58 protein-coding genes and 2 pseudogenes (1 of these 60 only partly in view) are annotated in these 55,310 nt (G+C 71.9%); 26 read left to right on the top strand and 34 right to left on the bottom strand.

Annotated features, from left to right (window positions below; genetic code table 11):
- The 6 genes from OHU89_RS49715 to OHU89_RS49690 form a co-directional block, all read left to right on the top strand.
- Window positions 1-231, top strand: the end of a protein-coding gene (locus OHU89_RS49715; protein ID WP_405653258.1) for an ABC transporter permease. Its footprint begins 951 nt before the window's first position; 231 of the gene's 1,182 nt are visible here — the last part of the coding sequence; the start codon falls outside the window, past its left edge; the stop codon is at window positions 229-231.
- A complete protein-coding gene (locus tag OHU89_RS49710) occupies window positions 183-641 on the top strand; it encodes a hypothetical protein (RefSeq protein ID WP_405653255.1) in 459 nt (152 codons plus the stop codon). The genes OHU89_RS49715 and OHU89_RS49710 overlap by 49 nt, the downstream gene beginning before the upstream one ends.
- 89 nt (window positions 642-730) lie before the next feature.
- A complete protein-coding gene (locus OHU89_RS49705; RefSeq protein ID WP_405653252.1) occupies window positions 731-3,418 on the top strand; it encodes a GNAT family N-acetyltransferase in 2,688 nt (895 codons plus the stop codon).
- A gap of 133 nt (window positions 3,419-3,551) precedes the next feature.
- The gene (locus OHU89_RS49700) at window positions 3,552-4,064 is read left to right on the top strand and encodes a universal stress protein (RefSeq protein WP_405653249.1); all 513 of its coding nucleotides are present in this window, start codon (window positions 3,552-3,554) and stop codon (window positions 4,062-4,064) included.
- A gap of 33 nt (window positions 4,065-4,097) precedes the next feature.
- The gene (locus OHU89_RS49695) at window positions 4,098-4,607 is read left to right on the top strand and encodes a flavodoxin domain-containing protein (protein ID WP_405653247.1); all 510 of its coding nucleotides are present in this window, start codon (window positions 4,098-4,100) and stop codon (window positions 4,605-4,607) included.
- Between the two features lie 11 nt (window positions 4,608-4,618).
- Entirely contained in the window at window positions 4,619-5,905 is a 1,287-nt protein-coding gene (locus OHU89_RS49690) for an alpha/beta family hydrolase (RefSeq protein ID WP_405653244.1), read from the top strand.
- A 24-nt stretch (window positions 5,906-5,929) separates the two neighbouring features.
- Here the strand turns inward: OHU89_RS49690 and OHU89_RS49685 are convergent, their stop codons facing one another.
- Genes OHU89_RS49685 through OHU89_RS49645 form a run of 9 tightly spaced genes read right to left on the bottom strand, consistent with a single transcriptional unit; the run spans window position 5,930 to window position 13,650 of the window.
- Window positions 5,930-6,550, bottom strand: coding sequence for a V-type ATP synthase subunit D (locus tag OHU89_RS49685; RefSeq protein ID WP_405653242.1), 621 nt, complete (start codon window positions 6,548-6,550; stop codon window positions 5,930-5,932).
- 4 nt (window positions 6,551-6,554) lie between these two features.
- Window positions 6,555-7,949: a V-type ATP synthase subunit B gene (locus tag OHU89_RS49680; RefSeq protein WP_405653240.1), complete on the bottom strand. Its 1,395-nt coding sequence runs from the start codon at window positions 7,947-7,949 to the stop codon at window positions 6,555-6,557.
- Window positions 7,946-9,694 (bottom strand): V-type ATP synthase subunit A, encoded by a 1,749-nt coding sequence (locus tag OHU89_RS49675; protein ID WP_405653237.1) that lies wholly within the window; start codon window positions 9,692-9,694, stop codon window positions 7,946-7,948. The genes OHU89_RS49680 and OHU89_RS49675 overlap by 4 nt, the downstream gene beginning before the upstream one ends.
- Window positions 9,682-10,209, bottom strand: coding sequence for a V-type ATP synthase subunit E family protein (locus OHU89_RS49670; RefSeq protein WP_405653234.1), 528 nt, complete (start codon window positions 10,207-10,209; stop codon window positions 9,682-9,684). Before OHU89_RS49670 ends, OHU89_RS49675 begins: the two co-directional genes overlap by 13 nt.
- A complete protein-coding gene (locus OHU89_RS49665) occupies window positions 10,206-10,427 on the bottom strand; it encodes a hypothetical protein (protein ID WP_361495831.1) in 222 nt (73 codons plus the stop codon). The genes OHU89_RS49670 and OHU89_RS49665 overlap by 4 nt, the downstream gene beginning before the upstream one ends.
- Window positions 10,428-10,429: 2 nt before the next feature.
- Complete coding sequence (locus OHU89_RS49660; protein ID WP_405653231.1) at window positions 10,430-10,855, bottom strand: ATP synthase subunit C; 426 nt, start codon at window positions 10,853-10,855, stop codon at window positions 10,430-10,432.
- Window positions 10,852-12,291 (bottom strand): V-type ATPase 116kDa subunit family protein, encoded by a 1,440-nt coding sequence (locus OHU89_RS49655; RefSeq protein ID WP_405653229.1) that lies wholly within the window; start codon window positions 12,289-12,291, stop codon window positions 10,852-10,854. Before OHU89_RS49655 ends, OHU89_RS49660 begins: the two co-directional genes overlap by 4 nt.
- Window positions 12,275-13,201, bottom strand: coding sequence for a hypothetical protein (locus tag OHU89_RS49650; protein WP_405653226.1), 927 nt, complete (start codon window positions 13,199-13,201; stop codon window positions 12,275-12,277). The genes OHU89_RS49655 and OHU89_RS49650 overlap by 17 nt, the downstream gene beginning before the upstream one ends.
- Window positions 13,174-13,650: a hypothetical protein gene (locus OHU89_RS49645; protein WP_405653224.1), complete on the bottom strand. Its 477-nt coding sequence runs from the start codon at window positions 13,648-13,650 to the stop codon at window positions 13,174-13,176. Before OHU89_RS49645 ends, OHU89_RS49650 begins: the two co-directional genes overlap by 28 nt.
- A gap of 183 nt (window positions 13,651-13,833) precedes the next feature.
- Between OHU89_RS49645 and OHU89_RS49640 the strand changes: the two genes are divergently transcribed.
- The 9 genes from OHU89_RS49640 (at window position 13,834) to OHU89_RS49600 (ending at window position 20,597) form a co-directional block, all read left to right on the top strand.
- Window positions 13,834-14,703, top strand: coding sequence for a CBS domain-containing protein (locus OHU89_RS49640; protein ID WP_405653221.1), 870 nt, complete (start codon window positions 13,834-13,836; stop codon window positions 14,701-14,703).
- A gap of 107 nt (window positions 14,704-14,810) precedes the next feature.
- The gene (locus OHU89_RS49635) at window positions 14,811-15,356 is read left to right on the top strand and encodes an OsmC family protein (protein WP_405653218.1); all 546 of its coding nucleotides are present in this window, start codon (window positions 14,811-14,813) and stop codon (window positions 15,354-15,356) included.
- Entirely contained in the window at window positions 15,353-16,492 is a 1,140-nt protein-coding gene (locus tag OHU89_RS49630) for a site-2 protease family protein (RefSeq protein ID WP_405653215.1), read from the top strand. The genes OHU89_RS49635 and OHU89_RS49630 overlap by 4 nt, the downstream gene beginning before the upstream one ends.
- Before the next feature lie 55 nt (window positions 16,493-16,547).
- Window positions 16,548-17,087 (top strand): OsmC family protein, encoded by a 540-nt coding sequence (locus tag OHU89_RS49625; RefSeq protein WP_405653212.1) that lies wholly within the window; start codon window positions 16,548-16,550, stop codon window positions 17,085-17,087.
- Window positions 17,088-17,141: 54 nt separating this feature from the next.
- A complete protein-coding gene (locus tag OHU89_RS49620; protein ID WP_405653209.1) occupies window positions 17,142-17,498 on the top strand; it encodes a hypothetical protein in 357 nt (118 codons plus the stop codon).
- Window positions 17,499-17,770: 272 nt separating this feature from the next.
- Window positions 17,771-18,043: a DUF2933 domain-containing protein gene (locus tag OHU89_RS49615; protein WP_405653206.1), complete on the top strand. Its 273-nt coding sequence runs from the start codon at window positions 17,771-17,773 to the stop codon at window positions 18,041-18,043.
- On the top strand, window positions 18,031-18,318 hold the full coding sequence (locus OHU89_RS49610) for a hypothetical protein (RefSeq protein WP_405653204.1): 288 nt from the start codon (window positions 18,031-18,033) through the stop codon (window positions 18,316-18,318). The genes OHU89_RS49615 and OHU89_RS49610 overlap by 13 nt, the downstream gene beginning before the upstream one ends.
- A 224-nt stretch (window positions 18,319-18,542) precedes the next feature.
- Entirely contained in the window at window positions 18,543-18,950 is a 408-nt protein-coding gene (locus OHU89_RS49605) for a hypothetical protein (protein ID WP_405653201.1), read from the top strand.
- 75 nt (window positions 18,951-19,025) lie between these two features.
- Window positions 19,026-20,597, top strand: a complete 1,572-nt coding sequence (locus OHU89_RS49600) for a multicopper oxidase family protein (protein ID WP_405653198.1) — start codon at window positions 19,026-19,028, stop codon at window positions 20,595-20,597.
- A gap of 147 nt (window positions 20,598-20,744) precedes the next feature.
- Here the strand turns inward: OHU89_RS49600 and OHU89_RS49595 are convergent.
- A pseudogene (locus OHU89_RS49595) lies at window positions 20,745-20,948 on the bottom strand (CBS domain-containing protein); the annotation flags it as partial.
- Between the two features lie 218 nt (window positions 20,949-21,166).
- Here OHU89_RS49595 and OHU89_RS49590 point away from each other — a divergent pair.
- A pseudogene (locus tag OHU89_RS49590) lies at window positions 21,167-21,352 on the top strand (DUF1918 domain-containing protein); the annotation flags it as partial.
- A 63-nt stretch (window positions 21,353-21,415) separates the two neighbouring features.
- A complete protein-coding gene (locus OHU89_RS49585; RefSeq protein WP_405653195.1) occupies window positions 21,416-21,673 on the top strand; it encodes a DUF1876 domain-containing protein in 258 nt (85 codons plus the stop codon).
- A 39-nt stretch (window positions 21,674-21,712) separates the two neighbouring features.
- On the opposite strand, the gene OHU89_RS49580 is transcribed toward OHU89_RS49585, so the two are convergent.
- Entirely contained in the window at window positions 21,713-21,979 is a 267-nt protein-coding gene (locus OHU89_RS49580; RefSeq protein WP_405653192.1) for an acyl carrier protein, read from the bottom strand.
- Between OHU89_RS49580 and OHU89_RS49575 the strand changes: the two genes are divergently transcribed.
- On the top strand, window positions 21,952-22,500 hold the full coding sequence (locus OHU89_RS49575) for a TrkA C-terminal domain-containing protein (protein ID WP_405653188.1): 549 nt from the start codon (window positions 21,952-21,954) through the stop codon (window positions 22,498-22,500). The two genes, OHU89_RS49580 and OHU89_RS49575, sit on opposite strands and share 28 nt — an antisense overlap.
- A 58-nt stretch (window positions 22,501-22,558) precedes the next feature.
- On the opposite strand, the gene OHU89_RS49570 is transcribed toward OHU89_RS49575, so the two are convergent.
- From OHU89_RS49570 to OHU89_RS49545, 6 genes are all read right to left on the bottom strand, one after another.
- Window positions 22,559-24,295, bottom strand: coding sequence for a GAF domain-containing protein (locus OHU89_RS49570; RefSeq protein ID WP_405653185.1), 1,737 nt, complete (start codon window positions 24,293-24,295; stop codon window positions 22,559-22,561).
- 115 nt (window positions 24,296-24,410) lie between these two features.
- On the bottom strand, window positions 24,411-25,298 hold the full coding sequence (locus tag OHU89_RS49565) for a universal stress protein (RefSeq protein WP_405653184.1): 888 nt from the start codon (window positions 25,296-25,298) through the stop codon (window positions 24,411-24,413).
- 126 nt (window positions 25,299-25,424) lie between these two features.
- Window positions 25,425-26,300: a universal stress protein gene (locus OHU89_RS49560; protein ID WP_405653181.1), complete on the bottom strand. Its 876-nt coding sequence runs from the start codon at window positions 26,298-26,300 to the stop codon at window positions 25,425-25,427.
- Between the two features lie 124 nt (window positions 26,301-26,424).
- Window positions 26,425-26,622 (bottom strand): hypothetical protein, encoded by a 198-nt coding sequence (locus tag OHU89_RS49555; RefSeq protein WP_266900441.1) that lies wholly within the window; start codon window positions 26,620-26,622, stop codon window positions 26,425-26,427.
- Between the two features lie 121 nt (window positions 26,623-26,743).
- The gene (locus tag OHU89_RS49550) at window positions 26,744-28,165 is read right to left on the bottom strand and encodes an MBL fold metallo-hydrolase RNA specificity domain-containing protein (RefSeq protein ID WP_405653178.1); all 1,422 of its coding nucleotides are present in this window, start codon (window positions 28,163-28,165) and stop codon (window positions 26,744-26,746) included.
- Window positions 28,166-28,306: 141 nt separating this feature from the next.
- Entirely contained in the window at window positions 28,307-29,080 is a 774-nt protein-coding gene (locus OHU89_RS49545) for a CBS domain-containing protein (RefSeq protein ID WP_405653175.1), read from the bottom strand.
- A 237-nt stretch (window positions 29,081-29,317) separates the two neighbouring features.
- Between OHU89_RS49545 and OHU89_RS49540 the strand changes: the two genes are divergently transcribed.
- From OHU89_RS49540 to OHU89_RS49510, 7 genes are all read left to right on the top strand, one after another.
- Window positions 29,318-31,279, top strand: a complete 1,962-nt coding sequence (locus OHU89_RS49540; RefSeq protein WP_405653172.1) for a PAS domain S-box protein — start codon at window positions 29,318-29,320, stop codon at window positions 31,277-31,279.
- Between the two features lie 178 nt (window positions 31,280-31,457).
- Complete coding sequence (locus OHU89_RS49535; protein ID WP_405653170.1) at window positions 31,458-32,351, top strand: universal stress protein; 894 nt, start codon at window positions 31,458-31,460, stop codon at window positions 32,349-32,351.
- A gap of 46 nt (window positions 32,352-32,397) precedes the next feature.
- Window positions 32,398-32,973 (top strand): 2-oxoacid:acceptor oxidoreductase family protein, encoded by a 576-nt coding sequence (locus OHU89_RS49530; RefSeq protein WP_405653168.1) that lies wholly within the window; start codon window positions 32,398-32,400, stop codon window positions 32,971-32,973.
- Complete coding sequence (gene porA / locus OHU89_RS49525) at window positions 32,957-34,198, top strand: pyruvate ferredoxin oxidoreductase (RefSeq protein WP_405653165.1); 1,242 nt, start codon at window positions 32,957-32,959, stop codon at window positions 34,196-34,198. Before OHU89_RS49530 ends, porA begins: the two co-directional genes overlap by 17 nt.
- Entirely contained in the window at window positions 34,195-34,653 is a 459-nt protein-coding gene (locus tag OHU89_RS49520) for a thiamine pyrophosphate-dependent enzyme (RefSeq protein ID WP_405653163.1), read from the top strand. Before porA ends, OHU89_RS49520 begins: the two co-directional genes overlap by 4 nt.
- Window positions 34,654-34,677: 24 nt before the next feature.
- Window positions 34,678-35,202 (top strand): hypothetical protein, encoded by a 525-nt coding sequence (locus tag OHU89_RS49515; protein WP_405653160.1) that lies wholly within the window; start codon window positions 34,678-34,680, stop codon window positions 35,200-35,202.
- A complete protein-coding gene (locus OHU89_RS49510) occupies window positions 35,199-36,836 on the top strand; it encodes an NAD(P)-binding protein (RefSeq protein ID WP_405653158.1) in 1,638 nt (545 codons plus the stop codon). Before OHU89_RS49515 ends, OHU89_RS49510 begins: the two co-directional genes overlap by 4 nt.
- A 77-nt stretch (window positions 36,837-36,913) precedes the next feature.
- On the opposite strand, the gene OHU89_RS49505 is transcribed toward OHU89_RS49510, so the two are convergent.
- The 17 genes from OHU89_RS49505 to OHU89_RS49425 all read right to left on the bottom strand — a co-directional run bounded on the left by OHU89_RS49505 (window position 36,914) and on the right by OHU89_RS49425 (window position 54,246).
- On the bottom strand, window positions 36,914-38,329 hold the full coding sequence (locus tag OHU89_RS49505) for an NAD(P)(+) transhydrogenase (Re/Si-specific) subunit beta (protein WP_405655027.1): 1,416 nt from the start codon (window positions 38,327-38,329) through the stop codon (window positions 36,914-36,916).
- Between the two features lie 5 nt (window positions 38,330-38,334).
- Window positions 38,335-38,646, bottom strand: coding sequence for an NAD(P) transhydrogenase subunit alpha (locus OHU89_RS49500; RefSeq protein ID WP_405653155.1), 312 nt, complete (start codon window positions 38,644-38,646; stop codon window positions 38,335-38,337).
- Window positions 38,643-39,758 carry an NAD(P) transhydrogenase subunit alpha gene (locus OHU89_RS49495; protein ID WP_405653153.1) on the bottom strand — a complete coding sequence of 372 codons (1,116 nt, stop codon included), beginning with the start codon at window positions 39,756-39,758 and terminating at the stop codon, window positions 38,643-38,645. Before OHU89_RS49495 ends, OHU89_RS49500 begins: the two co-directional genes overlap by 4 nt.
- Window positions 39,759-39,816: 58 nt before the next feature.
- Window positions 39,817-40,830 carry a zinc-dependent alcohol dehydrogenase gene (locus OHU89_RS49490; RefSeq protein WP_405653150.1) on the bottom strand — a complete coding sequence of 338 codons (1,014 nt, stop codon included), beginning with the start codon at window positions 40,828-40,830 and terminating at the stop codon, window positions 39,817-39,819.
- Between the two features lie 10 nt (window positions 40,831-40,840).
- Window positions 40,841-41,209, bottom strand: a complete 369-nt coding sequence (locus tag OHU89_RS49485; protein ID WP_405653148.1) for a DUF779 domain-containing protein — start codon at window positions 41,207-41,209, stop codon at window positions 40,841-40,843.
- Between the two features lie 25 nt (window positions 41,210-41,234).
- The gene (locus OHU89_RS49480; RefSeq protein ID WP_405655025.1) at window positions 41,235-42,758 is read right to left on the bottom strand and encodes an aldehyde dehydrogenase family protein; all 1,524 of its coding nucleotides are present in this window, start codon (window positions 42,756-42,758) and stop codon (window positions 41,235-41,237) included.
- A 42-nt stretch (window positions 42,759-42,800) separates the two neighbouring features.
- Complete coding sequence (locus OHU89_RS49475; protein ID WP_405653146.1) at window positions 42,801-44,105, bottom strand: GAF domain-containing protein; 1,305 nt, start codon at window positions 44,103-44,105, stop codon at window positions 42,801-42,803.
- Between the two features lie 314 nt (window positions 44,106-44,419).
- Window positions 44,420-45,448, bottom strand: coding sequence for a type I glyceraldehyde-3-phosphate dehydrogenase (gene gap / locus OHU89_RS49470; protein ID WP_405653144.1), 1,029 nt, complete (start codon window positions 45,446-45,448; stop codon window positions 44,420-44,422).
- 132 nt (window positions 45,449-45,580) lie between these two features.
- Entirely contained in the window at window positions 45,581-46,273 is a 693-nt protein-coding gene (locus OHU89_RS49465; protein ID WP_405653142.1) for a response regulator, read from the bottom strand.
- 181 nt (window positions 46,274-46,454) lie between these two features.
- Window positions 46,455-47,078, bottom strand: coding sequence for a hypothetical protein (locus tag OHU89_RS49460; protein ID WP_405653139.1), 624 nt, complete (start codon window positions 47,076-47,078; stop codon window positions 46,455-46,457).
- A gap of 138 nt (window positions 47,079-47,216) precedes the next feature.
- The gene (locus tag OHU89_RS49455) at window positions 47,217-49,604 is read right to left on the bottom strand and encodes a phosphoketolase (protein WP_405653136.1); all 2,388 of its coding nucleotides are present in this window, start codon (window positions 49,602-49,604) and stop codon (window positions 47,217-47,219) included.
- A gap of 127 nt (window positions 49,605-49,731) precedes the next feature.
- Window positions 49,732-50,562, bottom strand: a complete 831-nt coding sequence (locus OHU89_RS49450) for a universal stress protein (RefSeq protein ID WP_405653134.1) — start codon at window positions 50,560-50,562, stop codon at window positions 49,732-49,734.
- Window positions 50,563-50,622: 60 nt separating this feature from the next.
- A complete protein-coding gene (locus OHU89_RS49445; protein ID WP_405653132.1) occupies window positions 50,623-51,060 on the bottom strand; it encodes a pyridoxamine 5'-phosphate oxidase family protein in 438 nt (145 codons plus the stop codon).
- A gap of 149 nt (window positions 51,061-51,209) precedes the next feature.
- On the bottom strand, window positions 51,210-51,605 hold the full coding sequence (locus tag OHU89_RS49440) for a pyridoxamine 5'-phosphate oxidase family protein (RefSeq protein ID WP_405653129.1): 396 nt from the start codon (window positions 51,603-51,605) through the stop codon (window positions 51,210-51,212).
- Window positions 51,602-51,865: a helix-turn-helix domain-containing protein gene (locus OHU89_RS49435; RefSeq protein ID WP_405653127.1), complete on the bottom strand. Its 264-nt coding sequence runs from the start codon at window positions 51,863-51,865 to the stop codon at window positions 51,602-51,604. The genes OHU89_RS49440 and OHU89_RS49435 overlap by 4 nt, the downstream gene beginning before the upstream one ends.
- 40 nt (window positions 51,866-51,905) lie before the next feature.
- The gene (locus OHU89_RS49430) at window positions 51,906-52,976 is read right to left on the bottom strand and encodes a zinc-dependent alcohol dehydrogenase family protein (RefSeq protein ID WP_405653124.1); all 1,071 of its coding nucleotides are present in this window, start codon (window positions 52,974-52,976) and stop codon (window positions 51,906-51,908) included.
- Between the two features lie 268 nt (window positions 52,977-53,244).
- Window positions 53,245-54,246 carry an Acg family FMN-binding oxidoreductase gene (locus tag OHU89_RS49425; protein WP_405653121.1) on the bottom strand — a complete coding sequence of 334 codons (1,002 nt, stop codon included), beginning with the start codon at window positions 54,244-54,246 and terminating at the stop codon, window positions 53,245-53,247.
- A gap of 323 nt (window positions 54,247-54,569) precedes the next feature.
- Here OHU89_RS49425 and OHU89_RS49420 point away from each other — a divergent pair, with 323 nt between their 5' ends.
- Window positions 54,570-55,139 carry a hypothetical protein gene (locus OHU89_RS49420; protein ID WP_405653119.1) on the top strand — a complete coding sequence of 190 codons (570 nt, stop codon included), beginning with the start codon at window positions 54,570-54,572 and terminating at the stop codon, window positions 55,137-55,139.
- The last annotated feature ends 171 nt before the right edge of the window (window positions 55,140-55,310 follow it).

Genomic DNA, 55,310 nt, shown 5'->3' with positions numbered 1-55,310 from the left:
GTGGAGGACTTCGTCGCCGACAACGAGGCCATGGAGGACTTGATCACCGGCTACGGCGGGGCCGACCTCACCGAGGCCTATCTGTCCCAGTCGCTGCTCGTCTCGCACTGCTCGGCGCCGGGTACGCCGTCCAGTCGGCCCTCCGGCTGCACGGCGAGGAGAGCGGGCTGCGGGCCGAGCCGGTGCTCGCCACCCCCGTCTCCCGCGGCCGCTGGGTGGCCAGTCACCTGACGGTCGCACTGGCCGGCAGCGTCGTCGTCCTCACCTCCGCGGGCCTGGGCACGGGACTCGCCTACGGCATCACCAGCGGCGAGCTGGACCAGGTGCCCCGCCTGCTGGGCGCCGCACTCGCCTACACGCCCGCGCTCTGGCTGCTCGCGGGACTGGTCATCGCCCTGTTCGGGCTCGCACCGCGCGCCGTCACGGCTGCCTGGGCCGCCCTCGCGGCCTGCTTCGTCATAGGCCTGTTGGCCCAGGCCCTCGACCTGCCCGGCTGGGTCAGGGACGTCTCCCCCTTCGAGCACGTCCCGCACCTGCCCGCGGCCGACCCGGCCCTCACCGCGCCGGTCCTCCTCCTGACCATCACCGCCGCCCTCATCACGGCCGGCCTGGTGGGTTTTGGCCAACGGGACGTGCGCTAGGGCCACTTGGCCCACTCACCGGCCCACTCAGCCCCTGGGCCGCCCCGCTAGGACGGCTGGACGCTGGAGGTGAGGCCCGGAGGTGTGTCATGACCGAAGTCCGGCAAGCACCGGTACACGCGCTGCTCACGGACGGCACCACCGTCCGTATCCGGCGGGCAGGTCCCGGCGACCGCGACGAAGCGCAGCGGCTGTACGAGCAGATGTCGGCGGAGAACCTACGACTGCGGTTCTTCACCATCAGCCGGGCCTCCGCCCGGCAGGCCGCGGACCGTGTGGCGAAGTCCGGCCGGGCGGGCTACCTCGCCCTGGCCGCCGAACACGCGGGCCGCCTGGTGGGACTGACGGAGTACGAGGTCACACCGCCCGGCACCACGGCCGAGCTCTCGCTCGCCGTCGCCGACGACTGGCACCACCACGGCATCGCCACACTGCTGCTCGAGCACCTCGCGGACGCCGCCCGGTCGGCGGGCGTCACCGTGTTCACCGCGGAGGCGCTCTCCGAGAACCACGAGGTCCTGAAGGTCTTCCAGGACCTCGGGCTGCGCGTCGAGCGCCGCTTCGAGGGCCCCGAAGTGCACTGCACCGTCGAACTCACCGAGGACGAGGACTACTTGCGTGCCGTGGACACCCGCGGCAGCCTCGCCGACGTCGTCAGCCTGCGCCCTCTGCTGCGGCCCCGCAGCGTGGTGGTGATCGGCGCGGGCCGCAGGCCCGGATCCATCGGCCGCGCGATCCTGCGGAACATCGCCACCGGCGCCTTCACGGGACGCGTGTTCGCCGTGCATCCCGAGGTCACGTCACTGTCGTGGGCGCACGCGTACCCGTCCCTGGCCGAGCTGCCGGAGGTACCCGATCTCGCGATCGTCGCCGTGCCCGCGCCGGCCGTCCCGGACGTGGCCGAGGAGTGCGGCGCGGCGGGCGTGCGCGCCCTGGTGGTCGTCTCCGCCGGTCTCGGCCCCCAGCAGGCGGGCGCTCTGCTCGCCGCCTGCCGCCGCCACGACATGCGGCTGGCCGGCCCCAACTGCCTGGGGCTGGCCAACACCGAGGACGGCATCCGGCTGGACGCCACCTTCGCCGCGCACCACCCGGGCCCCGGGACGGCCGGTGTCGCCGCGCAGTCCGGCGGAGTGGGCATCGCCCTGCTCGACGGGCTCGGCCGGCTGGGCATCGGCGTCTCCAGCTTCGTATCACTGGGCGACAAGTACGACGTGAGCGGCAACGACCTGCTCCAGTGGTGGGAGAGCGACGGACGCACCGACCTGGCGCTGCTGCACCTGGAGTCCTTCGGCAACCCGCGCGCCTTCTCCCGCACCGCACGCCGCGTGGCCCGCACCATGCCCGTGCTCACCGTCGACGCCGGGCGGTCGGAACCCGGGCGGCGCGCCGCCGCCTCGCACACCGCGGCGGCCGCCACCCGGATCATGACCCGGCAGGCGCTGTTCACCCAGGCCGGGGTCACCGCCACCCGCACGATCGGCGAACTCCTCGACGCCGCGGCGCTGTTGCACTCCCAGCCGATGCCGACGGGCACCAGGGTCGCCGTCGTCTCCAACGCGGGCGGCACGGGTGTCCTGACCGCGGACGCCTGCGTGGACGCCGGGCTGAACGTGCCACAGCTCGGTGCCGACCTGATCGCCGAACTCCTCGCGGTGCTGCCCGAGGGAGCGACCGCCACCAACCCCGTGGATGCCACAGCCACGGTCGACGAGGAACAACTGCGCGCCTGTGTGAACCTGCTGGCCGGGCACGGAGCCGTCGACGCCGTGCTGGTGACCCTCGTGCCCACGGCGGTCGCCGCGGCCACCGGCGACGATCTCGTCCGGGCCCTCACCCACGATCCGGGCCCGCTCCCCCGCCCGGTCGTCGCGGTCCTGCCCGCCCAGGCGACCCGGGTCGAGCTGCTGGCCGCCCGCAACGACGGTACGGTGCCCGCCTACGCGGACGCCCAGGACGCCGCCCGGGCCCTCGTCCACGCCGCCGCCCGGGCCCACTGGCTCGCCCAACCCCGCGGCACCGTGCCGGACTTGACACAGGTGGAGACCCCGCGTGCCAGTGAGCTCGTCGCGTCGTTCCTGGACGACAACCCGGAAGGCGGCTGGCTGGATCCGAGGACGGCCGCCGCGCTCCTCGGGTGCTACGGGATCCCACAGATCCCCTGGGCCTGGGCGCGGGACGAGGACGAGGCGGTCGCCACCGCCGAGCGGCTGGCGGGCGCCGACGGACGTGTCGTCATGAAGGCCCACTGGCCGGGGCTCGTGCACAAGAGCGAGCAGCACGCCGTCCACCTCGACCTGCAGAACCCCGCCCAGGTCAGGGCCGCCCATCGGGACCTGGTCACTCGCTTCGGGGACCGACTGACCGGCGTACTCCTCCAGCCGTTGGCCGAGCGCGGCACCGAACTGCTCGCCGGCGTCGTCCAGGACGAGGTCTTCGGACCGCTCGTGGTCTTCGGACTCGGCGGGAGCGCGACCGAACTGCTCGCCGACCACGCGGGACGGCTCGCCCCGCTCACCGACCGCGACGTGCACGAACTGATCACGGCCCCGCAGTGCGCCCCGATGCTGTTCGGCTTCGCGGGCAGTCCGGCGGCCGACGTCGAGGCGCTGGAACAGGTGCTGCACCGGCTGTCCCGGATGGCGTGCGACCTGCCGCAGCTGGCGGAGGCCGACCTCAACCCGCTGCTGTCCGGACCGCACGGTGTCCGTGCGCTGGACGTCCGGGTACGGCTCGTGCCACGAGGTGCGCACGACCCGTATCTGCGCCGTCTGCGCTGACCGGAACCGGCCCCCTCCCGGCCCACCGCAGGGAGGGGGCCGTTCGGCACCCGCTCGGTGCCGCTCGGCCCACGCCCGAGTCGGCCGGTACGGGCCACTGTGGGAGCAGGAGAGGTCCTGCGGGGAGGCAGCCATGACCGAACGCACCGATGGCAACGGCATCGTGGTGGGCGTCGACGGATCCGAGGCGTCCCTGGCCGCGCTGCGCTGGGCGGAGAAGCAGGCGCGCGCCCTGGACGCACCGGTCGTCGCCGTGCACGCCTGGGAACCGGCCGCGGCCGGATTCGCACCCTACGCTCCGGCATCGGCCCGACCGACCGCCGAGGAGCAGCGTGAGCGGGCCGCCGCCCTGCTGGCCGCCGCGGTCCGGGAGACCTTCGGACCGCGCAGCGGCTCTGCCGTACGCGCCGTCGTGGTGGAGGGGCCGCCCGCCAGGGTGCTCCTCCAGCACGCCCGCGGCGCCCTGCTGCTGGCCCTGGGGCGCAAGGCCCACGGGCAGTGGGATCCGCCTGCCATCGGCACCGTGGGCCGCGACTGTCTGCGGCACGCGACGGTGCCCGTGGTGACCGTGCCCACGGCCGAGAAGGCCGCGCCGCCGCTCAGGGCCGTCGCCACGCCGGAACACGTCCGCAGCGGAGCCGCATAGCCGAGAGCGACCGAGAAACACCGAGGTGACGACATGGACATCCTGGTCGGATACGCCAGCGCGCACGGGTCGACCCGCGAGATCGCGGCCCACATGGCGGCCCGGCTGAGCGCGGCCGGCCTCAAGGCCGAGGCGAGGGCGCTGGAGACGGTGGAGGACGCCGACGCGTACCGGGCGTTCGTCCTCGGCAGTGCCGTGCACGGGCAGACCTGGCTCGAACAGGCGAAGGCATTCCTCCGCGACAACCCCGACGTGCTGGGTACCCGGCCGGTGTGGATCTTCAGTGTCGGGATGCCGGGGGCGCTGCGCGGGCCGTGGAAACGCCTCGCGGCCAAGGAGATCCCGGTGATCGTGAAGAGTCTGCCCGGCGAGGTGCCCCACCGCGACCACCGGCTCTTCTCCGGTGTCGTCTCTCCCGACCAGCTGCCCTTCACCGGACGTCTGCTGTTCCGTCTGATGGGTTGCCGGTTCGGCGACTACCGCGACTGGGGCGCCATCGACGGCTGGACCGACAGGATCGCCGCGGAGCTGGCCGACGGCTGAGGAGGTGCCCGGTGCGTTTCGTGAACCGCAAGGAGGCGGGGCGCCGGCTCGCCCGGCGCCTGGAGCATCTGCGCGGCCAGGACGTGGTGGTGCTGGGGCTGCCGCGGGGCGGTGTGCCCGTGGCCCGGGAGGTGGCCGACGCGCTCGGGGTGCCCCTCGACGTTCTGGTCGTCCGCAAGCTGGGCGTGCCGTGGCAGCCGGAGCTGGGATTCGGGGCCGTGGGCGAGCGGGGGGTGCTCGTCCTCAACGACGCCGTGCTCGAGGAGATCCCGCTGAGCGCGGCCCGTCGGCGGAGCGTGGCGGAGACCGAACGGGCCGAACTGGACCGGCGCGTCCGCTCCTACCGTCGGGGCCGTGCGCCCGTTCCGATGGCCGGACGCACGGTGGTGGTCGTCGACGACGGCCTGGCGACCGGCGGCACCGCCGAGGCCGCGTGCCGGGTCGTGCGCGGACTGGGGGCGGCCCGGATCGTCCTCGCCGTCCCGGTCGGGCCGACGTGGACCGTCGCCCGGCTGCGCGAGGTGGCCGACGAGGTGATCTGTCTGCAGCCCCTGGACCGGCTCGGCTCGGTCGGCGCCTGGTACGACGACTTCACCCAGGTCGGGGACGCGGAGGTGACCGCCTTGCTGGGTGCTCCGCCCGCGCACCCCGACATCGAGGTGCCCGTCGGGCCGGTGCGGCTGGCGGCGCGGCTCGTGGTCCCGGCCCCGGCCCGGGCCGTCGTGGCGTTCGCGCACGGCAGCGGCAGCGGCCGGCACAGCCCGCGCAACCGTCATGTGGCGGACGTCCTCAACCGGGCGGGCCTGGGCACGCTGTTGCTCGATCTACTGACCGAGCGGGAGGAAGAGGACCGGCACAACGTCTTCGACGTCTCCCTGCTGGCCGGCCGACTGCGCGCCGCGGCATCCTGGCTGCGCCGTGAGACCGCTCTGCCCGTGGCCTTCTTCGGGGCGAGCACCGGTGCCGCCGCGGCCCTGGAGGCCGCTGCCGACGACTCCGGGATCGGCGCGATCGTCTCCCGGGGCGGGCATCCTGATCTGGCCGCTCCCCTGGCCCTGGCACGGGTGCGGGCCCCGACCCTGCTCATCGTCGGCTCACGCGACGCCCAGGTGCTCAGTCTCAACCGGCTCGCCGCCGACCGGCTGCACTGCGCGCACCGGCTGGTGGTCGTCCGGGGCGCCGGTCACCTCTTCGAGGAACCGGGCGCGCTGGACACGGTCGCCGCACTGGCCCGCGACTGGTTCACCGACCATCTCGCCCGCCCACCGGCCGACGCGGCGCAAGGGCGGCCGGTCTGACCCGCGCCGCCGACGGGCGGCACCTCAGTGCCGGTTCTCCAAAGCGTTCGCGGCCCACCGCCTGCGCACCGCATCCTCGTGCTCGCCCTGCTCCAGCGTCGCGTCCGCACGGGCGAGCGCCCGCTCCAACCGGGGCACCCAGTGACGTCGCAGGGCCCGTACCCGCTGCCGAGTCCTCAGGACTTCCTCCCCCAGGGCGCGGGCCGCGGCATGGACGGCCGCGTACTCGGCGGCCGCCCGCACGGCGTCGGCGTAGGCGGCCTCCGCGTGGAACAACGCGGTGTTCGCGGGCGCCGGATCACCCGGATCCCGCTCCGGCACCGTGCAGGAGGCGGTACGGGGGTGTCGTACGCCCATCGTGGCCGTCCACACGATCTCCAGTTCGGCCGGGGGGCGGCAGGCCACCGCGTCCAGGGCCTCCTCGCCGCTCAGCAGCAGTCCGCGCCGCAGCCAGGTCTCCGCCTCGCGCAGCCGCCGGTGCCAGTCCTCCTCGGCGGTCCGCTCGGCCTGCCGGAGCGCCTCGTGGCGGGTCCGCAGGATCTGCAGCTTCCGGTCGAGCAGATCCGCGCCGCGCCGGGCGGCCTCCAGGCTGCGGCGCAGTCGCATCCGGCCAGCCCTTCCGGGCGGGACGCGCAGCTCCGCCATGGGATCACCCGCCCTCCGGTGCACGGCGCGCGTCGAGGAACTCGGCGGGCAGCATGGCCAGTTGACTGCGCGGCAGGGTGAGCAGCACCCGCCAGGCACGCTCCAGGGTCTGTTCCAGGGTGCGCAGTTCGTCGCGCCGCTGGTCCACGAGCCCGTGGGCGAACGCCTCGTCGAAGTCCAGGTATCGGCGGTCGGTGGCGCTGAGCGCCGCCTGTCCGACGAGGTCGGCGAGTTCCCGGACCTGGCGGGCCCGGGCCAGGGCGGACAGCAGTTGGGCGGCGACGTCCAGGTGGTCGTCACGGGTCCGGCCGGGTCCCGCGCCCCTGCGCATCAGGCGGGACAGCGAGGACAGCGCGTCCACCGGCGGGTAGACGCCGCGGGCGTGCAGCTCGCGGGAGAGCACGATCTGTCCCTCCGTGATGTATCCGGTGAGGTCGGGCACGGGGTGGGTGATGTCGCCCGCGGGCATGGTGAGCACCGGCAGCACGGTGACGGAGCCGGGCAGGCCGCGCACACGCCCGCAGCGCTCGTACAGCGAGGCCAGGTCGCTGTAGAGGTAGCCGGGGTAGGCCCGGCGGGCCGGGATCTCCCCGCGGGCCGCGGAGACCTCCCGCAGCGCCTCGGCGTAGCTCGTCATGTCCGTCATCACGACGAGCACATGGCGGCCCTCGCCGAAGGCGAGCTGCTCGGCGACGGTGAGCGCGATACGAGGGGTCAGGATGCGCTCGATCACGGGGTCGTCGGCGGTGTTGAGCAGGAGCACCAGCTCACCCGCGGCGGAGCGTTCTTCCAGTGCGTCCCGGACGAACGCGGCGTCCGCGTGGGTCACCCCCATGGCGGCGAAGACAACGCAGAACGGCTGTCCGCCGGCCGTGGCCTGGGCCGCGATCTGCGCGGCCAGTTCCAGGTGCGGAAGGCCGGCCGCGGAGAAGACCGGGAGTTTCTGTCCCCGCACGAGCGTGGTCAGCGCGTCGACGGCGCTGACGCCCGTCAGCACCGGCTCGGCAGGCGGCTCGCGACGTACGGGGTTGATGGCTCGGCCGCTCACCGCGGAGACTGCGGCGCCGAAGACGGGCGGGCCCCCATCGAGCGGCTCGCCACGGCCGTTGCACACACGTCCCAGCCATCCCGGGCCCACGGGTATGCGCAGCGGCGCCCCGGTGAACACGGCGCCGACCCGTGCCGGATCCATGCCCGAGGTGTCCTCCAGTACCTGTACGACCGCCGTGCCGCGGTCGACCTCCAGGACGAGGCCGTGCCGCCGCTCCCCCGAGTCGAGGGTGAACAGCACGAACTCGTCCCAGCCGACCCCCTCGACCTTGTCGACGACCGCGAGTGGGCCGCGCAGCTCGCGCACCGAGGTGTACTCGACGCGGCCGAAGTCCTCCTTGCCGTTCACGACACCTCCCCGAGCCGGGCGAGCATGGTCGCGCGCAGCGCGTCCACCGTGGCCGCGTCCTGCGGGCCCGCCTCCTCACGGGCGCGCAGGACGGGCGAGAAGTCGACCTCTTCGATCCGGGCCGCCGGCACACCCGCGTCGACCAGTTCCCGGCAGCGGGCGACGACCGCCAGTACCGCCTCGGCCAGCGCCGCCGTCTTCGCCGGACCGCTGGAGGCGTCCCGTTCGGACAGCGCGCTCTGCTGGAGCAGACCCTCGCGGACCAGCCGTCCGGCGAGCACGCTGACGCGTTCGAGGTCGGGCAGCGCGGTGATGCCGAGCAGGTCGACGAGGTCGGCGAGCCGGTCGGCCTCGGCGAGCAGCCCCGCCACCCGGGCGCGCCGCGCGGGCCACTCCGGGTCGTCCGTGGCGGCGTGGTGGGCGCCGAGGGCCTCGGCGTCGCGGGAGAACGACTCGGCCCAGGAGACGGCCGGGTAGTGGCGGGCGTAGGCGAGGTCGCGGTCGAGGGTCCACAGGCAGCGCACGAAGCGCTGGGTGTGGGCGGTGACGGGTTCCGCCATGTCGCCGCCGGGCGGGGACACCGCGCCGATGATGGTCACGGAGCCGGTGCGGCCGCCGAGGGTCGTCACCGCTCCGGCGCGTTCGTAGAAGGCCGCGATGGCCGAGGCGAGGCCGGCGGGGTAGCCCTCCTCGGCGGGCAGCGCGCCGGTGCGGGAGGCGAACTCGCGCAGCGCCTCGGCCCAGCGGGAGGTGGAGTCGGCGATGACGACGACGTCCAGGCCCATGTCCCGGAAGTACTCGGCGACCGTGACGCCGGTGTGGATGCTCGCTTCCCGCGCCATCATCGGCATGTTGGAGGTGTTGGCGACGATCACCGTCCGGTCGGCGAGGCGGCCACCGGTGCGCGGGTCGGTGAGCGCACCGAACTCCTCGATGACATCGGCCATTTCGTTGCCCCGCTCGCCACAGCCGACGTAGACGATGACGTCCGCGTCGCACCACTTGGCGATCTGCTGGAGCAGCACGGTCTTGCCGGTGCCGAAGCCGCCGGGCACGGCGACGGTGCTGCCGAGGGCGACGGGGAAGAGCAGGTCGATGGCGCGCTGGCCGGTGTGCAGTGCCCGGCCGGTGTCCAGTCGCTCGCGCACGGGGCGGGGTGTACGGACGGGCCAGTGAGTGGTCATCCGGACCGGGCTGCCCGCCACCGTCGCGACGACGGCGTCCGCCCGGCGCCGTCCGGGCCCGGCGATCCGCTCCACCGCTCCCGTGCATCCGGGCGGCACGAGGAGCGGCAACGGCATCGGTCCCGCGTCATGCACCTCGCCGAGGACGTCTCCGGGTGACACGTGGTCGCCCGCGGCGGCCCGGGGCGTGAAGGTCCACGCCGCTCGCTGTTCGCCGAGCCGACCGCCGACGGCCCTGGGTTCGAGCCATGCGCCCGCCGTCGACAACGGCCGCAGCAGTCCGTCGAAGACGCCGCCCAGCAGGCCGGGGCCCAGCGGTGCCGACAGGGGTCGGCCCAGCGAGCGGACCGGCATTCCGGGTGCCAGGCCGCCGGTGTACTCGTAGGCCTGGACGGTGACGATGGTGTCGCGGATCGCGACGATCTCCCCGGGCAGGCCGGCCTCGCCCAGCGCGACCAGGTCGTGCATGGCGGTGCCGTCCAGGTGTTCGGCCTCGACGAGCGGGCCGGTGACGCGCAGGACGCGGCCGGTGCCGTGCGGGGCGTCCGTCAGGGTGCCCACAGTTCCTCCACCTCCGTGCCGATCCGGTCGAGCGCCCGGTCCGCGAGCGCGGCCAGGCCGCAGTCGATCCGCCGTCCCGGGCTCTCGCCGATCACTCCGCCGCCGAGGGCTTCGGTGATTCGTGCGTCGGCGCCCAGTACGTGACGCGCGTGTGTGGTCAGGCGGGCCCGCAGGCGCGGGTAGGCGGGCGTGTCGCGGAGTTCCCCGACGCCCTGCGCGACCTGTCGGCGCAGTTCCTCCCAGCACTCCCGGCGGGCGGCTAGCTCCCCCGCGCGGGCGGCCCGCCGGGCGCGGGCCCGGACGGCGGCCTGGACGGTCCGTGCGTCCGTGGCGCCCTGTCGGCGTGCCTCGGCCAGGATCTCCGCGGCCCTGGACTCGGCGTCGGCGCGTACGGCCTCGGCGTCCTGGTCGGCAGCGGTCACCAGGGCCTCGGCGTCGGCTCTCGCGTCCTGGAGCAGACGGGTGCGTACGGGGTCCAGTGCCGTGGCGCTTGCGACGGGCAGGGGGGTTCTCATGACGGCATCACCGCCGTGAGCGGCCCCTCCCCCTCGAGCGGTCCGGCGCCGAGTGCCGCGGCCGCGGCGGGGGTGACGATCACCAGGCCCACCTCCGGCGGCATCCCGTGCCAGGCGGCGCGTACGGCTTCCGGGTCGTCCGCGGGGAACACGGCGACACCGGCGGACACCAGTCCGAGGACCCGCACCCGCTCGCCGATCGCTGCGACGTGCGTCATGGTCAGGTCTTTCCGATCAGGATGATGGCGACGACCAGGCCGTAGATGGCGATGCCCTCGGCGAGACCGACGATGACCATGGCCCGGCCGAACAGCTCGGGCCGTTCGCTCATCGCGGCGAGTGCCGCGGCGCCCGTGTAGGCGACGGCGATCGCCGCTCCGATCGAGGCCCCGGCGACCGCGATGGCGGCGCCGATGAGGGCCGCCGAGCCGGAGCCGGAGCTCTGGGCGGCCGCGGTGGTCGCCGCGTCCGCCTGCGCCGAGCCGCCGCTCAGCGCGACCAGCAGGAGCGTGAGGGCTCCCGCGAACAGTGCCGCGTCCACCGCGAGGACCGACCGGAGTACGGTCGGACGGCGGCGCCGCAGCAGCCGGCGGGTGGCGGCGAAGGCCGCGACCAGCACCGGCAGCGCGATCAGCCAAGCGATCATGTTGTCACCTCCGTGCGGTGTGGGGTGGGCACGTGGTCCTGCGGTGTCTGTGTGGGCACGTGCCAGGGGTGGAACGGCCGGCCTTCGGCGTCGAAGACACGGGAGAACAGTTCGTAGAACTCCAGCCGCAGGGCCTGTACGCCGGCCACCAGCGCTTCCAGGGCGAAGGCGAGCGCGTTTCCGGCGGCGAAGACGAGGAGTGCGGTGGCGAGGGCGAGCGGCCCGGACCCGGTCAGGGCCTTCGTGCCGCGCCAGATGATGTCGCCCAGTGCGGCGTGGGTCAGCCCGAACGCGGCCAGCCGGGCGAAGGAGATGGTGTTCGATCCGATCCGCACGACGACGTCGAACAGCTGGACGCCGGTCTGCAGGGCGCCCGCGGCTCCGCCGCCCGACGCCGTGAACAGTCCGGTGCCGGCCAGTGCGAGTCCGGCGAGGGCGAGCAGCGAGCCGCTCACCGCGAACACCGGCGTGTGCAGTGCCACGCCGGCCGCCAGGACCGCGAGACCGAGGAAGACCGAGGCGCCGGCGATACCGGACGCCGCGTACAGGGCCCGGCCCGGGCCGCCTTCGCGCCACCGGTTGACGATGCCCGTCGCGTAGGCGAGGGCGAGCAGGACCGCGCCGAACGCGATCGCGGCGCCGAGCAGACGCATGGGCTCGTCCAGGGGGTCGAGCCACAGCACCGGCAGCACCCCGGTGGGGCCGAAGAACTCCCCGTAGGCGAATCCGGCCAGTGTGCTCGCCACTCCGGCCCCCGCCAGGAAGGGCCACACGGGTCGCAGGGACGCCCACCGGCGGGGGCGGCCGGCCCGCAGCAGCAGCGCGCCGAGGAGCAGCAGGATGCCGTGGCCCGCGTCGCCGAACATGATCCCGAACATCACGACATAGGCGATTCCGGCGGGCACGCTGGGATCGACGTCGGCGTACGGGACGGTTCCGTAGGTGCGCACCAGCGGCACCAGGGAGCGCCGTACCGTGCCGGTGTCGTCGAGCCGGGTCGGCGGGTCGGTTCCGCGCGGTGTCCGCAACGGCACCACCGCGCCGCCGACGTCCGCCAGCCGGGCGCCGAGCTGCGGCACGTCGGCGGCGGGGCACCAGCCGGCCAGCGCGGCGACGGCGTCGTGCCGGACCGCCGCCTCCTGGCGGGCCTCCAACTGTGCCTCGCCCGCGAGCAGATCGGCGCGAGCCTCCGCCCGCAGGGTGTCGAGGTCGGGTGGTGTGGGCGACAGCAGGGGCTGGGAGGCCCTGGACCCCAGGGCCTGGAGCCCACGCGCGGCAGGGCCGGGGCTGCCGTGGCCGGGGTCGTCGGGGCAGTCCAGTTCGACGCAGCCCGCGTCGGCCACCCTTACCAGGGTGTCCCGCAGTGCGCCGAGCGGGGCGACGACGGCCACCCGTCGCATGCGCGTCGGCGTCAGAGAGTCAGCCCAGGAGTTCATCGAAGGCCTCCAGCGCCCGGCCGACGTGCGCGGCGCAGCCCAGTCCGGCGCGGATCCGCCACGCGTCGGCCTGCAGCACCGCGACCGCTCCGACGACGGACGACACGTCGAAACGCGTGCCGCGCAGCATCAGCAGTCCCTCCCGGTCGACCTCGGCCCACCAGTGGGCCTCGGCCCGCCACAGGTCCTGCGGCCGCTCGGTTCCGTCCAGCGCCCAGCGGGCCGTGGCGGGCAGCCGGGCGCGGAAGTCGTCGAAGGACGATGCCTGCAGAGCGGCCGTACCGAGCAGCGAAGCGGCGTTGCGTGCGGCCGGTTCGGTGAGCCTACGGTGCGTCAGATGGACCTCGCGGGCCACGAGCAGCGCGGCCTCGCCCGCCGCCCAGCGGGCAGCGGACGGGAGGTTCGCCGAGGTACGGGCGGCCGCCGACAGCCGCATTCCGGTGACAACCGCCGCCGGGGAGTCGGCCCCGGGGTCCCCCCACAGGGAGGTGGCCAGCACGACCCGCGTCTCGGCGGCGGACACGGCCCGGGACAGCCTCGGCCAGGCGGTCGACAGCGCCCCCAGCCGATACGGCTCGGGCTGCGGCGCACCGGCAAGCGACCGCAGCCGGTCGCGGGTGTTCGCGATCTCGAAGGCCGACGCGAGCAGGCGTACGGCGGCGGAACCGGGCCGGGGCTGCCAGCCGGCGAGCACCCTCAGCTGCCACACCAGGGCGTCCGAGACCGCCCGCTGTGCCTCGGCCGCCCCGGCCTCCATGTCGAGTCCGCGCCGGTACGGTGTGCCGGCCAGCGCGCGCAGGGCGTCGGGCAGACCGGGCGAGGTCGCCAGCTGCCGGGCCGTCTCCGGCCCGGCACGGCCGGCGGCCATGGCCCTGGCCCGGATCACTCCCGCGACCCACCTGGCACCCATGACGTCCCCTGACTGTGCGGTTCCGTGGTCAGTTCGGCGGTCACCCGCGCGACCACGCGAGCCGCCAGCTCGGGTGTGCGGGCCCGCGCCCGTCCCCGCAGTTCTTCTACGGCGTGCCGCGCCGCTGCGTCCGTACGGTCGGCTTCGGCGGTGGCCTCCGCGGCCAGACGGGCCGCGGTCTCGCTCCTGACGTCACGTGCCTGCTCCCGCGCGGTCCGTACGATGCGCTCGGCCTCCTCCGCCGCGGTACGGCGCCGTTCCGCCGCCTCGCGCCGTGCGGCGTCGCGGATCGCCGCGGCCTCGGCGGCGACGTCGTCCAGCAGGGCGAGCGGGGGCTCCAGTTCGGCCGTCAGCTCGGCGGACCGGTCGGCGGGGACGGCACCCCCGACGGCCGGACCGGGTGCACCGGCAGGCCGGAAGCGCACGAGGAACTCACGGAACCCAGGCATGACGACCTCCGAGCCCGACCACGGCGTCCGCTGGTGGCCTGCTTTCACGCTACGAAGGGGACCGACCGCCCCACAGGGGCCGTTCGACCTGAGCAAGGGGCCGGGCGGCCCTGTCAGGACCGCCCGGTCGGCGCAATGGTGAAGGTAGGAGCACTGGATCCGCACCCACCGTGGGAGGTTGCCATGAACGACCGCGAGGCGCGGGAAGCCGGTTCGGCGTCGGCGGAGGCACGCCGTGCGGTACCGGGTTACGCCCCGAAACCGGCCGAGGACTTCCGCCAGGACATGATGGTGCGCTACCTGCACGCCATGGCCTCCTATTCTGCGCAGGCCGCCGCCGCGGAGCCGGCCGTCACCGGCCACGACACGGTCGGCGGGACCTCGCATGCCACCCCGCACACGAAGGGCGTCGCAGCACTTCAGGTGCGCTACATCCTCAAGCGGACCATGGCAGGGGTGCCCCCCGAGACGCCGTACCTGGACGTCGCCCGGATGCTGGCCCGCGAGCAGATCGGGGCCGTGGCCGTGGTCGACGGCTCCGGGCGGGTCATCGGTGTGGTCGCCGAGTCGGACCTGTTGGCGCGGGCTGCCTCCCTCGCCTCCGACGGGGAGCGGACCGGTACGTTCCGCCGGTTGTTCGGCCGACGGCAGCACCCGGGTGAGGCAGGTGTGACGGCGGCCGCCCTGATGTCGACCCCGCCGCTCACCGTCCACCCCTGGACGTCCCTCGCCGAAGCGGCCCGTACGGCCGCGCGTTCCCGGATCAGGCAGATGTTCGTGACCGACCACAAGGGCCGGCTCGTCGGCGTCGTCAGCCGCAGCGAACTGCTGCAGGCCCTGGTCCGCGACGACAAGGCCATCCGGGAGGAGGTCGTCTCCCACGTCCTGAGTGACGAGCTGGGCATCGACCCCGCCGTTGTGGACGTGCACGTCCACAACGGCACGGTCACGCTCAGCGGCTCGCTGCCTGCGGACCTGGCCGGGAGGCTGACGGACGCGGTGGCACGGATCCCGGACGTGTTCGAGGTCGCGGACCACCTCACCATGCGGTGAGGAGGGCCGAACGGCCCTCCGCCGACTCCCCGTCGGCCCCTGCGTCCGCCACGCCGTCCGCGCTCCACTGGAGACGGGAACAGGAGACATCTCCGAGGGAGCCGACCATGACGGACACAGCAGCACAGACGGTCACCGTGCGACAGCCGCCGGAGGCGGACCCGCACCGGCTGGAGGTCACCCACGTCAACGGTGACGCGTACGAGGTGGACATCAGGGGCCACCGGATCCTGGTCGACCAGCCCCTGGAGGCGGGCGGGACGGACACCGCACCGACGCCCACCGAACTGTTCGCCGCATCTCTGGCCACCTGCGTCGCCTTCTACGCCGGGCGATACCTCCACCGTCACGGACTGCCGCGCCGCGGACTGCGCGTCCGGACGGAGTTCACCATGGCCTCGGACCGCCCTGCCCGGGTGGACACCGTACGCCTGGTGATCGTGCCGCCGCCCGCACTGTCCGCACAGCGCCACGCGGCCATGCTCGCCGTCGCCTCGCACTGCACGATCCACAACACACTGCGCAGCGCACCCGAGATCGACATCGAGCTGGAGCCCGTGAGCACACCCCGGCCTCTGGGCGCCACGCGCTCCGGGAGCCGGCAAGGGGATGCCGAGGGAACCGGTACGACCATGAGGCGGGACGGCCCATGAAGGAGACGCTGCGTCTGGGGCGCATGGCCGGTGTCAGTGTCGGGCTGCACTGGAGTGTGCTGGTCATCGTCGCCCTGGTGACCGTCTCGCTGGCGGGCGGCCGCTTTCCCGACGCCCATCCCGGCCACTCCGCCTGGGCCTACTGGAGCCTCGGCCTGCTGGCGGCCCTGGTACTGCTGGCCTCACTGCTGGCGCACGAGCTCGCCCATGCCGTCGTCGCGCGCCGCAACGGAGTCGACGTCGACGGCATCACACTGTGGATGCTGGGCGGTGTCGCGAGGCTTCGCACCGAGGCAGCGACGCCCGGCGCGGAGCTGCGCATCGCCGCGGTGGGTCCACTGACCAGCGCTGTCGCGGGCGGGGTGTTCACCGGCCTGGCCCTGTGGCTGGACTCGCTGCGTGTCTCCGGCCTCGTCGTGGAGGCCGTGGCGTGGCTGGCCGGCATCAACATCGTGCTGGCCGTCTTCAACTCCGTTCCCGCCGCCCCACTGGACGGCGGCCGGCTGCTGCGCGCGTTCCTGTGGCACCGCACCGGCGACCGGCTCCGGGCCACGCGGGGCGCCGCGGCGGCGGGCCGGATGCTCGGCTGGTTCATGATCGTGACCGGATTCGCGGCGATGGTCCTCGCCGGTGATCCTTCCGGGCTGTGGCCTGCGCTGATCGGCTGGTTCCTGATCAGCACCGCGACCGCCGAGGAGCGGCAGGCACAGCTGCGCGGCGTACTGGACGACATGCCCGTCAGCCGTGTGATGACCCGTGACCCGGTCACCGTCCCCGCCACGGAGAGCCTCGCGGCGCTCCTGGCCGAGGGCGCCTTCGGCCGCTACCGCCACTCCGCCTTCCCCGTGCTCGCCCCTGACGGCACCGCGTCGGGTCTGGTGACCGTACGCCTCGTCAACCGCGCCCCGATCCACGCCCGTTCCACCACCACGGTCGCCGAGGTGATGCGCCCGTTGGCGGAGGTGATCACGGTGGCACCGGACGACCTGATCGTCGACCTGCTGCCCCGGCTGGAAGCGAGCAAGGACCGCCGGGCCCTGGTCCTCGACGGAGGCCGCCTCGTCGGGTTCGTCTCCCTCGCCGACATCACCCGGGTCCTGTCCTGGCTCACCGCATCGGCCCCGCACCACCCCTGACACAACGCGCCCTTGCGCGCGGAAACCACCGTGCGCCCCTCCACGGAGGCGCGACATGAACACGGCCTCACCGCCCCGCAACACCCGCGTCCCGCCCCCCGCCCGCGTACCTGCGGAACCGCCCGGCCGCCTCGAGGTCACCCATGTCGCGAACCGGGCGTTCGCGGTCTTCGTCCGCGACCACGAACTCACCGTCGACCAGCCTGTCGAGGCGGGCGGCGACAACGACGGGCCTACGCCGGTGGAGCTGTTCGTCGCCTCCCTGGCATCCTGCGTCGCCTCCGGCGCGGCACGCTTCCTCCAACTCCTCGGGCAGCCGTACCCACACCTTCGGGTCAGGCCGACTTCGCGGCGGCCGGCGGCCCGTCCCCGCGCATCGCGTCCCTGCGCCTGCGGATCCTGCTCCCCGACCGGCTCGCCCCGGCCGTACTCGAAAGTCTGCGTGCGGTCGTCCGCCACTGTGCCGTCCACACCATGCTGCGCGTCCCGCCGGGGGTCAGCGTCGAGTTCGTCTCCTGACGCCCCACCTGGATCCGACAACCGCCCTTCGCCGTTCCATGCTGTCCCCAACGGCCCTACCGTCGAGGCCTCATGACGCTCTCTCATGGACGGAGAAGACGGACCCGACGAAGAACCGGCGGTGCCGACCATGACTGCCTTCCACGCATTCCCCGATCACGCGGCCCGCTACCTCGTCCGTTCGGCCATCACCGCACCCTCCCCCTACAACACCCAACCCTGGCGGTTCGTCAACCATGGCGACGAACTGCAGTTGCACGCCGATCCGTCACGGCACCTGGCCGTCGCCGACCCGAACGGGCGCGAGATGCTCATCAGTTGCGGCGCAGCCCTGTTCAGCCTGCGTCTGGCCGTGCGGCATCTCGGTTTCCTGCCCCTGGTGCACACGTTCCCCGACAGCGCCCGCCCCTGGGCGGCGATGACCTGGGCCGAGTCCGTGTCTTGCCCTGGGCGGACAGTTCCTCGGCCCGTACGGCCGGGCCCGTGATGTCCATGGCGGCATCCGCGAGCAGTCGCGCCGCGCCGCTGTGCGACTGCCTCCCAAGCCCCTCTCGGACACCCCCACGGGGGAGGGCCCAACAGTCCTGGTGTGCAGGCCTATTGGGCCCAAGACGCATGGGCGGGCCGGGACAACGGTGAGAGTGGGGGACGACTACTGCCACCGCCCGACCGTCCCTCGCGGACGCGCCGGCAACGGCTCTCGGCTCGGCGAGAGCGGACCCACAGACCCGACCGGGCACACCTTCGAGGAGGCCCGCGATGAACACCAGCCGGCACGACCACGGCCTGTACGCCATCGCCGTGGTCGGAGCCCTGACCCTGGACCTAACGGTGGCCACGCTCGCCTTCCTGGCCATCGCTCTCGCCTGCCCGCTGATGACGGTCTTCTTGATGCGCGGCAGGCACGGCGGCCACGACACCTCCCACGAGTCCCGGCCGGACGACGATCCGCAGGCCGGGGCACGACCTGCCGCACCGGCGGATCCGACCGCCAGGGCCCCCGGAAACCGGAGCGCGCGATGTCCACTGTGATCGTCTCGCTGCTCGGGATGGCCATCCTGGCCGGTGCCGTCCACGACACCGTCCGCCTGATCATGCCGCGCGGGTCCCGCCGCCCGCCCCTGGCCCGGCTGTGTGGCCGACGTTCCGCGCAGGAAGCCACCGAACGGTGGTGGACCGGCCTGCTGCTGCGCGGCCGCATCACCCCGGCCGACTACCGGACCCGAATGAGCCGCCTCGCCCACGGCGAGCGCCACTCGAGTCCCACTCGGCGCGGGAACGCGCCCCGACAGGGCGGCCATGACTGACGCCGCCCAGGGTCGGTGGCCGCGGGCCGTTCTCGACACTCCGCACTTCGCGTTCATCGTCTGCGCATCGACGCCCGCCCGACCCGTGGTGAGGACGGAGTCGCGCACCGGACGATCCCACTGCCCGTCCCCCGCTCTCGCATCGGGCCGTCCCGGGCCCCGGCCCGCGGGTACCCCTGGGGAGTACGATGCTCATCCGGCGATGGCGGCAGCAGGTGGAGCCCATGACGTATCGGTCGGCCCGTGACGGCGGCAAGGCTGTCCGCCGGGCGTACGGGGTGCTCCTCACCCTGTGCGTCGCGCTGACCGTTCTCGTCCACCACGAGCCGCCCGCGACGGACGCCTCCGCCGTGGCCGACGCGGCCCACGCTGTTCACGTGATCGCGGAACAGTCGACGCCGTCCGCCTCGCCCGCATCCACGCACGAGGTCGGCCCGGGCGCCTGTTCCATGCCGGGCATGCCGCACTGCACCGCAGCGCTCGTCGGCTCGGTGCAGCTCGCCGTACCCCACCAGGTCGCGTCGGACCCGCTGCTCACCCCACGGCAGGGCGCGGCGCCGCGGACCCTCGTGGCCTCGGCGGTCGGCCGCGCCCCACCCGACCTCTCCGTCCTCTGCCGACTGCGTCTTTAGGCCGCGCCGGACGGCGCGCGACGTGCCGTCCCTCCGCGACCACGTCGGCAGTCTCGATTCAGAGGACACCACACCATGAACAGCATCAACCGTCGCTCCGTCCTGCTCGCCGGCCTGGGAGCCGCCGGCATCGGCGCGCTCTCGGCGTGCACCGGCGGATCGGACAGCGGCCACGCCCTGATCGCCCCCTCCGGCCCGGCGGTCGCCGCCGGCGAGAAGAAGCGCGAGGGCACCGGACGCCACCAGAAGATCGCACTGACCGCGGCCCCTGCCACCATCGACCTGGGCGGTGGCGTCAGGCCCAGGACGTGGACCTTCGACGGCCGTACCCCGGGCCAGGAGGTCCGGCTGTCCGTGGGCGACACCCTGGTCGCCGAGCTGTCCAACCAGCTCCCGGACGGGAACGCCACGTCCATCCACTGGCACGGCATCGCCCTGCGCAACGACATGGACGGCGCGCCGCCCGCCACCCAGAGCGCCGTCCGGGCCGGCTCCACGTTCACGTACCGCTTCGTCGTGGACGCCCCGGGCACGTACTTCTTCCACCCGCACGTCGGCGTCCAGCTCGATCGCGGCCTGTACGCCCCGCTTATCGTCGAGGACCCCGCGGAAACCCTCGGCCACGACGACGAATGGACCGTGGTCCTCGACGACTGGGTCGACGGCGTCACCGGAACTCCCGACGAGGTCTTCGCCGAGCTCAAGCAGGGCATGGGCGGCATGCAGGGACACGACATGGGGGACATGGGCGGGACGGACACGGACGGCGGCCCCGCGTCCCTCTCCCCCACCGCCGACGGTATGTCGACGGGGTTCATGCTCATGGGCGCCCACAGCGACCTGCTCGGCGGCGACGCCGGGGACGTGAAGTACCCGTACCACCTCGTCAACGGCCGGGTGGCGACCGACCCCGCCGTCTACTCCTCCAAGCCCGGAAGGAAAGTGCGGCTGCGGATCATCAACGCGGGCTCGGACACGGCCTACCGGCTCGCCCTCGGCGGCCACAAGCTGACGATCACCCACACCGACGGCTTCCCCGTTCGGCACCAGGAGGTGGACGCCCTGCTGGTCGGCATGGGCGAGCGTTATGACGTTCTCGTCACCCTCGGTGACGGTGTGTTCCCGCTGGTCGCCGTGGCCGAGGGCAAGAACGCGAACGGTCTGGCCCTGGTGCGTACGGGCTCGGGGAGCAAGCCGTCCGCGACCGTCCGCCCCAAGGAACTCAACGGCGTGATCATGACGGCGTCACGGCTGCGCGCCGCCGACGACGTGCGCCTGAAGACGGCCAGGACCGACGTCACGCACCGGATCGAGCTGACCGGCGGCATGATGCACTACAACTGGGCCGTCAACGGCAGGAAGTTCGAAATGAGCGACCCGGACGCGAACCCGATCCTCATCGAGGAGGGCCAGCGGGTACGGCTCGACTTCCTCAACCGCACCACCATGTGGCACCCGATGCACCTGCACGGCCACACGTACCAACTCGGCGCCTCGGGCCCCCGCAAGGACACCGCGATCGTGCTGCCCCGGCGGAAGCTGTCCGTCTTCTTCGACGCGGACAACCCGGGCCAGTGGATGCTGCACTGCCACAACGCGTATCACGGTGAGGCCGGGATGATGGCGAACGTGGCCTATCGGGCCTGACATTCGCCACCGCCCCGCGGGTGCCTGCACGACCTCGCCCAGGAGCTGGTGGACGCCTCATGTTCCGGTCGGGGAACTCCGGGAGTCGTCGGTCCGGTGCGCGAGGTGTTCGGAGACCGAGACCACACCGTCAACGCTCCGGCACAGCCCGGACGGGTCGGCCTGGGCGGAGCACTTGCGCAGCAGGTCGCCCTCGGACACCACGCCCACGGGGTGCTCCAGTTCATCCACCACGGGTGCGGCGGTGACGTCGTTCTCCGCCAACAGCTTGACGATCTCCTTGAACGGCATGTCGCGCCGGGCCCGGACCACGTGTCGGGTCATCAGGTCTGCGATCGTACGGTGGCGCATGTCGACCTCCCTTCCGGGGGACAGCCGATGGTGGTCACGTGTCCAGCGTGGCAGGAGACGGTCGCGCGCGAGTGAGCCGTCAGGACCCGTTCAGGGCCCTTCGGCCCTGCGAACCGGGCTGTTCGGCCCCGTAATCGGGGTTCACGAGCCCATGCTGCGAGGGCCCGTGCGTGTCACGCTGGTTACGTCAGCCCACCGAGGAAGGGAGGGTGGCGATCATGCGAGCGCGACTCGGCGACCACCTCATTGTCGAAAGCCCGACCACAGGCGCCACCAAGCGCGACGGCGAGATCGTCGGACTGCACCACGAAGACGGAACGCCACCCTACGACGTGCGCTGGTCGGACACGGACGACGTGACACTCATGTTCCCCGGCCCCGACGCGCATGTCCATCATGGCGAACACGGGACCTGAAGCCCCCAGGGGGCGCCACCCCCTCGTACTCTCCGCTCAGGAGTGATCACGATGGAAGCCAAGCAATGGACCGTGCAGATCTACATCACTGAGGAAGGCCACGACACTCGTGCACGAGCCGTCCTGAACACCCGGGACACGTCGACGGTCACCGGCCGGGGCGTGGCCCGCCGCAACCCGATCGACCGCTCCATTCCGGAGATCGGCGACGAACTCGCCGCCAGCCGCGCACTGGAGGATCTCGCCATCCGTCTCCACGACGTCGCCACCGACGACATCGTCCAGCTGACGGGCCCCGCCGAACGGTGACCCGCCCGCGTACGAGGGCCGGCGGCCCTCGGTCTCAGCTCACCGCACGCCCTGTCCGGTCCGTGCGACCAGGAAGTGCACGGTGTCGGCCAGGGTGGCGAGTTCGGGATAGTCGTCCTCGTCGATCCGTGCCCCCGTGCGCGCCGCGAGCCGCTCCACCAGGGTCAGGAAGTCGAGCGAGTCGAGTTCCAGCACGTCGCGGAACTTGTCGTCGGGCCGGACGCCGGTGAAGTCGGCGTCCGGAACGATCTCGGTGATGCACTCCTTGACGAGGGTCAGTGCCTCCGTGCTGTTCAACGGCTTCATCCGGTTCACAACTCCTCGGGTTTCTGCAGCAGTCGGTCGACCGCCGTGAGGTAGCGGGCCCCGATCGCGCCACCACCGGCGAGGACGAGGACAACCTGGTCATCAGCCTGCTGGCCAAACGACAGTTCAAGGTCGCCCGGGTCATCGCACGCGTCAACGACGAGGAGAACGCCTGGCTGTTCACCCACCACTCACCACTGGGGCGTCGACACCGCCGTACCGGCCGCCGCGCCCCTCATCTCCCTGATCGAGGAGGCGACCAGCGCCACGACACCGTCGCCCTGCTCCGCCTGAGCAAGGCGGGCGTCAACGTGATCGAGACGAGTATCACCGCGCAGTCCCGCGCGGCCGGCCGGACCCTCGCGGAACTCGGCATCCCGCCGGGCATCGTGGTGGTCACCGTCGTGCGCGGCGGCGAACCCCTGCCCCCTGTACCGGACCGCCGGCTGCAAGAGGGCCACGAACTGCTCGTGGTCTCCCACGCGGAGACGGAGAGCGAGGTCCACGCGGCCTTCCAGTGAACGCACCGGTGCGTGGCCAAACATGGCGACCGGCCAGGCTCAGGGGGTGCAGGCACAGTCAGGGCCGGCGCTCACCCCTCCCCGTCGGCGCCCGCCACACCAGCGTGGTCCCGCCCTCCGGAGGGCAGTTCAGATCCAGTTCCCCGCCTCCTTGTTCGGCCCGTTCTGACATGTTCTGCAGGCCGCTGCGGCGCACGCCGGACGGGACGCCCACGCCGTCGTCGGAAATCGTCAGTCGGACCTCACGCCCCTCGGCCTCCAGGACGACGTCCGCTCGAGTGGCCCGGGCGTGCCGGGCGACATTGGTCAGCGCTTCGAACAGGACGGCCACCACATGGTCGGCGATCTCCCGCGGGACGTCGGTGTCGACCAGGCCCTCCATACGGACGCTGGGAGCGAAGCCCAGCACCGAGGCCGCTTCTCCGGCCACCCGCACGACGCGGGCCCTCAGTCCGGATCCGGCACCTCCTTCGCGCGAGCGCAGACCGAAGATGGTCGACCTGATTATCTTGATCGTCTCGTCCAGGTCGTCCACCGCGCGCACCACACGCTCGGCGGCCTCGCGATGCTCGATCAGACGTCCCACGCTCTGCAGCGTCATGCCGGTCGCGAACAACCGCTGGATGACCAGATCATGCAGGTCACGGCCGATCCGGTCACGGTCCGTGAGCATGGCGACCTGCTCGGCATCCTGGCGCCGTTCCGCCAGCTCCATCGCGACAGCCGCCTGAGCTGCGAAGCCTCGCAAGGGTTCGATCTCCTTCGCCGCGAACACCGTGTGCCCCAGCTCCCGCACCAGCAGAACGACACCACGAACGCCCTCGCCCGTTCCGATCGGCACGGCGGCGCCGGGGCCCAGACCCGCGAAACGCTGGAGACTCGCGGAGACCCGCTCATCGTGGGAGATGTCGGCGCTGGTGACGGGCGCGGCGGTGGCGAAGGCCTCGCCGATCAGACTGCCTTCCACCGGCAGCACCAGACCGCGGTGCCTCTCCGCGTCCGAACCGACGGCGATTTCCACGGACAGCGAGTCGGTGCCTTCCATCGGCATCGCCACCACAGCCAGGGCCGCGCTCGTGATCTCCCGTGCCCGGTCGGCGATCAGACGGAGGACTTCGGTCTGACCGCCTCCCGCCAGCAGGCTGTAGGTGATCTCCGCGTTCGCCTGAAGCCAGCGCTCGCGCAGCCGGGACTCCTCATACAGCCGCGCGTTGTCGATCGCGACGCCCGCCGCCACGGCCAGCGTCGACAGGACCGCCTCGTCCTCCTCGTCGAACTGGATACCGCCCCGTTTCTCGGTGAGGTACAGATTGCCGAAGACCTGGTCGCGCACCCGGATCGGGACGCCGACGAAGCTGTTCATCGGTGGATGGTGGGCCGGGAAGCCGTACGAGGCGCGGTGCTGGGAGATCTTCGCCAGGCGCAGCTGCTCGGGACGGCGGATCAGCTCGCCCAGGATTCCGTGGCCCTCCGGATAGTGGCCGATCTTCGCGATCTGCTCCTCGGTCATGCCGACGGTGAGGAACTCCGACAGCCGCTTGCCACCGGGTCCGATGATGCCCAGGGCCGCGTACTCGGCATCCACGAGTACGGCGGCTGCCTCCACGATGCTGCGCAGCGCCTGTTCCAGGTTCAGCTCCCGGCCTACCGAGAGCACCGCCTCCAGGAGGCTGTGCACCCGGTCACGGGTGCCGCGGGCCGCGTCGAGGCGTGCCTGCAGCTCCTCCAGCAGCTCGTCGAGCCTCAGCTGCGGCAACTTCACTCGGATCTCGTGGGACTGCTCGGCGCTGCCCACCTGCACTCCTCCGCGTCCCCCAGACGCTCACCCGATGGACCATTGCAGGCATCTCCCACGCTACCGGTCCGGCGTGCAAAAGGGCACGCCGAGCGGTGGGCGCACCACTGCGCCATCAGTCGAGGGGCACGACCGCGACCGGTGCAGCCGAGCCCCGGAGCACCTGGTGAGTCACCGGGCCGATGTGCGGCCCGACCAGGGCAGGACGGTTCCTGCGGCCGACGACGATCAGTGAGGCCTCATGGGAGGAGTCAACGAGGTGTGGGCCGGCCGAACCGATCACAGCCTCTTCCGTCACCTCGACGCCGGGGAACTTCTCCTGCCACGGGCGCAGCGCCTCGTTCACCGTCTCCTCCGTCCGCGCCGCCCGTTCCCTCTGCGCCCCCGCATGCGGCTCCGGCTTCCAGCCGTGCGCGACCCGCAGGGCGGCCGAACGGCGTGCGGCGGACTCGAAAGCGAACTCGAGAAGGGCGTCGGCGGGCAGGTCGTGCAGTTCGAGCCCGAGGACGACATCCCGACAGGCACCGCCCCCGGACGCGGTGCCGCGGGTGTCGGGCCGGCGCTCGTCGGCCGCTCCGGTTCCCGCGCGTACGAGAACCACCGGCCGCGTGGCCCGCGCCAGCACCGCGGAGGCCACGGAACCGAGCAGGTATCCGGCGGTCCGGCCCAGCCCGCGCGAGCCGAGCACCAGCAGATCCGCATCCCGCGCGGCCGTCACCAGGGCCACCGCCGGGCGTCCGGCGAGCCGTTCCGACGTGATGCACAGACCGGGGTGACGTCGGGCGAGGGGCACCTGGATCTCACGGAGCAGGTGTGCACCCCGGTCCGCACCGGGCGGTGGCACGGCCTCTCCGGCGAACGGCACATAGGAGTGCGGGGGTTGGTCCCCGGCATGCACGAGACGCAGTGGAACGGCCATCAGCGAGGCTTCGTGGGCGGCCCAGTCGGCGGCCGCAATGCTCTCGGGTGAACCGTCGAGGCCGACGGTGACGTTACGGGACATGGGAGCCTCCTTGGTGAAGTGCCACCACTCTCGCGTCCCTGGCGGCCGCGGCAGGAGGTCCCATTGGTCCCCGCGATCCGCCGATGGGCCCGGCGTCGGGGACTGCTCCGGGCCCACCGCACCTCGTCAGCCGCGTTCGGGCACGACCGCCACCGGGCACTCCGCGTGGTGCAGCAACGTATGTCCCACCGGGCCCAGTTGGAGGCCGTAGTGGCCGTGCCGGCGCTTGGCCCCGATGATCACGAGGTCCGCCGCGGCGGAGCGCTTCAGGAGCACCTTGCGGGCCGGTCCTTCAGCCGTGGCTCGGTGGACGCGGACGTCGGGGTGTTCGTCCACGGCGTCACGGAGCAGGGCATCGAGGACGGCGGCGGCCTCCTCCTCGTGCTGGTGCGCCGGGTCTCCGGCGAGCAGGGGATGATCGGCGGTCTCGTGGGCGGGGCAGCGCCATGCGCGTACGACGTCCAGGGCGCACGCGCGGGCCTCGGCCTCGCGGAACGCGAACCGGACCGCCTCGCCGCCCGTCGCGTGGTCGCCCACGCCCAGCAGGATCCGTTCGTGCGAGCCGGCCAGGCCGGCCTTGTCACCCCGGACCACGATCACGGGGCAGTACGCCCGCGCTGCCACGGCCAGGCTCACCGAGCCGAGCAACAGGCCCGTCACCTCACCACGCCCGCGGGATCCCGTCACCAGCAGCGAGGCGTTGTGGCCTTCGCGCAGCAGCGCGTCCACCGCCTCCTCGCCCAGTACCTCACCGGCCGCCTGCACTTCCGGGTTGCGGCGCCGGGCGCGTTCCACTGCGGCTCCGAGGATGTTCTCCATGAGCACCCGCCCAGAGGGGCGCTCCAGGTCGCCCGGGAGTGCGGGACTTTCGTACCGTTCCCACTTCGGGGCGTTGACCAGCCGCAGCGGCAGGCCGAGCCGCGCGGCTTCGTCCACCGCCCAGTCGACCGCCACGAGGCTCGGTTCCGATCCGTCGACGCCCACGACCACGGGCAGTTCCACTGTCCCCACCGCCTTTCGTCGGGTTGCTGCGCATTGAGCAGCAGGGAGGGGTCACCCTCACCGTGGCACGCCCATGCGGCACTCGTGCAGGGGCGGTTCGGCCCTTGTCCGGGACGTACGGCCCTCAGCTGTGGACGATCGTGCGGTGGTCCGTGGTCGTCGGACGAGGCCGCCTCGGCGGCGGTGTCCGGCCTGCGCGCCGGCGCAGCAACCGCACGGCGAGCGCGTCGAGCGCCGCGGTGAGGACGATGGTCACGCCCATGGCCGCGACGAGAAGAATCGTGAATCGCTCCCAGAACTCCGGTGTCAGGCTCGTGCCCACCGTCCTCGCCCCCTCGGGTCGGGGTCCTTCCCCTCACCACCAGCCAACTCCGTTGCGAGAAAAGGCGCTTGAGCCGACCGGCCCGAACAGGGGCCTCTTACGGCCCTTGCGCGGGACCGGGTCACCGCACGAGAACGTGCTCCCCGGAGCGTGGGACGACGGCGCTCCAGCCCAGCGTGTGGTCGATGCGGTCGCGCAGCGCGGCGGCCGCATCGGGCTCGCCGTGCACGAGGTAGGTGGTGTGAGGTGCCGGGGCGCCCCGCAGCCAGTCGATGATCTGGCCGGCGTCGGCATGGGCCGAGAAGTGCGGTACGTCGGCCACCTGGGCGCGCACCGGGACGTACTCGCCGAACATCTTGAGCGCCTTGGCGCCGTCGACGAGGTCGCGGGCCCTGGTGCCCTGTGCCGCGAAGCCCACCACGACCACGGCGTTGCGCGGGTCGGGCAGCAGTCGCCGCAGATGGTGCAGGACACGGCCGCCGGTGGCCATGCCGGACGCCGACACGATGACGGCCGGTCCGCCGGCTCGGCTGATGTCGACGGACTCCTGGATGGAGCGGGCTGCCAGGAACGGCTCGGGGCTCAGCGCGGCCACGCCGGCGGCGGTGACCTCGGGACGTAGTTCGGGGGCCCGGGAAAGGACGGCGTCGCGGTAGACGTCGAGGGCGGCCAGCGCCATGGGACTGTCGACGTACACCGGTACGCCGGCCGGCAGGCTGCCCTTGCGGCGCAGCTCGGCGAGTTCGTTCAGGACGACTTCGGTGCGGTCGAGGGCGAACGCCGGGATGACGACGGTGCCGCCGCGGGCCAGGGTGCGGGTCAGCACGCTCGCGAAGTGGGCGCGTGCCGCGTCCTCCTCGTGGTGCCGGTTGCCGTAGGTCGACTCCATGAGCAGCACGTCCGCCCCGGAGAACGGCTCCGGCGGGCGCAGCAGCGGATGGCCGGGGCGTCCGAGGTCGCCGCTGACGGCGAGGGTGTGGCCGTCCTCCAGGGTGAGCCGGGCCCAGGCCGATCCGAGGATGTGTCCGGCAGGGTGCAGCGTGACCGTGGTGCCGGTGGCGATGTCGACCGTCGCACCGGTCGGTACGGGGTCGAGGAGTTTCAGGGTGCGGTCCACGTCCGAGTCGTCGTAGAGGGGCTGGGCGGGGCGGTGCTTGGACCAGCCGTGCTCGTTGGCGTGGTGGGCGGCCTCCATCTGCAGCTTGGCGCTGTCCCTGAGCACGATCTCCATGAGCCGGGCGCTGAACTCGGTGGTCACGATGCGCCCCCGGAAGCCGTGCCGCACCAGCCGCGGCAGGTAGCCGCAGTGGTCCAGGTGGGCGTGGGTGACGACGACCGTCTCGATGTCATCACCGTCGCAGGGCAGCCCTCGCCAGTTGCGCCGGCGCAGGTCGGCCAGGCCCTGGAAGAGCCCGCAGTCGACGAGGACGCGGGCATGGTCGGTCTCGACGAGGAACTTGCTCCCGGTGACGGTGCCCGCCCCGCCCAGAAAGGTGAGCAGCGCGGGCCGGAGCGGCGCGAGGTCCGGTTGGTCGACGGTCATGACGTCTCCTCCTCGCCTGCCGCAGCAGGGTTCCGGGGCCGTTCGGCCCTGGCGGGCTCGCCGCCGGTGTGTTGTGCTTGAGGTGTCGGGAAGGGACCCGGAACGACGCGGAGAAGCGGCTGGCAGCCGTGCACCGCGCAATCAGGATCCGCGAGAAGCGGGTAGGGCCCTTCCCGCCTTTGCTGCCCGGGTCTCGTCACTGTCAGCGGCTCCGGTAGGCCCTACGGCGGCCTCCTCGTCCGGCAGGTCCGGGTCGAGGTCGGGGTGGCGGGGCAGGCCGGTCAGCACGCAGTCCACGTCCACGACGCCCTCGACGGCGTGCGCCAGCCGGGCGGCCACAGGCACGAGCGTGGTGTCCCTGATCCGTCCGGTCAGCTTCACCACGCCGTCGTGCACCTCCACCCGGACCGGTTCGGGCGGTGCGGGGAACAACAGGCCGACGACCTCGCGCCGGACTTCCTCGGCGATGTCCTCGTCGTCCCGCAGGAAGACCTTGAGCAGGTCGGACCTGCTGACGATGCCCTTCAGCACGCCGTCCTCGTCCACCACGGGCAGGCGCTTCACCTTGTTCAGCGCCATGATCCGCGCGGCCCTCGCGAGGGACGCCTGCGGCGCGACGGTGATCGCCGGGCCGGTCATCAGCTCCTCGGCGGTCACCGCGCCGGCCTTGACCAGTTCGGCCAAGCGCCACAGCCGGGTGTACAGGTCCGGGACGTCGCCCCGGAACTCCTCCTTGGCCAGCAGGTCGGCCTCGGAGACGACCCCGACGACGCGGTTGCCGCTCTCCACCACGGGCAGAGCGCTGACCTTCCACCGGTGCATGGTCCTGACAATGTCCTTGAACGTCGCTCCCCGGCCGAGAGCGACGACCGTTCGGGTCATCACATCGCTCACGAGATGCGCGGTGTCCTGCATGGCGTCCTCCCGGGGCTTGATTCCGCGACACCTTCAGCGTCGGACACGGACGGGTCCGGGACATGGGCCGAGTGGCCCTGACCGGGGTTCCGATCGGTCCGCTTCTGTTCCTGCCGGTATGCCCGTGACCGACAGGTTCGGGCAGTGGACGAACAGTTAGCGACATATGACAGCGTGGCCGATTCGATTGCGTTGAGATGGTCCGCGTCACCGTGACCGGTGGAGCGGGAGGTACACATGGGCGACTTCGTCGGACCGAGTACGGTGCCGTCGGCTGCTACACCGACGTTCGGCCCGGAGCCGTGCCGGTGCGGAGCACAAGTGCGCCAAAACGGGTCAGGAGCGGCCGAGGAGCGGTTCCGGGGGCTGCTGGAGGCGGCACCCGACGCCATGGTCATCGTCGACGACACCGGGACCATCAAACTCGTCAACGCCCAGACCGAGGCTCTCTTCGGCTACCCGCGCGAGGAACTGCTCGGCCACCCAGTCGAGTTGCTGATCCCGCACCGGTTCCGCGGCCACCACACCCAACACCGTAGCGGCTACGCCGCCAACCGCCAGGTGCGGCCCATGGGAGCGGGACTCGAACTGCACGGGCTGCGCAAGGACGGCACCGAGTTCCCCGTGGAGATCAGCCTCAGCCCCATGGAGACCTCGGACGGGCTGCTGGTGTCCGCCGCGGTGCGTGACGTCAGCGACCGCAAGGCCGCCGAGGCCCGCATCAACGAACTCGCCGCCCTCGTCGAGTCCTCCCAGGACGCGATCCTCGCCAAGACCCTCGACGGGTACATCACCTACTGGAACGCGGCCGCGCAGTCGCTGTACGGCTATACGGCGGAGGAGATCATAGGCAAGCACACGTCGTTCCTCGCCCCGCCGGAACGGCGGGAGGAGATCGACGCGCTGCTGGAACGGCTGCGGCACGGAGAGAAGGTCGAGCACTTCGAGACACTGCGCCTGACCAAGGCGGGCACCATGCTGGACGTCGACGTCACCCTGTGGCCCACCCGGGACACGGACGGCAGGGTCGTCGGCATGTGCGCCATCGTCCGGGACATCAGCGACCGCAAGCGCGCGGAGGCCGAACTCAAGATCCTCTACGAGCAGCAGCGCCACGTCGCCCTGACGCTCCAGCGCAGCCTCATGGGCACCCCGCCCCCCGTCCCCGGCCTCACCACCGCCAGTCGTTACCGGCCCGCCACGCAGGGCGCCGGCGTGGGAGGCGACTGGTTCGACCTCATCCCCCTGGGCGCCGGACGGGTCGGGGTGCTCATCGGCGACGTGATGGGCCGGGGTCTGGAAGCCGCCGCCGTCATGGGCCAGTTGCGCTCGGCCGCCCACGCGCTGGCCAAGACCGGTATGCAGCCCCGCCAGCTGATGCAGGCCCTGGACGGCTGTGTCACCGATCTCGACGTCCCCGACCAGCTCGTCACCTGCTGCTACCTGGTCATCGCCCCGGACACCGGCACCGTGACCGTCTGCTCCGCAGGGCATCTGCCGGTCCTCGTCGCCACTCCCGGCCACGGCGTCCAGCGCCTGCCCGCCCCCGTGAACGCCCCGCTGGGCGTGGGCGGCGTCCTCCACGAGCAGTCCAGCACAGAGCTCCCGCCCGGTGCCACCCTGGCCCTCTACACCGACGGCCTGATCGAGACGCCCGGCAGTGACATCGAGGAAAGGGTCGGCGAACTCACCGCGGTCCTCGACCGGTTCTTCACCGACACCCCCTGTCTGGAGGCGGCCGCCGAGCATGTGCTGGCCGGCCTGCTGCCCGACGCCGACAGCCACGACGACGACGTCACCCTCCTCCTCGCCCAGCTCCCCGCGGCACCGCTCGCGACCCTGGCCGCCGACCTGCCCGCCGTCCCGTCCTCCGTGCCCGAGGGGCGCGCCTTCCTCCACAAGGCACTCATCGCCTGGGACTGCACCTCGCCCATCGACGAAGCACTCCTGCTGCTGTCGGAGACCCTCACCAACGCCGTCCAGCACGCCGAAGGCCCCGTCAGCCTGCATCTGCGCTGCACCGCCGCCGACCTCACCGTCGAGGTCACCGACCGCAGCCCGCACCTGCCCCAACCCCGGCTGGCGGCCGAGGACGAGGAGTCAGGCCGGGGTTTGCTCCTCGTCCGCACCCTGGCCGACAGCTGGGGCGTACGTCCCACCGACGACGGCAAGACGACCTGGTTCACGCTCAAGCTCTGAGCCGGCGGACCGTTTCGTTCGCCCCGCCGCGCATCCACACTGACCAGCAGAAAAGGGCCGTTCGGCCCCATGCCCGGGGCCGCTCCGGCCTCTGCCGGTGACGGTACCCCGAGGGGATTCTGGTACCGAAGGGACCCGTACAGAAGCGTGCGGGCACCGATCCGGGGAGGTGACGGCCGTGCTGCGTCCCGTTGTCGTAGGGCTGGACGGTTCGCGTGAGAGTCTTGCCGCCGCAGACTGGGCGGCGCGAGAAGCGTTGAGGCGCGGCCTGCCGCTGCGTCTGGTGCACGCGTGGGCGGGCGGTACGTCGCCCGACGAGTCGGAGCTGCCCGAGCTGGAGGCGCCTCGCTACTGGGCGCGACGGATCCTGCGCGGCGCCATGGACCGGCTCAACGAAAGCTATCCGCAGGTCTATCTGAGCGCGGACCAGATCTCCCGGCCCGCGGCCGACGCCTTGATCGCGGCGGGCGACGAGTCCGAACTGCTGGTCCTGGGCAGCCGTGCGTTCAGCGGATTCGGCGGGTTCATGGCCGGCTCGATCGCCCTGGCGACGGTGGCCCATGCGGCCCGTCCCGTCGTGCTCGTACGGGCGGACCAGACGCTCGAGGACGAGCACGTGCCCGACGCCGAGGGCCACGCCTCGGCGCGCACGCCGTACCGCGGGGTCGTGATCGGGGTGGATCCGGCGTCTCCGTGCGAGGAGTTGCTGGCGTTCGCCTTCGAGAGCGCGAGCCTGCGCTCGGCTCCGCTGACGGTGGTGTACGCCTGGCGCCTGCCCTACGTGCCCAAGGCGCTGGAGGCCAAGGCGCGCAGGGACGTACGCCGGGCCGCCGAGCGCACGCTCGGCGCGGTGCTGGGGCCGTGGCGGGAGAAGTACCCCACGGTGGAGGTCCGAGAACTGGTCGAGGAGGGGCGTCCGGCTCAGCAGCTGCTGGAAGCCGCCCAGGACGCCGGGCTGCTGATCGTCGGGCGCAAGGTCCGCCCGGCGAGGATCGGCATGCACACCGGACCGATCGCCCACGCGGTGATGCACCACGTCCGCTGCCCGGTCGCCATCGTCCCGCACGAGTGAGCCACGCGGTACGACGGGACAAGGTCCCGTTCGGGAGGAGGGTGCCGTGTTCCAGGTACGCATCCACGGCCGCGGCGGCCAAGGCGCCGTCACGGCCGCCGAATTGTTGTCGGTGGCAGCCTTTCTGGAGGGCCGCCACGCGCAGGCGTTTCCGAGCTTCGGCTCGGAGCGGACCGGGGCGCCGGTCATGGCGTTCTGCCGGATCGACGACCGGCCGATCCGGGTGCGCGAGCCCGTCATACGCCCCGATGCCCTGGTGATCCAGGACGCGACGCTGCTGCACCAGGTGAATGTCTTCGAGGGGCTCCGACCCGGCGGGTCGGTCCTGATCAACTCCCCCTGCGGGGCCGACGACCTGGGCCTGCAGACGCTCACCGGACCGGTTCTCACGGTCCCCGCCACCGCACTCGCCCTGCGCCACGTCGGCCGGCCGGTGCCGGGCGCCGTCCTGCTCGGCGGACTCGCCGCGCTCACCGGCTGCGTGACGATCGACTCGCTGACAGCGGCCGTCCGGCAACGGTTCCCCGGCGCTCTGGGCGCGGCCAATGCCGACGCCGCTCGGGAGGCGTACGAGCATGTCGAGGTCGCGCGTAAGGAGCTGTTCCATGTTGAAGCAGACTGAGGGCTCCCGCGCGGTCGCCGAGACCGTCGCGTACTGCCGCCCCGAGGTGATCGCCGCCTACCCGATCTCGCCGCAGACGCACATCGTCGAGGAGCTCAGCCGCCTGGTGAAGTCCGGTGCGCTCACGCCCTGCGAGTACGTCAACGTGGAGTCGGAGTTCGCGGCGATGTCGCTGTGCATCGGGGCTTCCGCGGCCGGCGCCCGCGCCTACACCGCGACTGCCAGCCAGGGCCTGCTGTACATGGTCGAGGCTCTCTACAACGCCTCGGGGCTGGGCCTGCCGATCGTGATGACGGTGGCGAACCGTGCGATCGGTGCACCCATCAACATCTGGAACGACCACAGCGACAGCATGTCGCAGCGCGACTCGGGCTGGATCCAGCTGTACGCGCGCGACAACCAGGAGGCCGCCGACCTGCACCCGCAGGCGTTCCGGCTGGCCGAGGAGCTGTCGCTGCCGGTGATGGTGTGCATGGACGGCTTCGTGCTCACGCACGCCTGGGAGCGGATCGAAGTGCCGGAGCAGGCGCAGGTGGACTCGTTCCTGCCGCCGTACGAACCCCGTCAGGTCCTGGATCCGGACGAGCCGGTGTCGATCGGCGCGATGGTCGGGCCGGAGGCCTTCACCGAGGTGCGTTACCTGGCGCACGCCAAGCAGATGCGGGCGCTGGAGGCGATCCCGGACATCGCGCAGGACTTCCGACGACTGTTCGGGCGGGATTCCGGCGGCCTGATCCATCCGTACCGCTGCGAGTACGCCGACACGATCGTCGTAGCGCTCGGCTCGGTGCTGGGCACGGTCTGCGACGTCGTCGACGAGATGCGCGAGGCCGGGGTGCGGATCGGAGCGTTGGGGATCACCTCCTTCCGGCCGTTCCCACTGGACGCGGTACGGACGGTGCTCGGCGGGGCCCGGCGGGTGGTCGTGCTCGAACGCGCCCTCGCGGTCGGCATCGGCGGGATCGTCTCGGCGAACGTACGCACCGCGCTGTCCGGGATCCGGCTCGACGGGCACACCGTGATCGCCGGGCTCGGCGGGCGTCCGGTCACCAAGGCGTCGCTGCACCGGCTGTTCGCCGACGCGATCGCCGGCCGGCTCGGACATCTGACGTTCCTGGACCTGGACACCGAGCTGGTGGAACGGGAGCTGGCGCGAATGGCGCGGACCCGGAGGTCCGGTCCGTCCGCGGAGAACATCCTGCGTGATCTGGGGAGCAACCGATGAGTGCCACGCGGCAGGTGAAGTTCTACCAGGTCGGCAGCCACGCCGCCGGAAACCGGCTACTGGGCCCGGAGTTGCAGTCCGACCAGGCCGATCCGGCCCGTTCCAACGCGCTCACCTCCGGTCACCGGGCCTGCCAGGGCTGCGGGGAGGCGCTCGGCGCCCGCTACGTCCTGGACGCGGCGCAGCGGGCGGCCGGCGGCAAGGTGATCGCGGTCAACGCGACCGGCTGCCTCGAGGTGTTCTCCACGCCGTACCCGGAAACCTCCTGGCAACTGCCCTGGCTGCACTCCCTGTTCGGCAACGCACCGGCGGTGGCGGCCGGCGTCGCGGCCGCCCTGCGCGCCAAGGGGCGCACCGATGTCCGGGTGGTCGGGCAGGGCGGCGACGGAGGCTCGGTCGACATCGGGCTGGGCTGTCTGTCGGGCATGTTCGAACGCAACGACGACGTGCTGTAAGTCTGTTACGACAACGAGGCGTACATGAACACCGGTGTGCAGCGCTCCGGGGCCACTCCCCCAGCCGCGCGCACGGCGACGACACAGGCGGTCGGCGAGGAGCCCGGCGCGCTGTTCGGGCAGGGCAAGAGCCTGCCCCTGATCGCGATGGCGCACGAGATCCCGTACGTGGCCACCGCGACCGTTGCCGGGCTGCGCGACCTGGAGGCGAAGGTGCACCGGGCGATGGGCCTGCGCGGCGCCCGCTATCTGCATGTGCTGGTGCCCTGCCCGCTGGGCTGGGGCACGGCGTCCTGCGACACGGTGCGCATCGCGCGGCTCGCCGAACAGAGCGGGCTGTTCCCCGTGTTCGAGGCGGTGGACGGTGAGGTCACTGATGTGACGCCGATCCGCCGACAGGTACCGGTCGAGGAGTATCTGCGCCCGCAGAAGCGGTATGCGCACCTCTTCGAGCCCGAGGTCCATACGGACGTCCTCGCCCGCCTCCAGCGGGCCGCGGACCGCAACATCGCCCGGTTCGGGCTACTCACGCAGGAGGAGGCGCCGTGAAGGAGAAGCCGTTCGCGATCACTCTGGACGTGGGGTCCAGCCTGGCCAACCGCACCGGCGCCTGGCGCACCGAGCGTCCCGTCTACGTCGACCGGATCCCGCCGTGCAACCAGGCATGCCCGGCCGGCGAGAACATCCAGCAGTGGCTCTTCCACGCCGAGAGCGGTGACTACGAGGCCGCCTGGCGGCAGTTGATGCGGGACAACCCGCTGCCCGCCGTCATGGGCCGGGTCTGCTACCACCCTTGCGAGACGGCCTGCAATCGCGTGCAGGTCGACAACGCGGTCGGGATCAACTCCGTCGAGCGGTTCCTCGGCGACCAGGCGATCAAGCGCGGCTGGATCGTGCAGCCCCCAAAGGCTTCGTCCGGCAAGCGTGTCCTGGTGGTCGGCTCCGGTCCGGCCGGGCTGTCGGCGGCGTACCATCTCCGGCTGCTGGGCCACGAGGTGACGATCCGTGAGGCGCAGGACCGCCCGGGCGGCATGATGCGCTACGGCATCCCGCGCTACCGGCTGCCGCGCGAAGTCCTGGACGCGGAGATCGACCGCATCCGCGGGCTCGGGGTGACGTTCGAACTGAACGCTCGCGTGGACGACGTGCTCGCCGCACAGCGGGACGGCGGCTTCGACGCCGTGTTCCTGGCCGTGGGCGCGAGCATCGGCCGGCGGACATACATCCCGGCCGGCGACAGCGCCCGCATCCTCGACGCGGTGGCGCTGCTCGCCGGCATGGAGGGTGCGGATCCGCCCCTGCTGGGGCGCCGGGTCACGGTCTACGGCGGCGGCAACACGGCAATGGATGCAGCTCGCACCGCGCGAAGGCTCGGCGCCACCGACGCCGTCGTTGTCTACCGGCGCACCAGGGACCGTATGCCCGCACACGACGAGGAGGTCGAGGAGGCCCTGGAGGAGGGCGTGCGGATGAAGTGGCTCTCCACCATCAAGCACGCCGACGGCGGCCGCCTCACCATCGAGCGGATGCGACTGGACGACACCGGATTCCCACAGCCCACGGGCGAGTTCGAGGAGCTGGAGGCCGATGCCGTGGTGCTCGCGCTGGGCCAGGACTCCGACCTGTCCCTGCTCAAAGGCGTTCCGGAGCTCTCCGTCGACCACGGAATGGTCCAGGTGGCCGACGGTCTGATGACGGGGCATCAGGGCATCTTCGCCGGCGGCGACATGGTGCCCGCCGAGCGCACGGTCACCGTGGCCGTGGGGCACGGCAAGAAGGCGGCACGGCACATCGACGCGTATCTGCGCGGCATGGACTACCGGCCCGAACCCAAGCACGCACCTGCGGACTTCGAGCGGCTCAACACCTGGTACTACTCGGACGCGGCCGCCGCCGTGCGGCCACGGCTCGAACTGGCCCGCCGGGTCTCGACGTTCGACGAAGTGGTGCAGGGCCTCGACGAGTCCACGGCCCTGTTCGAGGCGCGACGCTGCATGTCCTGCGGCAACTGCTTCGAATGCGACAACTGTTACGGCGTCTGCCCCGACAACGCGATCACCAAGCTGGGCCCCGGCAAGGGCTTCACGATCGACCTGGACTACTGCAAGGGCTGCGGACTGTGCGCGGCCGAGTGCCCGAGCGGGGCCATCGACATGGTGCCCGAGGAGAACTCCGGAGCGTGAGACGGCGCACGTGGACATCACGACGGCGCCCCCGCGGTCCTCACCGCGGGGGCGCCCCCATGTCGGCCGAGGTGCCGTCAGCCGACGAACTCCGCAACGGCTGACTTCAGTTCACTCAGTCCCTTCTTCGCGTCGGTGAAGAACATGCCGGTCTTCGGATCGGTGTAGAGCTCGTTGTCGATGCCCGCGTAGCCGTGGCCCATCGAGCGCTTGATGACGACGACGCTCCTGGCCTTGTCGACGTCCAGGATCGGCATGCCGGAGATCGCGTTGCCGGAACGGCGGGCGATCGGGTTGGTCACATCGTTGGCGCCGATGACAAGGGCGACGTCCGCCTGCGGGAACTCGGGGTTGACGTCGTCCATCTCCTTCAGCTGGGTGTACGGCACGTTGGCCTCGGCCAGCAGCACGTTCATGTGCCCGGGCATCCGGCCGGCGACCGGGTGGACGGCGTAACTGACATCGATCCCGTGGTCGGTCAACAGCTTGGCCAGATCGCCGAGTTCGTGCTGGGCCTGGGCGGCGGCGAGGCCGTACCCGGGTACGAAGATGACCTTGCCGGCGTACGCCAGCTGGATGGCCACGTCGTCGGCCGAGACCGACCGCACCTGAGCCGGCGCCCCGGACCCGGTCGGCGCAGGAGCGCTGTCGCCGGTGCCGAAGCCGCCGATGACGATGTTGGCGATGGACCGGTTCATGGCGTCGGCCATCAGCTTGGTGAGGATGCCGCCCGAGGAACTGACGAGCATGCCCGCGATGATGAGCGCGGTCTCGTCGAGCACGAAGCCCGCCATCGCGACCGCAGAGCCCGTGAAGGCGTTCAGCAGGGCGATGACCACCGGCATGTCGGCACCGCCGATCGGCAGCACCATCGTCACGCCGAAGAGCAGCGCCACAGCGGTCAGACCGTACAGCGCGGTACGGGAGTCAGGTGCCAGCACCAGCCAGACCGTGCCGGCGACGAAGGCTCCCGGCAGCAGCACGTTGAGCAGCCGCGCCCCCGGGAACACCACCGGCGCTCCGGACACGACGCCCTGAAGCTTGCCCGCGGCTATCAGCGATCCGGAGAAGGTGACCGCGCCGATGACGATGTCCAGCGCGCCGGGAAGGGACACGCGTGCACCCAGCCCGGCCGGGTTTTCCGTCTGAAGGAGATCGTTGACGGCGATGAGCGCGGCCGCGCCACCGCCGACCGCGTTGAAGAGGCTGACCAGTTGAGGCATCGCGGTCATCTTCACCTCGCGCGCGGCCCACAGTCCCAGAGCCGCGCCGAGCACGCCGCCGCTGACCAGCACCAGCCAGCCCGTGCTGCTGATCCGGTCCTGGTGGGCCACCAACCAGACGGTGGCGCCGATCGCGACGGCCATCGCCCCGGCGGAGAGCGTGTTGCCGCGGCGGGCCGTGCGCGGGTGGTTCATCAGATGCAGGCCGATCACGAAGCAGGCGGCCGCGGCCAGGAAGACGTAGTGGACGGTGTCGGAGACGGTGTCCATGGCACTCACACCTCCTGCTTCTTCTCTGTCGCCGGCTTGGCCTTGAACATCTCCAGCATCCGGTCGGTGACGACGTATCCGCCGACGACGTTCATCGCCCCGAACGCCATGGCCACGAAGGCCAGGGCGTAGCCGAGCCAGGTGTGCGACTCGGCCGCGATCAGCATCGCGCCGATGACGACGATGCCGTGCACCGCGTTGGAGCCGGACATCAGCGGGGTGTGCAGGGTGGCCGGAACCTTGCTGATGACCTCGATGCCGACCAGGACGCTCAGCACGAACACGGTGATCGCGGTGAGGAGATCGAGGTTGTTCATGATGTTCCTCCTCCCGTCAGTGCGGCCGCGATCTCGTCGGCCGGGTCGAGGACGAGTTCGCCGTCGCGCACCAGGTGACGCAGCAGCGCGACGAGGTTGCGGGCGTAGGCGGTGGACGCGGCGGTCGCCATCGCGGACGGCAGGCGTCCGGCACCGATGACGGTGACTCCGTTGTCGAGGACGGTGGTCTTGTCGGGCTCGGAGCCCTCGACGTTCCCGCCGAGTTCGCTCGCCGCGAGGTCGATGACGACCGAGCCGGCTGTCATCCGCTCGACCACGGCCGCGGTCACCAGCAACGGCGGCTTGCGCCCGGGGACCTGGGCGGTGGTGATGACGACGTCGGAGCGTGCGATGTGGGCGTCCAGCGCGTCGCGTTGGGCCTGCTGCTCCTCCTCGGTCAGCTCCCTTGCGTAGCCGCCCTGTCCGGCTCCCGGTTCCCCGTTCGGAGGGCTCTGGATGTCGAGGAACCGGGCGCCGAGCGACTGCACCTCCCCTCGTGAATCGGGGCGTACGTCGTACGCCGTGACGACGCCGCCGAGGCGGCGGGCGGTGGCGATCGCCTGCAGCCCGGCCACTCCGGCGCCGAGGACCAGGACCTGCGCCGGGCGCATGGTGCCCGCCGCGGTGGTCAGCATCGGGAAGAACCGGTCGTAGGAGTCGGCGGCGAGCAGGGCCGCCTTGTAGCCGGCGACACTCGCCTGGGAGGTCAACGCGTCCATGGACTGGGCGCGGCTGAGGGTGCGAGGCAGCAGATCGAGGCTCACCGTGCGGATGCTGCGCTCGGTCAGCTCCTCGACGAGGCCGGGGTGACGCAGTGGTTCGAGCAGGCCGATCAGGGTCTGCCCGGGGCGCAGCGCCTGGGCGGCCTCCTCGTCGGGCGGGCCGACGCACAGGACCGCGTCCGCGCGGGCGTAGAGCTCGTCCGGGGGTACGGCGGTCGCGCCGACGGCGGTGTAGTCGGCGTCGGTGAACCAGGCGCCGGAACCGGCTCCGGTCTCGATCAGGACGTCGATCCCGGCCCGGCGCAGGAGGGTGACGGCCTCGGGGACGAGGGCGACCCGGCGTTCGCCGGGGGCCCGCTCCCGTACGGCACCTACGGTGAGGGTTGCCATGATCTGCTGCCTCTCCCTGGGCCCGGGGGTTTCCCGGGCCGCAGAACTCTCAGATCTCTCAGAACTCGAAGACGAGCCGTGCTTCGGCCCGTCCGCCGAGGACCTCGTCGAAGGAGCCGTTGACCTCGTCCAGGCGCCGGGTCTCGGCGATGACCTGGGTGCGTCCGGCGGCGTGCAGGGCGAACACCTCGGCCAGGTCCTGGCGGGTGCCGACGATGGAGCCGATGACGGAGATCCCGAAGAGCACGGTCTCGAAGATCGGCACGTTGATCGCGGCGTTGTCGGCGGGCAGCGCGACCATGACGAGCCGTCCGCCACGGTTGAGCGACCTGTAAGCCTGCTCGAACGCCTTGGGGGAAGCGGCGAGTACGACGGCCACGTCCGCCCCGCCCGCCTTCTTGATCTCCTCGACCGGGTCGTGGGTGCGGGCGTTGACGAGCTGGTCGGCGCCGAGCCGGTGAGCCAGGCCCAGCTTGTCGGGTTCGAGGTCGACGGCGGTGACGAGGCCGCCCACGAGGCGCGCGTACTGGACGGCCAGGTGACCGAGGCCGCCGACGCCGAAGATCGCGACCCGCTCGGACGGGACCACGCGGGCGACCTTGATCGCCTTGTAGGTGGTGACGCCCGCGCAGGTCAGCGGCGCCGCGTCGAACGACGACACACCCTCGGGCACCTGGACGACCGCGCCCGCGTCGGCGACGGCGTACTCGGCGAAGCAACCGTCCACGGAGTACCCGGAGTTGACCTGGCTCTCGCACAGGGTCTCCCAGCCGGACACGCAGTAGCGGCAGGTGCCGCAGGACGAGCCGAGCCATGGGATCGCGACCCGCTTGCCGACCAGGTCCGCCTGGACGCCGTCGCCCACGGCAGTGACCGGGCCGACGCCCTCGTGGCCCGGGACGAACGGCGGCTGCGGCTTGACCGGCCAGTCCCCGTGGGCGGCGTGGATGTCGGTGTGGCAGAGACCGGAGGCCTCCATCTTCACGAGCACCTGCCCTGGGCCGGGCCGGGGCACGGGAAGGTCCTGGATCTCCAGGGGTTTGCCGAAGTCGGTGACGACTGCTGCCCTCATGATCTGCTCCTCAACTGGCCTTGTGCCGGGCCTGCCTGGCCCGGGTGACGAAGTGCAGCCCGTCCGCGGCTGCGAGGGAGAAACCGCCCGGCGTGCCCTCTTCGACGTCCAGGACGAGGCGGGGACGGCCGAGCGCCTCGTACAGGTCGGCGTCGATGTGGAAGGTGCATCCGTCCAGGACGCCGAGCAGCATGTCGCTCTCGCCCAGGGCGAACTCGCCGCCGGGAAAGCACATCGGGTCGCTGCCGTCGCAGCAGCCGCCGGACTGGACGAACATCACCGGGCTGCCGTGCGCGGCGCGCAGGGCAGCTATCGCCCTGTGCGCCGCCTCGGTTGCGGTGACGCGCCCGGCGTTGCCGTTGACGACCTTCGCGGGCATGTCGTGCTCCTCTGGACAGGCTCTTCTAGAACAGCCCGAGCGGCTTGGTGCCGTAGCTGACCAGGAGGTTCTTGGTTTGGCTGTAGTGCTCGAGCATCATCCTGTGGGTCTCGCGGCCGATGCCGGAGACCTTGTAGCCACCGAACGCGGCACCCGCCGGGTACTGGTGGTAGCAGTTCGTCCAGACACGGCCGGCCTTGATGGCGCGGCCCATCCGGTAGGTGCGCCCGGTGTCGCGGCTCCACACGCCGGCGCCGAGGCCGTAGAGCGTGTCGTTGGCGATCTCCAGCGCCTCGGCCTCGTCCTTGAAGGTGGTGACCGCGAGGACGGGTCCGAAGATCTCCTCCTGGAAGACCCGCATCTTGTTGTGTCCCTTGAGGACGGTCGGCTCGTAGAAGTAGCCGTCCTTGAACTCCCCGCCGATGGTGGGCCGGTGGCCGCCCACGAGCAGTTCGGCACCTTCCTTGAGCCCTATCTCGACGTACGAGGCGATCTTCTCGATCTGGCTCCGAGAGACCTGCGGGCCGATCATGGTGGCGGTGTCGAGCGGGTCGCCCTGCTTGATGGCGCGGATGCGCTCCAGGCAGCGGCCCATGAACTCCTCGTAGATGTCCTCCTGGATGAGCGCACGTGACGGCGCGGTGCAGACCTCGCCCTTGTTGAACGCGTACAGGACGAGCCCCTCGACGGCCTTGTCGAGGAAGTCGTCGTCGGCCGCGGCCACGTCGTTGAAGAAGATGTTCGGCGACTTGCCGCCCAGTTCCAGAGTGACCGGGATGATGTTCTGCGCCGCGTACTGCATGATCAGCCGGCCGGTGGTGGTCTCACCGGTGAAGGCGACCTTCGCGATGCGCTTGTTGGTCGCGAGGGCCTTGCCGATCTCGGCGCCGGGACCGTTGACGACGTTGAGGACGCCCGGCGGCAGGATGTCGCCGACGACCTCCATCAGCTTCAGGATCGACCACGGGGTCGGCGACGCGGGCTTGAGCACCGTGGCGTTGCCGGCAGCGAGCGCCGGGGCGAGCTTCCACGCGGCCATCAGCAGCGGGAAGTTGAACGGAATGATCTGTCCGACAACGCCGAGCGGCTCGTGGAAGTGGTACGCGATGGTCTCCTTGTCGATCTCGGTGATCGAGCTCTCCTCGGCACGGATCGCGGCCGCGAAGTAGCGGAAGTGATCGGCGGCGAGGGGGATGTCGGCGGCGAGGGTCTCACGGACCGGCTTGCCGTTCTCCCAGCTCTCGGCGACGGCGAGTTCCTCGCGGTGGGCGTCGATGGCGTCGGCCATCTTGTTCAGGACCGCGGCCCGCTGCGTGGTGGATGCCTCGCCCCACTGATCCTTCGCCGAGTGGGCGGCGTCCAGGGCGAGTTCGATGTCGTCCGGCCCCGACTTCGGGACCTCGCAGATCGGCTTGGCGGTGGCAGGGCACAGGTTGGCGGAGTACTCACCCGTGATGGGTGCCTCCCACTTGCCGCCGATGAAGTTCTCGTACCGGGGCGCGACGTCAACGGGGCTGCCCGGCCTGCCCGGAGGCTCGTACTTCATGATCGTCCCCTCTCCCTTCGCAACGATCGGGTGATACTCAGCACGCTAGGAGCGGGAACGCTGCAATACCGCTGCATGCCGTCCGAGCTGCGGCGGAACAGTCAGAGTGTGGTCCAGCGCGCGGGCCCGGGCCGCCGCTGCCGCGCGCTGCGCCGAACCGCCCGGCAGCCGGTGGGCGAGCGCCAGCCACGCGGCACAGTCGTCGGCTCCCCAGGCCGCCGCCACCCAGCGGCGCAGCAGCCGGGTGTCGCCGCATCCGAGCACGGCACCCCGCAACTGCTGTTCCAGGGCCCGCCGTTGCTCCACTACGACCGGCGCCTCGGAGCGCGGCAGCAGCGGGCCCGGGTAGCGGGCGAGTGCCTCGCCCACCCGCCCTGCGGCGAGCAAGGAGGCCAGCTCCCCGAAGTCACTGCGCACGGGGCGCAGCAGCGCGTACGGCCGCGAACCGAGCAGGGCGGGACCGAGCACCGCGCGTAGCCGGGTCATCTCGGCGCGCAGTGTCGAGGCGGGGATCTCCCGCTCCGACAGATCCACCGCGAGCCGGTCCCCGTGCACGCCACGGCCCTCCAGGGCGAGCGACACCGCGATCTCGCTGTGCCGTGGGCTCAGCCGGTGCACGTGGCCGCCGCTCTCCAGTACGGCGCTGTCACGGCCCAGCGCGGACAGCCGAACCGCGGGGCCCTCCAGTACGTCGAGCACGCGCCCATCGGGCCCGAGCAGCGTGCGGGCGAGCTCCGCCTCCGCCGCGAGAGCCGCTGCTCTCACGGCGGCCAGGGCGGGCGGGGTGGCGATGGTCCCACCGCCGGAGAGGTCGATGACGCCGAGCAGGCGGCCGGTGCCGGGTTCACGGACCGGGGCCGCGGCGCACGACCAGCCGTGCACGGCGGAGCTGTAGTGCTCTCCAGTCACGATCTGCACGGCGTGCGCCAGTTCCAACGCGGTGCCCGGGGCGTTCGTCCCTGCCTGCGCCTCCGACCACACGGCGCCTTCGACGAAATGCATCCGCTCGGCCCGCCCCATGGTCGCCGAGTCGCCCTCCACCCACAGCAGGGTTCCGTCGGCATCACCGACCGCGAAGACGTGGCCGTCGTCCGCCGCTCCGGCCCCCAGAAGTTCCCGGAACAGGGGCAGCACCGTGGCCAGCGGATGAGCGCGCCGGTATGCCGCCAGCTCTCCGGGCGTCCTGCGCTGAGGCGGCAGCCGACTGCCGTCGGCCGGTGCGCCGGACGTGGCGCTGCGCCGCCAGGAGTCGGCCACCAGGTCCCGCACCCCGTGCGGCGTGCCGAGTGACGTCACGAACCGCTCGTGCGCGGCGCGGGCCGCGGCGGGCACGTCCATGGCTCCTCCCATGTGTCTGCCTCCTGGTCGGATCACCGAGAGCCCACCCGCGTGTCAAGGCGCGCAGCGGGGCCGAACAGCACCGTCACAGGGCCGCTCGGACCCCGCACCGGGGCCGGGGCCGGGCCGTGGGAGTGCGCCGGACGTGGTGAACGTGCCGTGCGAGCCGAGCGGCCGTTCGGCCCCTACCGCCGAACCGGCACCCACCTCACCGGTGCGGCGCCACCGCTTCCCGGGCTGCTCGACTCCATTGCGCCGCCGAGCTGTTCGGACCGTTACACCATGGCCTTCGCCCGGCTGCCGCAGTCAAGGACCGCCGTCGCCCGTCAGAGCTGCGGGAGCCGGGCGGCGACGTACTCGGTGAGGTCCAGCAGCCGGTTGGTGTAGCCCCACTCGTTGTCGTACCAGCCGAAGACCTTGACCAGCTCGCCGTGCGCCTGGGTCAGCGGGGCGTCCAGGACGCAGGAGGCCGGGTCGCCCACGATGTCGCGGGAGACGATCGGGGCGTCGGAAACCCGCAGGATCCCCTTCAGCGGCCCGTCGGCGGCCTCCCGGAACGCGGTGTTGACCTCGTCCGCGGTCACGGCCCGGTCGAGGACCACGGCCAGGTCGGTCAGCGAGCCGTCCTCGACAGGCACGCGTACGGCGATGCCGTCGAGGGTGCCGGTCAGCTCCGGCAGGACGAGGCCCACGGCACGGGCGGCCCCGGTGCTGGTCGGGATGATGTTGACGGCGGCGCTGCGGCCACGGCGCAGGTCCTTGTGCGGTCCGTCCAGGACGACCTGATCATTGGTGTAGCCGTGGATGGTGGTCATCAGGCCTTTGTCGATGCCGAAACGCTCGTCCAGCACCTTGACCATGGGAGCCACGCAGTTGGTGGTGCAGGAGGCGTTGGAGACCACATGGTGGTTCTCCGGGTCGTACGTCGCCTCGTTGACGCCCATCACGACCGTGGCATCGACGTCCTTGCCCGGCACGGACAGCAGTACCTTGCGTGCCCCCGCCTTCAGATGCGCCCCTGCCTGCTCCTGGGTGCGGAACCGGCCGGTGGACTCGATGACGATGTCCACGCCGAGGTCGCCCCAGGCCAGCGCGGCCGGGTCGCGTTCGGCGGTCACCGCGATGCGGTGTCCGTCCACCGTGAGGGAGTTCTCGTCGTGCTCGACGGTGCGGCCGATGCGGCCGTACGTCGAGTCGTACGTCAGCAGATGCGCCAGCGCCGCCGGCGAGGTGATGTCGTTGACCGCCACGACCTCCACCGGTGTCCCGGCGGCGGCCTCCGCCCGCTCCAGCACGAGCCGCAGGTAGTTGCGTCCGATGCGGCCGAAACCGTTGATCCCCACGCGCACGCTCATGTCCGTCGCCCTCCCGATCGATCCGTATCCGGTTACGCTCCCAGCCTGCTGGCCGGACACGGAATCGGCATGGGGCCGCACGGGGGCCGGTTCAGGGACGTTCGGCCCACCCGGCGAGCCCGGTCGGCGGGCTCAGTTCCCTTCCTGCCGGAGCCTGTCCTGGGCCTGGGTGGCGATGACCGCGGCCTGGATGCGGCGCTCCACGCCGAGCTTGGCGAGCAGACGGGAGATGTGGTTCTTGACGGTCTTCTCCGCGAGGAAGAGCCGCTGGCCGATCTGACGGTTGGTCAGTCCTTCGCCGATGAGGGCCAGGATCTCCCGCTCGCGCTCGGTCAGGCCCGGCAGCGCGTCCGGCGCCTCCTCCTTCTTCTGGTCCTGGCGCAGCCGCGCCATCAGCCGGGTGGTGGCGCTCGGGTCGAGCAGGGACTGGCCGGCCGCGACCGTACGGACGGCGGCCACCAGGTCCGAACCCCGGATCTGCTTCAGGACGTATCCGGCGGCACCCGCCATGATCGAGTCCAGCAGGGCCTCCTCGTCGTCGAACGAGGTCAGCATCAGGCAGGACAGCTCCGGCATGCGCGAGCGCAGCTCCCGGCACACGGAGACGCCGTCGCCGTCCGGCAGGCGCACGTCCAGGACGGCGACCTGGGGACGCAGGGCCGGCACGCGGATCAGGGCTTGCTCGGCATTGCCGGCCTCGCCGACCACGGTGATGTCCGATTCGTCGTTGAGCAGGTCGTGCACGCCGCGGCGTACCACCTCGTGGTCGTCCAACAGGAAGACCCGGATCGGGTTGTCGGGACCGGGCTGCCGGCTGTCGGCCATCGGATGCTCCTCGTCGCTGTCGTCCGCCGACGGCCGCCCACTGGCGGATCGGCTCCCGACTGCGATCCTTCCCGTTCGCGGGACCAAAGGCCAGGGCCGTTCGGCCCTGACGCCCTCGCACGCGAAGGCGGGGCACCACCGCGTCACCGCGGTGGTGCCCCGCTCCCTGAGGGTGTGCCGGTCAGGTCAGCCAGCGGTTGCGGCTGACGAAGGGCAGCCGCGCCCAGGCCTTGCCCAGGCCCCAGGTGGCGCCGGCGCCCGCGACCGCGAGGGCAATCAGGACGACGGCGTAGACGACGTGGTAGTCGGCGAACGGGTTGGTCGACATGCTCAGCGACCCGTCGGACAGGTGCTTGGCCGGGGGCCACTCAGCGATCCACATCAGCGCCATCATCGCGGTGCCCGCGATTGCCGCGAGCCGCAGGCCGATGCCCAGCATCAGCGCCAAACCGACGCCGAGGAGGCCGAGCATGAACAGCCAGTCCGCCCAGGCGGCCCCGGCCCAGTCGTGGAACGTCGACTCCATCGGACCGGCCGCGACCCCGCTGAGGAAGCCCTTGGTCGGCGATCCGCCGTCGATCCAGCCCTTGCCGGAACCGGTCGCGTAGCCGAACCCGAAGGTCTTGTCCAGGAACGCCCACAGGAAGACGAACCCGGTCAGCAGCCGCAGCCCTGCGAACACGTACGCACGGGTGGCGGTCGTCGCGGCGGTCGAGGTGTCGGCCGTCGCCGCAGCGGTGCCGGTCCTGCGCCGGGACGGGAGGTGGAATCCCAGGTGCCGGTGCGAGTGGTCTTGAACTGCCATGGTGCTCATCCCTTCCAGAGACTTACGCGGGTTGTCGATGTCTGTCGTGGCATCATCAATGTCCCGCTTCCGCGCCCCGGATCGGAGGGGCTGCGAGCCCCTGGCCGTGGGGCCGAACGGCCCTGCTTGAAGGCCCGTTCAGCCGTCCCACGTCCAGTCGGCGACCTCGGGCAGGTCCGTGCCGTGTTCGCGGATCCATGCGTGGTGGCGCAGCCGGGCGTCCTCCATCGACTGGCGGACGGCAGCGGCGCGCACGGCGAGACCGGGGACGCGGTCGATGACGTCCATGACCAGCCGGTAGCGGTCGAGGTCGTTGCGGACGACCATGTCGAAGGGTGTGGTCGTGGTGCCGATCTCCTTGTAACCGCGTACGTGAAGGTTCTTGTGCCCGGTGCGGCGGTAGGCCAGGCGGTGGATCAGCCAGGGGTAGCCGTGGTAAGCGAAGATCACCGGCTTGTCCTGGGTGAACAGGCCGTCGTACTCGAAGTCGCTCATCCCGTGCGGGTGTTCCTCGCTCGGCAGCAGCCGGGCGATGTCGACCACGTTGACGAAGCGTACGGCGAGCTGCGGCAGGTGCCGGCGCAGCAACTGGGCGGCGGCCAGCACCTCCTGGGTCGGAACGTCACCCGCGCAGGCCAGTACGACGTCCGGATCCCGGGTGCCGTCCTCGGTGCCGGCCCAGTCCCAGATCCCGGCGCCTCGGGCGCAGTGTGCCTTCGCCTGCTCCATCGACAGCCAGTCGTAGCTGGGCTGTTTGCCGGCGACGATCACATTGACGTAGTCGCGGCTGCGCAGCGCGTGATCCGCCACCGACAGCAGGGTGTTGGCGTCCGGCGGAAAGTAGACCCGTACGACTTCCGGGCTCTTGTTGAGGATGTGGTCGACGAAGCCGGGGTCCTGGTGGGAGAAGCCGTTGTGGTCCTGGCGCCAGACATGCGAGGTCAGCAGGTAGTTGAGGGAGGCGATGGGGGCGCGCCAGGGCAGCTTACGGGTCACGCGCAGCCATTTGATGTGCTGGTTGACCATCGAGTCGACGATGTGGACGAACGCCTCGTAGCAGGAGAACAACCCGTGCCTGCCGGTGAGGAGATAGCCCTCCAGCCAGCCCTGGCAGGTGTGTTCGGAGAGGATCTCCATGACCCGTCCGTGGCGTTCCAGGTGCTCGTCGACCGGGAGCAATTGGGCCTGCCAGGCCTTGCCGCTGGCGTCGAAGACGGCTTGGAGGCGGTTGGAGGCGGTCTCGTCGGGGCCGACGATCCGGAAGTCGCGGCGCTCGCGCGTTTCCCGCATGACATGTTCGAGCAGGTCGCCGAGGACCCGGGTGGGTTCGTGGAGGGTGGCGCCCGGCTTGTCGACGGGGACGGCGTACCGCTCCAGCGGCGGCAGGGGCAGTTCACGCAGCAGCAGCCCGCCGTTTGCGTGCGGCGTGGCGCCCAGGCGCCGGGCTCCTTCGGGGATGCAGGCCAGCACCTGCTCGCGGGGGCGGCCGTGCTCGTCGAAGAGTTCCTCCGGCTTGTACGAGCGCAGCCACTGCTCCAGCTGGCGCAGGTGCTCCGGGTTGTCACGCACGGCCGCCAGCGGGACCTGGTGGGAGCGCCAGGTGCCCTCCACAGGCAGACCGTCGACCTCGGCCGGGCCGGTCCAGCCCTTGGGGGTGCGCAGCACGATCACCGGCCAGTGGGAGCGTTCGCTGACGCCGTCCTCACGGGCGGAGCTCTGGATGGCCGCGATCCGCTCCAGGGCGTCGTCCATCGCGGCGGCCATGGCCCGGTGCACGGTCATCGGGTCGTCACCGGTGACGTGGATCGGGGAATGGCCGTATCCCCGCAGCAGCGCGTCGAGTTCGGCCTCCGGTATGCGGGCGAGCACCGTGGGGTTGGCGATCTTGTAGCCGTTGAGGTGGAGGATCGGCAGGACGGCGCCGTCGTAGACCGGGTCGAGGAACTTGTTGGAGTGCCAGGACGCGGCCAATGGCCCGGTCTCCGCCTCGCCGTCGCCGATCACACAGGCGACCAGCAGGTTCGGGTTGTCGAGCGCGGCTCCGTAGGCGTGTGAGAGGGAGTAGCCCAGCTCGCCGCCCTCGTGGATCGAGCCCGGCGTCTCCGGGGCGACATGGCTCGGCACACCGCCGGGGAACGAGAACTGCTTGAACAGGCGGCCCATGCCCTGCGCGTCCCGTGTGATGTCCGGATAGGTCTCGCTGTACGAGCCCTCCAGCCAGGCGTTGGCGAGCACGGCGGGGCCGCCGTGGCCCGGGCCCCAGATGCACAGGGCGTCCTGGCCGCGGGCCTTGACGACCCGGTTGAGGTGGGTGTGGACGAGGTTCAGACCGGGTGAGGTTCCCCAGTGGCCGAGCAGCCGCGGCTTGATGTGCTCGGGGCGCAGGGGCTCGGTCAGCAGGGGGTTCGCCATCAGGTAGATCTGACCGACGGCAAGATAGTTCGCGGCACGCCAGTGGGCGTCCAGGGCCTTGAGTTCCTCGTCCGTGAGCGCGGCGGTGGACGCCTGCGGTGTGTCGACAGACATGTCGGGTCCCTTCCGGGGCGGGATTCGGTGTCGAGGGCGCATGCCGGGATGCGTCTCTCCACCCTGCGCCCGCCCGCCGGGTACCCGACAGGGCCGACCGGGCCATCCCCTGGGGCCCGTCGGACGGTCAGCCGTTCGGCACGAGCAGCACCGGGCAGTGGGAGCGGTGCAACAGGGTGTGGGCGACCGGACCCAGGCTCGGGCGCGGCCGGCCGGCATGGTGGTGGACACCGACCACGGCAAGGCCGGCCCCGCGGGTGGCCTCCAGCAGCACGTGCGCCGGGCTGGTGCGGACCGTGCGGGCCTCGACCTCAACCTCCGGGTACCGCTCGTACAGCTCGGCCATGCTGAAGCGCGGTACGGCCGACTCGGCGGCGTCGACCCGGGCCAGTTCGCGCTGGCCGGGGCTGGTCGCGGGCACCAGTGAGGGCAGCTCGGGTGTGACGTGCCGGTGGATCCAGGAATGCAGGACGCGCAGTCGGGCACCGCGCCGCGCGGCCTCCTGGAAGGCGTAGGCCGCGGCGTCCTCGTCGGCGTCGCCCGCCAGGCCCAGCAGCACGTCCCGGCCGCCGTCACACGGATGATCGCCGCGGACGACCAGCAACGGGCTGCGGGTGTGCCCCGCGAGGTGCAGGCTCACCGAGCCGAGGAGCAGTCCGGTGAACCGGCCGAGTCCGCGGTTGCCGACCACGGTGAGTGCCGCGCCGTCGCTCTCCCGCACCAGCGCCTCCACCACTCCGGCCTCCGACGCCGTGGTCACGACCCGCAGCCCCGGATGACGGGCACGGATCCGGGCGGCGGCCGAGGCCAGGACCGGTCCGGCCTCGTCCCGGTCGGGCACGGCGAAGACGATGCGCAGCGTGGCCCCGCGGGACAGGGCTTCGTCCGCGGCGCGGTCCAGCGCGCGCACGGCGATCAGTGAGCCGTCCACTCCGACGACCACGTGCTGGGTAGTCATGTCACTGTTCCCCTCTGATCTCCGAAAAGTGTTGGTCACATGTGATGCCGCCGTCGGCGATCAGGCCGGGAGATCCGCGCCGTACAGCGTGCGTCCGCCGACCAGTTCGCGTCCGGTGACCAGTTCGGGTTCGATGCGTACGAAGACCTCCCTGGGCGAGGGCGCCCAGGAGCGCGGCCCCACCCGGCGCAGCCGTTCGTGCTCCGCCGGATCGGTCACCACGGTGGCCCGGCCGGTGACGACCACGCTCCAGCCGGACTGCGCGACGGCGTCGACCTCGTCCGCCTCGAAGGCGACGACCACGCCGTCGATCGCATGGGCCAGCTCGGAGGCCGCCGACGTCCGCAGCACCACGGCGCCGTCGTCGAGGCCGAAGTTGACCGGGAGGACGGCGGGCAGGGCCTTGCGGGTGTGCACGACGCGGCCGATCTGCGGCCTCGCCAACAGGCTCAGGCACTCCTGCCGGTCCAGTTCGCGGAACCCGTCGTTGGGATACATGGCCACCGCCTTTCACCAGGAGCACCGGTACACGTCCCATCCTCGACGGGGCAGCGGCCCCCGCAGAGGGGCCATCGGGCCCTGCCCTCCCGGAGAGCAGCCCCGGAAGCTCGTACCGCCGTGGCCCGACCGGGCCTCCATGCGGCCGCTCAGCCCGCGGCGCCAGGTGATCGCGCGGCCCGAGATGCCGACGACGTCGACGCACACCCACACATCGCGTCGGCCACCCGCCAGGGCACGCTGTGCGCCTGGTCCGCGAGGCAGCGCAGAAGCTCCGGACGGGCCACGCCCCGGGCGCGACCACGCACCAGGACGCTCCAGCCGCGGCCGAACGTCTCGTCGATGTGGTCGACCTCGAAGGCGACCCGCTCGCCCACGACTTGTGCGGGTACGGAGTCGGTGGCGGTCCGGAACGTGATCGCTCCGTCGACGACGGTGTAGTTGACGGGCAGGACCATCGCCCCCTCCGCGATGGTCGACGCCACCCTGCCCACACCGTGCGTGCCCAGCCGGCTCCAGCACTCCTCGGTGTCGAGCTCGGTCAACTCGGGACGGCGGGCGGGCTGTTCGTGTCGACGCCGGTGAGCGCCGTGACGGTGGTCTCCAGAGCGCCGACGAGCTGGAGCACAACGTTCCAGCCCGGGACGGCGGTGGGAGATTCCTCCACGTACTTCAGGTAGTTGGCGGCCATACCCGCCCTATCCGCCGTCTCTCGCAGGGTCAGGCCGAGTTCCGCACGGCGCTGTACGGGACGGCGCCCGAAGTCACTGCGTGCGGGTCCCGTCGGCGGGTGCGCCGTGGGCAATGACGTGTGTCCGTCCCCAGTCCCTCGCCTCCTTCTCCTGTCAGGCCGCCGGGACGGCCAGGGCGTCGTGCCGCTGCCCGCCGAGCACCACCTTCAGGGCGCCGGTGTCCGCGGCGCGGGCGAAGACGTCGTACGCCTCCGCCATGTGTTCCAGCGGGAAGGTGTGGGTGACCAGCGACGAGGTGGGCAGCCGGCCGGCGGCCACCATGCGCAGCAGGGTCGGCGTGGAGAAGGTGTCGACCAGCCCGGTGGTGATCGTCACGTTCTTGATCCACAGATCTTCCAGGTGGAGGGTCGCCGGTTTGCCGTGGACGCCGACGTTGGCGACGTGGCCGCCGGGGCGCACCATGCGGGTGCACATCTCGAAGGTCTCCGGCACACCGACGGCCTCGATGACCACGTCGGCGCCGAGCCCGTCGGTGAGATCGGCGATCAGCTGCTCGGGAGCTTCTCCGGCACGTGCCACGGCATCGGCGCCAAGGCGCCGGGCGGCGTCGAGCCGGGAGTCGGCCAGGTCCACCACGACGATGCGCTCGGGCGAGTACAGCCGGGCCGTGGCGATCGCGGCGAGTCCCACGGGACCGGCCCCGACGACGGCGACCGTGTCACCGGGCCGGACACGTCCGTTGAGGACACCCACCTCGTAGGCGGTCGGGAAGATGTCCGCCAGCAGCACGGCGTCCTCACTGCCGACCGCGGCGGGCAGCGGGTGCACGGAGAGGTCGGCGTACGGCACGCGCACGTACTCGGCCTGCGTGCCGTCGATCAGATGGCCGAGAATCCAGCCCCCGCCGCCCTGACACTGGCCGTAGGTGCCCTCCCTGCAGAACCGGCAACGGCCGCAGGCGGTGATGCAGGAGACCAGCACCCGATCGCCCGGACGTACCGTGCGCACGTCACTACCGGTCTCGACGATCTCGCCGACCGCTTCGTGCCCCAGCACCGTGCCAGGACGCACCTCGGGCACATCGCCCTTGAGGATGTGCAGGTCCGTGCCGCAGATGGTGACCGCCTCGACGCGCACGATCGCGTCCGTGGGGTCCTTGATTCCGGGATCGGGGACCTTCTCCCAGGCGGACTGTCCCGGGCCGTGGAAGACGAAACCCTTCATGGCCGTTCCTCCCTGTGCTCTGGCGGTTGCGCGGCGTGTCGCCGTACGGACGGCCCGGCCGCGGCGGGGGTGCGGTGTCACGCTTGCCCCTCAGGTCCAGCGTGGCCCCAGTGGCCGGCATCCGGCTTGGGCCGACTGTCCCCATCTCCCACCTGGACGGGACCGACCGGACCCACCGAGCGGCCCGGCGTCCGGCCTCGCCCAGGTCGGTGCTGCGGCACAGCACGTCACCAGCGCCGCGGTCGCGTGACCGTCCCGAGGAAGCGGGCTATTCGTCCGGCCCCTCCATGTCGAGCACCGCGTGCGGAGCGCGCCGCGGTGTGGCCGCGCCCTCCGGGCCGTAGCCGAGGCGGATCAGCATCTGTGCGTGCCCGGTGCGATCGGGATCGGGGCTCAGGTCCTGCCGCAGGTCGGGCCACTCCATCGGCTGGTGCACCAGAGAGGTGCGCAGGCCGTGCGCCGTGGCCACCAGCAGGACGTGTTCCAGCGCCTGACCAGCGCGCAGCCAGTCGGCACGGCGGTCGTGCGCAGTGGTCAACAGGCCGATGACGGGGCTGGTCTCGAAGTCCTGGGCGGGCAGCCGCTCGGGATGCCGTTGCGCGGTGAAGTCCCGCATGGGCAGCCGTTCACGCGCGTCCTGCGGACCGAGGACGTCCTGCGGGAGACCGACGTCAGCGGGATCGTCCAGGTCCTTGTGCACCCAGCGGCGGCTTTCCGTACCACGGTCGGCGTCGACACGGTTGCGCTGCTCTGCTTCCGTGGCCACGCGGAGCGCGCGGGCGGTCTCCTCCACCGTGGGAAAGGCAAGTGAAGCTCCCTCCATGTGGGCCGCCTCGGCGAGTTCGACGCGCGCGTTCTGCGGCAGCGGCCGTCCGGAGAAGGGGAAGCGGCTGCTGTGCCTGCGCCAGATCGTCGGATAGAGGTCCCCACGGTGCCCCGGTGGATGTGAGCTGCGGGATCCCGTGAGCCGCACGATGGCCAGCAGGTTCGTGTCCTCGGGGCGTGGCAGCAGTCGCACGACCGGCGACCAGCCGAAGTGGGAGACCGCGACACGGAGATTGAAGACCGACGCGCCCACCGACAGGTGCAGCGCACGAGCGAACGGATCCGCGTGGCGCAGGCTCCGCTCCGGTGCGGCGCGCACCTCGAAGGCGACGGCCTCCGGGTCCAGTCGGTAGCGCCACGGCTGGGTGTTGAAGAACGAGGGCGCGGCCACGGCGGCCGAAATGCAGGCTTCCAGGGTCGCGGCGTCGAGGGGCGCGGTTCGCATGGTGCCCTCCTCCCGTACGGACTTCGGGCAAGTGACGACGTCCTTCAAGGGTGGGAGCGAGGCGCCGGCGAAGTCAGGGGCCGATGGTCCTGTGTGGGTGGCCGGACAGGCCACGACCGGCCACCGCGACGGTGCCGTGCGGTGCCCTGCGTCGGCTTGCCCGTCGTCGTGCTCGTACGCACCCCCGGCTCTATGAGGCTGAACGGCCCCCCTCCTGGACTTGACCCCGTTCGGCCCCACGACACCCCCTGATCGGCCCATGTCGGGGCGTGCTTCGGCCTGTCACCTTGCTGGCAGTGACGACGACGAGGAGGTGCAGACCGATGCGTGCCGGAAGGCTTACGAAGAAGTGGTTCTGGAGGTGGCGGAGCAACCCGTTGCGCCGACGCGTCGACGTACTCGAGGCATGGCTCGTCCTGGCCGCCTGCGCACTGATCGCGGTGGGCGGCACGCTGGCGGGCACGGTGACGGCGCTGGCGGCCGACGGCGTCTTCGCACGACAGCGGGCCGAGCGGACCGCCGTACACGCCGTCCTCCTCACGGACACCCCTGCGGCCGCCGCGAACAGCTACCGCACGAGGGCGAAGGTCCGCTGGACCGATCACGACGGTTCCGTCCACACCGGTACGACATTGGTGAGCAGCGGAAAAAACGCGGGGGCCGGCGTCACGGTCTGGACCAATATCCAGGGCGCCCTGGTCACCGCACCACCGAGCCGGGAAGCCGCCGCCGTCGAAGCCGACCTCCTGGGTGCCGGGGCCGCTCTCGCCGTGACCGGCCTGGTCGTCGGCGCCTGGGCCGGGACACGGTGGTGGCTCGACCGACGGCGCATCGACGAGTGGGGCAGCGAGTGGGACCTCGTCGGTCCGCAGTGGGGGCACAAGACGAGCTGACGCGTCGGCGGACCGCCCTCGGTGGAGGGCTCCTGGAGATCGCCGACAACGGCCGCGCCATCGACCCGCCGTCACCCACAGCAGCGGCCTGACCAACCCGCGCCGCCGTGCGGAGAAGTTCGGAGGCACGTTCAAGTTGACCGGCCGCTCCGAACCCGGCACCCGCCTGCC

The organism is Streptomyces sp. NBC_00019 (assembly GCF_045041015.1).
Classification (GTDB): domain Bacteria; phylum Actinomycetota; class Actinomycetes; order Streptomycetales; family Streptomycetaceae; genus Streptomyces.
The sequence above is the reverse complement of the archived record's forward strand: the minus strand, read 5'-3'. Positions and strand labels throughout refer to the sequence as shown.

What these genes read in the sequence shown, in the direction of transcription:
- OHU89_RS49635 (WP_405653218.1), top strand. Translation starts at nt 14,811, where the DNA reads ATGACGGACACAGCAGCACAGACGGTCACCGTGCGACAGCCGCCGGAG.
- OHU89_RS49610 (WP_405653204.1), top strand. Translation starts at nt 18,031, where the DNA reads ATGTCCACTGTGATCGTCTCGCTGCTCGGGATGGCCATCCTGGCCGGT.
- OHU89_RS49445 (WP_405653132.1), bottom strand. Translation starts at nt 51,060, where the DNA reads ATGTATCCCAACGACGGGTTCCGCGAACTGGACCGGCAGGAGTGCCTG.
- porA (WP_405653165.1), top strand. Translation starts at nt 32,957, where the DNA reads ATGTTGAAGCAGACTGAGGGCTCCCGCGCGGTCGCCGAGACCGTCGCG.
- OHU89_RS49625 (WP_405653212.1), top strand. Translation starts at nt 16,548, where the DNA reads ATGAACACGGCCTCACCGCCCCGCAACACCCGCGTCCCGCCCCCCGCC.
- OHU89_RS49565 (WP_405653184.1), bottom strand. Translation starts at nt 25,298, where the DNA reads ATGTCCCGTAACGTCACCGTCGGCCTCGACGGTTCACCCGAGAGCATT.
- OHU89_RS49645 (WP_405653224.1), bottom strand. Translation starts at nt 13,650, where the DNA reads ATGCCTGGGTTCCGTGAGTTCCTCGTGCGCTTCCGGCCTGCCGGTGCA.
- OHU89_RS49660 (WP_405653231.1), bottom strand. Translation starts at nt 10,855, where the DNA reads ATGATCGCTTGGCTGATCGCGCTGCCGGTGCTGGTCGCGGCCTTCGCC.
- OHU89_RS49550 (WP_405653178.1), bottom strand. Translation starts at nt 28,165, where the DNA reads ATGACCGTCGACCAACCGGACCTCGCGCCGCTCCGGCCCGCGCTGCTC.
- OHU89_RS49425 (WP_405653121.1), bottom strand. Translation starts at nt 54,246, where the DNA reads ATGCGAACCGCGCCCCTCGACGCCGCGACCCTGGAAGCCTGCATTTCG.
- OHU89_RS49545 (WP_405653175.1), bottom strand. Translation starts at nt 29,080, where the DNA reads ATGCAGGACACCGCGCATCTCGTGAGCGATGTGATGACCCGAACGGTC.
- OHU89_RS49640 (WP_405653221.1), top strand. Translation starts at nt 13,834, where the DNA reads ATGAACGACCGCGAGGCGCGGGAAGCCGGTTCGGCGTCGGCGGAGGCA.
- OHU89_RS49695 (WP_405653247.1), top strand. Translation starts at nt 4,098, where the DNA reads ATGGACATCCTGGTCGGATACGCCAGCGCGCACGGGTCGACCCGCGAG.
- OHU89_RS49600 (WP_405653198.1), top strand. Translation starts at nt 19,026, where the DNA reads ATGAACAGCATCAACCGTCGCTCCGTCCTGCTCGCCGGCCTGGGAGCC.
- OHU89_RS49430 (WP_405653124.1), bottom strand. Translation starts at nt 52,976, where the DNA reads ATGAAGGGTTTCGTCTTCCACGGCCCGGGACAGTCCGCCTGGGAGAAG.
- OHU89_RS49515 (WP_405653160.1), top strand. Translation starts at nt 34,678, where the DNA reads ATGAACACCGGTGTGCAGCGCTCCGGGGCCACTCCCCCAGCCGCGCGC.
- gap (WP_405653144.1), bottom strand. Translation starts at nt 45,448, where the DNA reads ATGAGCGTGCGCGTGGGGATCAACGGTTTCGGCCGCATCGGACGCAAC.
- OHU89_RS49505 (WP_405655027.1), bottom strand. Translation starts at nt 38,329, where the DNA reads ATGGACACCGTCTCCGACACCGTCCACTACGTCTTCCTGGCCGCGGCC.
- OHU89_RS49650 (WP_405653226.1), bottom strand. Translation starts at nt 13,201, where the DNA reads ATGGGTGCCAGGTGGGTCGCGGGAGTGATCCGGGCCAGGGCCATGGCC.
- OHU89_RS49630 (WP_405653215.1), top strand. Translation starts at nt 15,353, where the DNA reads ATGAAGGAGACGCTGCGTCTGGGGCGCATGGCCGGTGTCAGTGTCGGG.
- OHU89_RS49495 (WP_405653153.1), bottom strand. Translation starts at nt 39,758, where the DNA reads ATGGCAACCCTCACCGTAGGTGCCGTACGGGAGCGGGCCCCCGGCGAA.
- OHU89_RS49685 (WP_405653242.1), bottom strand. Translation starts at nt 6,550, where the DNA reads ATGGCGGAGCTGCGCGTCCCGCCCGGAAGGGCTGGCCGGATGCGACTG.
- OHU89_RS49620 (WP_405653209.1), top strand. Translation starts at nt 17,142, where the DNA reads ATGACTGCCTTCCACGCATTCCCCGATCACGCGGCCCGCTACCTCGTC.
- OHU89_RS49420 (WP_405653119.1), top strand. Translation starts at nt 54,570, where the DNA reads ATGCGTGCCGGAAGGCTTACGAAGAAGTGGTTCTGGAGGTGGCGGAGC.
- OHU89_RS49465 (WP_405653142.1), bottom strand. Translation starts at nt 46,273, where the DNA reads ATGGCCGACAGCCGGCAGCCCGGTCCCGACAACCCGATCCGGGTCTTC.
- OHU89_RS49450 (WP_405653134.1), bottom strand. Translation starts at nt 50,562, where the DNA reads ATGACTACCCAGCACGTGGTCGTCGGAGTGGACGGCTCACTGATCGCC.
- OHU89_RS49585 (WP_405653195.1), top strand. Translation starts at nt 21,416, where the DNA reads ATGGAAGCCAAGCAATGGACCGTGCAGATCTACATCACTGAGGAAGGC.
- OHU89_RS49520 (WP_405653163.1), top strand. Translation starts at nt 34,195, where the DNA reads ATGAGTGCCACGCGGCAGGTGAAGTTCTACCAGGTCGGCAGCCACGCC.
- OHU89_RS49460 (WP_405653139.1), bottom strand. Translation starts at nt 47,078, where the DNA reads ATGGCAGTTCAAGACCACTCGCACCGGCACCTGGGATTCCACCTCCCG.
- OHU89_RS49490 (WP_405653150.1), bottom strand. Translation starts at nt 40,830, where the DNA reads ATGAGGGCAGCAGTCGTCACCGACTTCGGCAAACCCCTGGAGATCCAG.
- OHU89_RS49665 (WP_361495831.1), bottom strand. Translation starts at nt 10,427, where the DNA reads ATGACGCACGTCGCAGCGATCGGCGAGCGGGTGCGGGTCCTCGGACTG.
- OHU89_RS49655 (WP_405653229.1), bottom strand. Translation starts at nt 12,291, where the DNA reads ATGAACTCCTGGGCTGACTCTCTGACGCCGACGCGCATGCGACGGGTG.
- OHU89_RS49500 (WP_405653155.1), bottom strand. Translation starts at nt 38,646, where the DNA reads ATGAACAACCTCGATCTCCTCACCGCGATCACCGTGTTCGTGCTGAGC.
- OHU89_RS49485 (WP_405653148.1), bottom strand. Translation starts at nt 41,209, where the DNA reads ATGCCCGCGAAGGTCGTCAACGGCAACGCCGGGCGCGTCACCGCAACC.
- OHU89_RS49540 (WP_405653172.1), top strand. Translation starts at nt 29,318, where the DNA reads ATGGGCGACTTCGTCGGACCGAGTACGGTGCCGTCGGCTGCTACACCG.
- OHU89_RS49615 (WP_405653206.1), top strand. Translation starts at nt 17,771, where the DNA reads ATGAACACCAGCCGGCACGACCACGGCCTGTACGCCATCGCCGTGGTC.
- OHU89_RS49580 (WP_405653192.1), bottom strand. Translation starts at nt 21,979, where the DNA reads ATGAAGCCGTTGAACAGCACGGAGGCACTGACCCTCGTCAAGGAGTGC.
- OHU89_RS49475 (WP_405653146.1), bottom strand. Translation starts at nt 44,105, where the DNA reads ATGGGAGGAGCCATGGACGTGCCCGCCGCGGCCCGCGCCGCGCACGAG.
- OHU89_RS49455 (WP_405653136.1), bottom strand. Translation starts at nt 49,604, where the DNA reads ATGTCTGTCGACACACCGCAGGCGTCCACCGCCGCGCTCACGGACGAG.
- OHU89_RS49705 (WP_405653252.1), top strand. Translation starts at nt 731, where the DNA reads ATGACCGAAGTCCGGCAAGCACCGGTACACGCGCTGCTCACGGACGGC.
- OHU89_RS49700 (WP_405653249.1), top strand. Translation starts at nt 3,552, where the DNA reads ATGACCGAACGCACCGATGGCAACGGCATCGTGGTGGGCGTCGACGGA.
- OHU89_RS49605 (WP_405653201.1), top strand. Translation starts at nt 18,543, where the DNA reads ATGACGTATCGGTCGGCCCGTGACGGCGGCAAGGCTGTCCGCCGGGCG.
- OHU89_RS49670 (WP_405653234.1), bottom strand. Translation starts at nt 10,209, where the DNA reads ATGAGAACCCCCCTGCCCGTCGCAAGCGCCACGGCACTGGACCCCGTA.